Genomic DNA, 56,076 nt, shown 5'->3' on the forward strand with positions numbered 1-56,076 from the left:
AGCGCGTTGATGGCCTGCTGGTGATGTGTTCCGAGTATCCGGAGTCCGTACTGTCCATGCTCGAAGAGTATCGCCATATTCCGATGGTGGTGATGGACTGGGGCGAAGCGCGCGCGGACTTCACCGATTCCGTTATCGATAACGCCTTTGAAGGCGGCTATATGGCCGGTCGCTACCTGATCGAACGCGGTCACCGCGAGATTGGCGTGATCCCGGGTCCGCTGGAACGCAACACCGGCGCGGGCCGTCTGGCCGGTTTCATGAAAGCGATGGAAGAAGCGCTGATCAACGTGCCGGAAAACTGGATCGTGCAGGGCGACTTTGAGCCAGAATCGGGCTACCGTGCAATGCAGCAGATTGTTTCCCAGCAGCATCGTCCGACCGCAGTGTTCTGCGGAGGCGACATCATGGCCATGGGCGCGCTCTGCGCCGCCGATGAGCTGGGTCTGCGCGTACCGCAGGATATTTCCGTGATCGGGTATGACAACGTGCGTAACGCGCGCTACTTTACGCCAGCGTTGACCACCATTCACCAGCCGAAAGATTCGCTGGGCGAAACGGCCTTCAACATGCTGATGGACAGGATCGTCAACAAGCGTGAAGAGTCGCAGTCCATCGAAGTTCACCCGCGCCTTATCGAACGCCGTTCCGTTGCGGATGGTCCGTTCCGCGACTACCGTCGTTAATCGCTCTACGGGGCCAGCTACGCTGGCTCCCGTAACCACTCCCGGTTCAGCGTTTCGCTGTCTCCCAGATAATCCAAAAGCCAGGCCATGGCGGGCGAGACGTCATTTTGCTGCCAGGTGAGGCAGCAGGCCGCATCCGGGAAGGGATTCTCCAGCGTCAGTTCAACCCATTCTCCGGTATCGATCCTTGGGCGCGCAAAGTGCACGGGCACCATCGCGACGCACAGCCCGGCGCTGAGGCACGTCGCCGACGATTCCCAGTCAGGGGCCACCACCCGGCGCTGGTTATCCAGAAGCCAGGTGATACGCTTGGGCAATGAACGGGAGGTATCTTCCAGCACCAGCGACGGCCAGTTGCGTAGCGTATCGTCGCTCAACGGCCCTTCCATTGCCGCCAGCGGATGATCGCGAGCCACCACGCACTTCCAGCTCAGCATGCCCATATCGCGAAAGGCGTAACGCCCCCCGACCGGGATCGCCTGCGTTGCCCCAATCGCCATCTCTGCCCTGCCATCGGCCAGCGCATCCCAGACGCCGTTGAACACCTCCTGCGAGACCCGCAATTCGACGTCAGAAAAATGACGGTAGAAATCCACGATCATTTGCCGGGTGCGTTCCGGCTTAACGATGTTATCCACCGCGATGGAAAGATGTCCCCGCCAGCCGTTGGCAATCTGCTGACACTGCTCGCGGGTGATCTGCATTTTTTTGATAACAGAACGCCCTTCCTTCAAAAACCACGCGCCGGCGGGCGTTAATTCCACATCACGATGGCGCCGTTCAAACAGCGGAACCGCCAGCCACTCTTCGAGCTGACGCACGGTGTAGCTGATAGCCGAAGGGACGCGGTGCAACTCCTGCGCCGCACCGCTAAAGCTGCCGTTACGCGCGACAGCATCGACCACTTCAAGAGAATAATCTGACCACATTTTCTGCCTGCAAAATTTTTGAATGCACCCGCCAAATATTAGCGTTTCACAAGCGGCTTTGCACTCCCTACACTCAGCGCCAACGTACACCTGCCTCCTTAAGGAGAATAAAATAATGCAACCCAGGAAAGGTTTTTTAGTCTGGCTCGGCGGCTTAAGCGTGCTGGGCTTTTTGGCCACCGATATGTACCTGCCGGCCTTTGCCGCTATGCAGGAAGATCTGCAGACGCCTGCCGCAGCCATCAGTGCCAGCCTGAGTTTGTTCCTCGCCGGTTTTGCTTTCGCACAGCTGCTCTGGGGACCGCTCTCGGATCGCTTTGGTCGTAAACCGGTATTGCTGCTGGGTCTGGCCATTTTTGCCGTTGGCTGTCTGGGGATGCTATGGGTACGCGACGCCACCTGGCTGCTGGTACTGCGCTTTGTTCAGGCTGTGGGCGTCTGTGCCGCTGCCGTCACCTGGCAGGCGCTGGTCACCGACTACTACCCGGCTAACCGCACAAACCGTATTTTCGCCACCATTATGCCGCTCGTGGGCCTCTCGCCAGCCCTTGCCCCGCTGCTGGGCAGCTGGATCCTCGCGCACTTTGACTGGCAGGCCATTTTTGCCACGCTGTTTGCCATCACGCTGGTACTGATGCTGCCCGCGTTTGCTCTCCAGCCCGCGCATAAAAAAGAGGCGCATGCTGACGCGAAGCCAATTACCTTCACTTCCCTGCTCGGCACCAAAGCGTATCGCGGCAATGTCCTGATCTATGCCGCCTGCTCGGCGAGCTTCTTCGCGTGGCTCACCGGCTCGCCGTTTATTCTGCACGATATGGGATACAGCCCGGCGGCCATCGGGCTAAGCTACGTTCCGCAGACCATCGCGTTCCTGGTGGGCGGGTACGGCTGTCGCGCGGCGCTGCAAAAATGGGAAGGTCAGCAAATGCTGCCATGGCTGCTGGTGCTGTATGCCCTGAGCGTTATCGGGACCTGGGCCGTTGGTTTTATTCCGGGCGCCGGTCTGGCTGAAATTTTGATTCCATTCTGCGTGATGGCCGTCGCGAATGGGGCGATTTACCCTATCGTTGTGGCACAGGCGCTCCGTCCGTTCCCGCAGGCGACAGGCCGCGCCGCCGCGCTGCAGAACACTCTGCAGCTGGGGCTGTGCTTCCTGGCAAGCCTGGTGGTCTCCGCGCTGATTGCCACGCCGCTTCTGACCACCACCAGCGTGATGCTGGTGACCGTTGCGCTGGCGGTAATAGGCTATCGTATGCAGGCCTCCGCACAGCGTGAGCAGGATAACCGCGCTCAGGTTGAAACGTCACATGCATAATCGCGCCAGAAATCATGTTAATTTTCAGTGATTAGGTTGCTAAGAATTTTCTATTGAATCACCAAATTTTGAGGCCTATACTAAATTTGGTTCGATTAAATACGATAAATATTAAGCGTTAACGGGAGCCGGAGTGCTCCCGTTTTACCATGGAAGGCATTTTCGGCAAGGGTTATCTCCCTTCCTCTGTTCTACGTCGGATACTAGCCTCGCGGTATTTACCGTGAGATTTCTCACAAACCAAAAAAGCGTCTACGCTGTTTGAAGGTTCTGATCACAGTAGGGTGATGGAGAAGCTATGAGTTCATCGTGTATAGAAGAAGTCAGCGTTCCGGACGATAACTGGTCCCGGATCGTCAGTGAACTGTTGGGTCGTGCAGGCATCACTATCAACGGATCTTCGCCATCCGATCCCCAGATCAAACATCCCGACTTTTTTAAACGCGTGCTGCGTGAGGGATCGTTAGGACTGGGAGAAAGCTATATGGACGGCTGGTGGGAGTGCGAACGGCTGGATATCTTTTTCGCCAGCGTTTTGCGTGCCGGTCTGGAAAATCAACTCCCCCGCAACCTGAAAGACACCCTGCGTGTCGCCTCTGCCCGACTGTTTAATCTGCAAAGTAAAAAACGCGCGTGGATCGTCGGCAAAGAACACTACGATCTTGGCAACGACCTGTTCAACCGCATGCTTGACCCTTTCATGCAGTACTCCTGCGCCTACTGGAAAGACGCGTCGACGCTTGAAGAGGCTCAGCAGGCTAAGCTGCGTCTGATTAGCGAGAAACTGCAGCTACAGCCCGGAATGCGCGTGCTGGATATTGGCTGCGGCTGGGGCGGGCTGGCGTACTTTATGGCGAAGCACTATGGCGTCAGCGTGGTCGGCGTCACGATTTCAGCGGAACAGCAAAAAATGGCGCGGGAACGCTGCCAGGGCCTCGATGTGGATATCCGGCTGCAGGATTACCGTGACCTGAACGAACAGTTCGATCGTATCGTTTCCGTGGGTATGTTCGAGCACGTTGGGCCGAAAAACTACGACACCTACTTTGAGGTGGTGGATCGTAATTTAAAGCCGGACGGCATCTTCCTGCTGCACACCATCGGCTCTAAGCGGACCGACAATAACGTTGACCCGTGGATCAACAAATACATCTTTCCGAACGGCTGTTTACCGTCCGTTCGCCAGATTGCCAACGCCAGTGAATCCCATTTCGTTATGGAGGACTGGCATAACTTTGGCGCCGATTACGACACCACGCTGATGGCATGGCATGCGCGTTTTCAGGAGGCCTGGCCAGAAATTGCGGACAACTATTCTGAACGATTCAAACGGATGTTTAGCTATTATCTGAATGCCTGTGCGGGCGCGTTTCGCGCGCGGGATATTCAGCTCTGGCAGGTTGTGTTCAGCCGCGGGATTGAACACGGGCTGCGCGTCGCACGTTAAAAAAATAACCCCGGGAAACCGGGGTTGTTTTTTTATTCTTCTTCGACGGTCTTTATTATTGCGGCTTCTTTTGCTGCCAGCACGCGCTCGACCGTATCGACCACCGCCTGTGTTTGCGGATCGATTTCGATATTCACGCGATGCCCCAGTTTTTTCGCACCCAGCGTGGTGCGCTGCAGCGTTTCAGGAATTAAGTGCACGCAAAAACGCGTTGGCGTTACTTCCCCCACCGTCAGGCTAATCCCATCGATGCCAATAAATCCTTTATAGAGGATGTATTTCATTAATGAAGGATCCTGCATTTTAAACCAGATTTGACGGTTATTTTCCGAGGTCACGATTTTCGCCACTTCCGCGGTGGTCATGATGTGCCCGGACATCAGATGGCCGCCAATCTCATCGCTGAACTTCGCCGCCCGCTCAACGTTGACGGTATCCCCCACCACCAGCTCGCCCAGGTTGGTGATGCGCAGCGTCTCTTTCATTAAATCAAAGCTGATCTGGTTGCCGTTAATTTCGGTTACTGTCAGACAGCAGCCGTTGTGGGCAATCGACGCGCCGGTTTCAATGCCCTCAAGCATATATTCCGGCAGCTCGACAACATGAGTACGGAAATTAGGTTTTTCATCAATGGACACCACTTTGGCGGTGCCCTGCACAATACCAGTAAACATGCTTACAACTCCTGTTTTTTCCGGACGGTGATGACACCGTTTAATCCCACCACAATAACAGTTGGAAAAACAGGTTGCCAGCGGAGCGCATTTTCTGGCGATTTTTTCACTAGATAAATAGCTAAAGCCCGCTACAATAGCTGGCACCCCCCTGCATTTTCTTCTTGCTGCCCGTTTCGGCGGCTTTTTTAATCTCTCAAATAACTACAAAATAAAGGTGTTCACGTGCAGAAGTACATGAATGAAGCGCGCCAGTTATTGGCACTGGCTATACCAGTGATCATCGCGCAAGTGGCCCAGACCGCAATGGGATTTGTGGATACGGTAATGGCAGGTGGCTACAGCGCCACCGATATGGCGGCCGTGGCTATCGGCACGTCAATCTGGCTTCCGGCCATCCTGTTCGGCCACGGTCTGCTGCTCGCGCTCACGCCTGTTATCGCCCAGCTCAACGGCTCGGGGCGCCGTGAACGCATTGCCCATCAGGTTCGTCAGGGCTTCTGGCTGGCAGGGTTTGTCTCCGTGCTGATTATGGTCGTGCTCTGGAACGCGGGTCATATCATTCGCGCTATGCATAATATTGACCCGGCACTGGCTGATAAAGCCGTAGGATATCTTCGCGCCCTGCTCTGGGGTGCGCCAGGCTACCTCTTTTTCCAGGTGGCGCGTAACCAGTGTGAAGGTCTGGCGAAAACCAAGCCCGGGATGGTAATGGGCTTTATTGGTCTACTGGTCAATATTCCGGTTAACTATATCTTTATTTACGGTCATTTCGGGATGCCGGAGCTTGGCGGCGTCGGCTGCGGCGTGGCGACGGCAGCCGTATACTGGGTGATGTTCTTCTCCATGCTCACCTTTGTGAAGCGCGCCCGTTCAATGCGCGATATTCGTAACGAGAACAGATTTAGCACACCGGACTGGAACATCATGACGCGCCTGGTGCAGTTAGGGCTGCCTATCGCGCTGGCGCTGTTCTTCGAAGTGACCCTCTTTGCCGTGGTCGCCCTGCTGGTCTCCCCGCTGGGCATTATTGATGTCGCGGGCCACCAGATTGCGCTGAACTTCAGTTCCCTGATGTTCGTCCTGCCGATGTCGCTGGCCGCGGCGGTGACGATTCGCGTAGGGTTCCGTCTGGGCCAGGGGTCAACGCTGGATGCGCAAACGGCCGCCCGGACCGGGCTGGGCGTCGGCGTCTGCATGGCCGTCTGTACGGCGCTCTTTACCGTTGCATTACGCGAGCAGATTGCGCTGCTCTATAACGACAATCCGGAAGTCGTCACGCTGGCGTCGCACCTGATGCTGCTGGCCGCGATTTACCAGATTTCTGACTCCATCCAGGTGATTGGTAGCGGCGTGCTGCGCGGATATAAAGACACGCGCTCGATCTTCTTTATCACCTTCATCGCCTACTGGGTGCTAGGTCTGCCGACTGGCTACATCCTGGCACTGACCGATCTGGTGGTGGATCGCATGGGTCCGGCTGGGTTCTGGATGGGCTTTATCATCGGCCTGACGTCGGCGGCGATTATGATGATGATGCGAATGCGCTTCCTGCAGCGCCAGCCGTCAACGGTCATTTTGCAACGCGCTGCACGTTAAATACGCAGTAGCCGCCAGCCGGCGGCTACTTTCTCTTCACTTTGCGCGGTAATAAAGCAATCGCGTGAAATCAGAGAGAAAAATGCATTTTCCCTCTTGCCTCATTGGGGCTGTGCCGCTAATATTCGTCCCCGTTGTCACCGACAACACGTTGCGTTCATAGCTCAGTTGGTTAGAGCACCACCTTGACATGGTGGGGGTCGTTGGTTCGAGTCCAATTGAACGCACCATTCTGCGTCCGTAGCTCAGTTGGTTAGAGCACCACCTTGACATGGTGGGGGTCGGTGGTTCGAGTCCACTCGGACGCACCATTTCAGTCCTGAAATGGTGCAAATCCTCTTCTGATATCCTGAATTTTCCTAATCCCCCATTTTCATTACTGTTCTCCTGCTACGCTTTCCTCATGGAAAAAAGAGAGGAAAACCGTCGATGAAGAAAATCGCCATTATCGGTTCCGGCCCTACAGGGATTTACACCTTTTACGCACTGCTTAAAAACTCCCAGCCGCTTTCGGTCTCCGTCTTTGAACAGGCTGAGGAAGCGGGCGTGGGTATGCCCTACAACGATGACGATAACTCTCGTCTGATGCTGGCGAACATCGCCAGCATTGAAATCCCGCCACTGTTTATGACCTACCTCGACTGGCTCAGGGGCCAGAGCGACGCTCATCTGGCGCGTTTTAACGTTGATAAAGCCCGTTTGCATGACCGGCAGTTCCTGCCCCGGCTCCTGCTGGGTGAGTATTTTCGCGACAGCTTTCGCTCAATCGTTGAAGAGGCTAAAAAGCGGGGGTTTCAGGTTGATATCCATGAATCCGCCCGCGTGACCGACATCATGCCCTCAGAGGCTGGCGTCACGCTTGCAGTCAACGACATCGCCTTTCCTGAACGCTTTGACCTCGCGGTTATCGCCACCGGACACGTCTGGCCCGACGAGGACGAAGCCACCCGCGCGTTCTTCCCAAGCCCGTGGTCCGGCCTAATGGACGCCAGCATTCCTCCGTGCCGCGTCGGCATCATGGGCACATCGTTGAGCGGTCTCGACGCGGCCATGGCGGTGGTGATGCAGCACGGCGCGTTTCGCGACGATAAATTCGTGCTGGATAAAGGCAGCGAGGCATTAAACATTGTCCTGATGTCCCGAACGGGCATTCTGCCAGAAGCCGATTTTTACTGCCCTATCCCTTATGAACCATTATCGGTATTGACCGAACGCGCGGCTGAAAGCGAGATTGCCAAAGGATCGGATGGCCTGCTCGACCGCATCTTTACCCTGATGGTCAAAGAGCTCCAGCTCGCTGACCCGGCGTGGTGTGAGAAAATGTCTCTGCACGGGCTGACTGCGGACAGCATTCGCGAGGCCTGGTTTGAGGATCGTAAACGGCACGGCCCCTTTACCTGGGCGCAAGAGAATCTCAACGAGGTTGAGCGGAACAAGCGCGAGCGGCGCACCGTGGCCTGGCGCTATACCGTGCTTCGGCTGCATGAAGTGGTTCAGGAGATCGTGCCCCATCTTAGCGAACGAGACGCGAAACGCTTCAAACAGGGGCTGGCGCGGGTATTTATCGACAACTACGCGGCCATTCCTCCGCAGTCTATCCGCAGGCTTCTTGCTCTTCGCGAAGCCGGCATCATTAGTGTGGCTGCGCTCGGCGACGATTACACGCTTGACGTTGGCAGTGACCGGACGGTGATAACCACTCAAGAGACAGTTTACCGTTTCGACGTGTTTATTGACGCGCGCGGGCAAAAGCCGCTCAAAACGAAAGATCTGCCCTTCCCGACGCTGCGCAAACAGCTGGAAACAACGGGCGAAGAAATACCCGACATCGGCGAGGATTACACCTTAAAAGCGCCTGAAACCGTTCGCGGACGCATCGCCTTCGGTGCGATACCGTGGCTGATGCACGATCGTCCCTTCGTTCAGGGGCTGGCGGAGTGCGCTGAGATTGCAGAGGCGATGGCGAAAGCGGCAGAAAAACCCGCCTCGGGGTTACGGCGAAGATTGCCGTACAGCGAGAGCTGACAGGGCGTCCATGCCCTGCTGGTGCTGATTACTCGAAGTAGACTTCCGGGTTTTCAGACAGGGAGACGAAGGTTTTCGTCGCTTTATCCAGCGCAAGGATTTTGCCGCTTTCAATGTCGTACACCCAACCGTGCAGGCGGATGGCGTTATTGCGCAGGCCAACCGCAACGGACGGATGGGTCTTAATGTTGCTCAGCTGCGCAAACACGTTCTCCTGCACCATCGCATTGACCTTATCGATTGGCTTATCCCAGGTTTTCTTCTCCACCACGGCTTTTGCCGCGTCGGAATAGCGCAGCCAGTGCGACACAGCCGGCATTGGCTCCAGATTGGCGTTATCGGCAATCGCCTTCATCGCCCCGCAGTTGGAGTGTCCGCAAATCACAATATCCGTTACGCCCAGCGCCACAACGGCGTATTCGATAGTGGCAGACACGCCGCCAGGCTCCGGCCCGAAAGGCGGCACGATGTTGCCAGCATTACGAATGACAAAGAGTTGTCCCGGCTCTTGCTGGGTGACCAGCTCCGGTACCAGGCGGCTGTCGGAGCAAGAGATGAACAGCGCTTTGGGATTCTGGCTGGACGCTAAACTGCGGAAGAGTTCTTTACGTTGCGGGAAAATCTCTTTTTGAAAGCTGAGAAAACCTTCAATGATATGTTGCATAGCAATGTCTCTTTTATCTGTTTTAGTTTAGGCATGATCGAGATCACACTCGTAAAGTTTACCCATCGTGGTTTACTTCAGACAAGCAATATATTTCTGGCCCGACCGCTGCACGATCTCGTCCGCGTTCCCCAGGATGTTCTGCCCTTCGAACGCGCCGTACAGGCGTGCAAACGTTTTGCCTTCAAGATGACTCACAACCGACGCCACGGTGCGCGCCGGCAGCGGAAGATAATTCGGATAGCTCCACATAAACGAAACGGCGTCTTTGCCGGGCGTGACCTGCAGGATATCCCCCACCAGCAATACCCCTTCCCCCTCCTGCCAGTGCAGTACCGTTCCGCCGGCAAAATGCCCGCCGAGGCGCAGCAGGGTGACCGACGGGAAAATCTCCAGCACATCCCCGTGCCAGAAGTGAATGGCCGGGCTGTCGCGCATGACCCACTCCCTGTCGCTGGCGTGCAGATACACCGGCGCATCAAACGCCGCGGCCCAAGTCTGCATGGTGGTGTAATAGTGCGGATGCGAAATCGCAATCGCGCTGATGCCGCCGAGCGCGGTGATGAGCGTTTTAGTGGCGGGGTCGAGGTTAGCAATACAGTCCCAGAGAATATTGCCGTGGGGCGTTTGCAGGAGCAGCGCCCGCTGGTTGATAGCAAACGCGGGGACCGTTTTAATAGCGAACAGCCGCGGCTCCAGCTGCTGCCATTTGTTGCTATGCGTGGCGGTTACGGTGTCGAAATCCGTCCATGCGTGGCCCGTAGCGGGCACATACTGGCGTTCATCCTCGCAAATCGGGCACCTGTCCGGCTGGGCCTCATAGGCGGTTCCGCAGGTTTTACAGAGTGTAATCATGGGCTCTCCTCAGCAATAAAGCACTGAGTATGGCAGGGATTATCGTTATGTGCTGCGAGGTACATTGCTGGCTTTTTTTGCCCTATACTGTGCCAGAATCACATACTGAACAGAGCAGGTGCCACATGGAAATTGATCTCGATAACTTAGTCTTTAACGGTCTGGATGAAGCCGAAGAGCGTAATGCGGAACGTCTGGACGATGCGGACAAAAAAGCGCAGGCGATTGTCGCCGACGACGACTGCGGCGATGCCTGCAAGATCTGATAAAAAAGCACCGGGAAACCGGTGCTTTTTTTTAAGTTACTTTTTGAGCCCGTCAATGGCTGCCTGCGCGCAGGCTTCATCAAGATGACCGCCCGGCGCGCCGCCGATACCAATCGCGCCGATCGTCTCATCGCCCTCTTTCACCGGCAGGCCACCCGCCAGCAGCAGGAAGCCTGGAATGTCACGCATGTTTTGCGCACCGGCGTTGCTCTGTGCCGCTTCCATCACTTTCCCTGACGCATTCTTGGCGCTGAGCGCCGTGAAGGCTTTCATCTCACTGGCTTTAACCGTATGCGGGCCGGCATTGTCCGTGCGCTGTACCGCTTTTACCACGCCTGCCCGGTCAACCACGGTGACCGTCACCTGATAATTTTTTGCCGTACACGCCTGGATAGCGGACGTCGCCAGCGCGTTCGCCTGGGCCAGTGAGAGATTCTTTTGACTCAGCGTATCGGCCTGCGCCGCCTGGCTCAGGCTGCCCGCGGCCAGTGCCGCAACCATCATTAATTTTTTCATCGCACGTCCTCGCGTGTTGGTAGACAGAGCAGAGGTTACTCAGCCGCGCGATAAAAGGTAATTCGGTTGATTACGCACTCATCCTGGTAGTTATACGGATTGCAATTTGTCGTATTCCCGGATCGCCTGGACCAGGCTACTGACGCCAAGCTTGGTAAACGCCGCCGCGCGGTGCGCTTCCACCGTTCGCGGCGAAAGGTTCAGCCGTGCAGCCGCCTCCTTGTTGCTGAGCCCTTTCATCAGTTCGCCCAGCACTTCATGTTCCCGGGCGGTCAGCTGTGCAAAACGCGCCTTAACCCGGGACGTTTCCTGCCAGTCGGCAAAGCGGCGCTGGCTTTCTCCGAAGGCCTGACCCACCGTTTCGATAAGCGTGTCGGCATCCAGCGGCTTGGTGAAAAACTCAAAGACGCCGTTATGGAAGGCCCGACGGCAGGCGTCAACGGTGCCGTGTCCGGTCATGATAATCACCGGCAGCAGGGGCCAGGGCCAGCTGCCCTCTTCCAGCCAGGCGAGCCCGCCTTTGCCCGGCATGCGCATGTCCAGCAGCATACAGCCCACCAGCGCCGTATCCCCAGCATGGGCAGCGATAAAGGCATCGACGCTTGCAAACGTTTTGACCGGCCAGCCCATCCCCGAAAGCAAAAACGCCATCGACTCTCTGATGGATTCATCATCATCAATCAGCCAGACTGTTTTATCCATGCTTCGCCTCCTTTCCGTGCGCCAGCTGTAGTCGGATCTGCGCCCCGCCCTGCGGGGCGTTACCCAGCGTAATCGAGCCGTTCATACGCGTCATCAATGACTCCGTTAAGGTCATCCCCAGACCGATACCCACTTCTCTGCCGCTATAAAACGGCATGAAGGCATTCTGTAACGCCTCAGGGCTAAAGCCCGGGCCGCCGTCGGTGACGGTGATCAGGACGCCGCTCTCGTTCTTTTGACTCTCAATTTTTACCCAACCGGCAGTGTCCGGCTGCTGGGCCTGAATGGCATTGCTGAGCAGATTATGCAGCACCTGTTCCAGCCAGAGAGGGTCAGCCAGCACCGTCGTTGCTTCCGGGGCAAACGCATGGCTGACCATAATATGTTCGGCCCTGCGCTCGTGCTCAAGCAGGTTCACCACCTGCAGCCAGCAGTGCACCAGATCGGTTTCCCGCAGGATCACCTTCTCCTGCACAACGTGTTCGCGAAAACGGGTCAGCAAGGCGCTAATACGCTGCGTTTGCGTCAGTGCGGCCGCCAGCGCCTGCGACACGGCCTGCCCGTTGCCCTGCTGCAGCTGGCGCTGCGCGCCCTGGATCCACGTCTGCGCGGCGGTAAGCGGCTGGTTTATCTCATGCACAATTCCAGCGGTGATCTCCCCCAGGGTATTAAGCCTGGCATGCTGATAATAGAGCGCCCTTTGTTCGGCCTCCTTCCGCGCTCTACGCTGCCAGAGCACCACGCTCGCCAGCGCAATCACGATCCCCCATCCGGTAAAAATCAAGGGATATATAAACGCGTTAACGCCGAACCAGGCCGGCCGTGCATCGGCCTCCAGCGTAAAAGGCTGAGTATGCTGCGGGAAGGTGCGTTGCCAGTGCCAGAAGGCATCAGACGCCTGCTCGTCACCGTTCGGCATAAAGCGGATCCCGAGGTGATTGAAAGGATGATGGGCGTTCAGGATCGGGCCGAGGTCTACCAGCACGCGGATTTGACGCCAGGGGTTGTAAAGCCAGTACTGCATCTCGTGGGCAGGCTCAACCCGCGGCGCATTAAGCGCGCGTCCGGTGGTCTTTTCCAGGGCAAGCAGCTGGGGGAATTTTTTACGCAGGACGGCAATATCTTCATCGCCGTTCAGAAGCGGCAGTACGGATTCATTTTGCGTCAGTACCGCGCTTAGTTCAGCGAAGATCGCCGCGAACTCGCGGTCGTGCTCCCAGAACTGGCGGCGAATTTGTTCGGCGTAGAGCAGCACGCCGCTGATGAGGCAGACTATCGTCCAGGCAATAATGCCGCGCTTGAGAAAAGGGTTCTTCATTCCGTTAACTGAGCAGACTCAACTATCTGTCGACATTAACAGCTATCCGCAGTCAGAACAAAATTCAGCACACCTCGTTCCAGTACATTTCGCGCGTGCGGCGCAATTCAGCGTGACGTTTTATCATGGAACCACTCCGGATCAATGTTGGCAACGTCTACGCCATACAGGCTGGCGACAGGCAGGATTGACTCAAGAACACGTTGCGCGCTGTTCTCCGCATTCACTGGTCGGGTCGCAAAAAACCGCCGTAACGTGCTGATCCATTTTTTCATCGTCTCAACCTCTCTCGCTTAACCTGTCCTCAGTTAAACACCCAATGTCCGCGCAAGGGAAATACCAAAATCCACTGTCGATGTGCAGGATTTGCAAATAGCATCCCGCTCTTTTCACGCTTCATTAACACATTGTTCACTAATGCTTTTTTGCTAATAACAAAGAACGATTTCTTATTTGGCGATAGCTTTCGCTTATGGGAGCGTAGCGGGGTAAAACAAAAACAACGGGATGGCGTATGACTATGGCAGCAAATATGAAAGGGTTTACAAAACGGACACTGGTTCTGGGATTGCTGGCGGCCGGGAGCCTGCTTTCAGCGCAGGCGCAGGCCGATCAGCTGGCGGATATTAAGGCCGCAGGGGTGGTGAAAGTGGCCACGTTTGACGCCAACCCGCCGTTTGGCTCGATTGATGCCAAAACGCACGAGATCGTGGGCTACGACGTGGATTTCGCCAACGCGCTGGCAAAATCGCTCGGCGTGAAGCTTGAGCTGGTCGCCACCAATCCGGCCAACCGCATTCCGCTGCTGCAGTCCGGAAAAGCAGATCTGATCGTGGCCGATATCACCATCACGCCGGAACGCGCGCAGGTGATTGATTTCTCGACGCCTTACTTTGTCACCGGCCAGCAGTTCCTGGTTCCGGCAAAATCTCCGGATAAGCTTGATGACTACAGCCGGGCGCGCATTGGCGCGGTAAAAGGCACCACGGGTGAACAGGCGCTGCACCAGCGTTTCCCGCAGTCCCGCGTGCTCTCGTATGACGATATTCCGCTGGCGCTGACGGCGCTGCGCAACGGCAACGTGCAGGCCATTACCCAGGACAGCACCATTCTGGCCGGTCTGCTGGCGCAGGCGCCGGACAAAGCGAACTTCAAAATTCTGCCCGACCTGCTGAGCAAAGAAGAGATTGGCGTCGGGGTGAAAAAAGGTGAAACGGCGCTGCTGAAAGCCGTCAACGATGAGCTGGTCAACCTCGAGAAGAACGGCCAGGCGGCAAAAATCTACGACGTCTGGTTTGGTCCAGGCACCCCTGCCCCACAGCCTCGCGCCTTTAAAATAGAAGCTAAGTAATATGCTCTCAGGTTTATTTTCACACTCCGCGGCCGGTGCCGCGGATTTTTCACATCTGGAACAGGCCTGCGTCGAGTTTCGTCATGTGGACAAACGCTACGGTGACCATCAGGTTTTAAACGACATTAACCTCACCATTACGCCCGGTGAAGTGGTGGCCATCCTCGGCCCTTCGGGCTCCGGTAAATCCACCCTGATTCGTCTGATAAACCAGCTTGAAACCCTGAGCGGCGGGGAGATTCTGGTCGACAACAAGCCTACCCGAAAGCTTTCCGGTACCGGGCTGCGCCAGCTGCGAAGCCGCGTGGGGTTTGTGTTCCAGCAGTTCAATCTTTACGCCCATCTGACCGCCAGCCAGAACATCACCCTGGCGCTGGAGCACGTTCACGGCTGGAAGCCGCAACCGGCACGGGAGCGCGCGCTGGCCCTGCTGGAGAAGGTTGGGATGCTGGAAAAAGCCCACCATTTCCCGGCAGAACTTTCCGGTGGACAGCAGCAGCGCGTAGCGATTGCCCGCGCCCTGGCCTCTTCATCGCAGATAATCCTCTTTGATGAACCCACCTCCGCGCTGGATCCGGAGATGATTGGTGAAGTGCTGTTTGTGATGAAAGCCCTCGCCCACAGCGGGATCACGATGATTGTGGTGACCCATGAGATGCAGTTCGCCCGGGAAATTGCCGACCGGGTCGTCTTTATCGACGGGGGGCAAATTCTGGAAGTTGCGCCGCCGGCGCAATTCTTCAGTCGGCCCTCGCATCCGCGCGCGCAGCGGTTCCTGCAAAAGGTGCTGAACCCGCTGCATCAGGAGCATCTCTGATGCCCGCGCTCGACTGGCAGGGAGTGCTGACCGGACAGCCTCTGCAGTGGATCCTCTCCGGATTTCTCACCACCCTGTGGGTGACGCTCGCGGGGGTTATGCTGGCCAGCCTGCTCGCACTGCTCTTTTTGCTCCTGCGCCTTGCCGGCGGACGCGTCGGGAACGCGGTCGTCAGCGGCTGGGTATCTTTGTTTCGCAATACCCCGCTGCTGGTCCAGCTGCTGTTCTGGTATTTTGCCGCCTGGAACGGACTGCCGCAGGCGTTTCGCGACGCGGTGAACGCGGATCACAGCTGGTCAATTCTGCCCGGCGACGTCTGGTGGTTTACGCCCGAATTTCTCTGTTCGGCCTGGGGGTTGGGCGTTTTTACCTCGGCGTTTTTAATCGAAGAAGTGGAATCAGGATTGCGTTCTGTTCCGGCCGGGCAGCACGAGGCGGCGCTCGCCCAGGGTTTCTCCGCGTGGCGTCTGTTTCGTGACATCCTTCTGCCGCAGGGGCTGGCCAACGCCTGGCAGCCCGTTGTGGGGCAGTATCTTAATCTGATGAAGCTCTCCTCGCTCGCCAGCGGGATTGGCTTCGCCGAGCTGACCTATCAGGTCAGGCAGATTGAAAGCTATAACGCGCACGCGCTGGAGGCATTTACCCTCGGTACTGCACTCTATCTCCTGACCGGTCTGGCGATGGGGATGGTGCTGGTTCGCATCGGACCTCAAGCGAAACGTAAGCGCCCGATCGTCGTCACCTCAGGGAGTGAGAAACATGATTGCCGGACTTAATGTCATCACGGATAACCTCGACTATCTGCTGTGGGGACGCGCGGCAGCCGGTGAACCGGGTGGCGTATTGCTCTCGTTGATGATGGCGGCTGGCGCAGCGGTCATCGCCCTGCCCGGCGGCGTTGCGCTCGCGTGCCTGTCCTGGCGCTTTACCGGGCTCGTGCGAAAAGCCCTCTTTTTGTGGGCAGAGCTGATTCGCGGTATCCCGCTTATCTTCGTGATTTTCTGGATGTGGTATCTTCTGCCGCTTATCACCGGAGGAGACATGCCGGGAGCGCTGACCGTCACGCTGGCCCTGGCCTGGTTTACGGCGGCAACCGTTATGCACTCGGTGCTGTCCGGGCTTAACGCGCTACCGTCCGGGCAGTACGAGGCCGCGCTGTCACAGGGATTCAGCACCCAGCAAACGCTGTGGCGCGTGCTGCTCCCGCAGGCGCTGAGGAATATTCTGCCGTCGCTGGTAGGGATTTTTATCAGCCTGCTGAAGGATACGTCGCTGGCGTTTATCGTGAACGTTCCTGAACTGACCACGGTGGCGGGACAGGTCAACAACCGGGTGCAAATTTACCCGGCGGCCATTTTTATCTTTACGGGTGTGGTCTACTACCTGCTCTGCTGCTCGCTCGAGCAGCTTGCGAAGCGCTGGCGCATTACCCGGCCAGCGCTTTAACCACCGTTTCCATCGCTTCGGTTGTCAATTCACTGCGCTTAACGCGCTGGTTCGCCAGCGCGGTACGCAGTACCCCGGCAATGACAATATGCTTTGGTTCCTGCCCTAAATCACGCATCTCAAGCACGACCTTCCCGACCACCCGGCACATCTCCTGGTACAGCGCTTCATCTTTGGTCACGTTACCCATCGTCATCACTCCATTGCCTTTTAAACGTTGAGCTTAAATGATTCTCCTGCCGGATACAAAAAAGAAGCCCGGCGAGTTCCTCGCCGGGCTTCGTCTGTAAAATCAGCTAATTAGTTGTTTACTGGAATGACCGCGCCTTTGTACTTGGTGCGGATCCAGTCCTGAATCTCTTTGGAGTGCAGCACGTTCACCAGCGCGACGATATCTTTCTTCTTCTCGTCACCGCGATGAACGGTAATGATGTTGGCGTACGGGTTATTTTCACCGCTCTCTACCGCAATCGGGTCGTGAACCGGATCCAGACCGGCGTCAATCGCGTAGTTGGCGTTGATCACCACCGCATCGCCTTCGTTGTTGTTGTACATCTGCGGCAGCAGAGACGCTTCCACGTTAGGCGTGAACTTCAGCTTTTTCGGGTTCTCCACGATATCGCTGATGCGCGCGGTCACTTTGTCGATGCCCGGCTTCAGCTTGATCACGCCCTCTTTCTCGAAGATAGAGAGAATGCGCCCCTCTTCAGAAACGGCGTCACGCATGATGATCTTGCCGCCCTCCGGCAGGTCTTTCAGCGACTTGTATTTTTTGGAGTAGATGCCGATGGGCTCAATGTGGATCGCGCCCGCGCTGACAAAATCGTAGTCCTTATCGCCCGCGTGATCTTTCAGCACGCTGTTCAGATAAGGAATGTGCTGGAAATAGTTGGCGTCGATGTCATGACCCGCCAGCGCGGTGTTGGGCAGAATGTAGTCCTGGAAAGGTTTGATCTCCAGGTCGATTCCCTGCTTCGCCAGAATCGGCTTTGCCTGCTCCAGAATTTCGGCGTGCGGCGTGTTGGACGCGCCCACGGTCAGGGTGTCGGCCCAGGAGGCGAAGCTCAGGGCGCTCAGGGTTGCAGCGGCGATCAGTGTCAGTGTCTTTTTCATGATGTGGTTCCTGTGTGTATTTATTAGCGTTTATCTAACAGAGAAGTAATGGCGTCGCCGCAGAACTGGATAATGAAAACGATGATCAGAATGGTCACCGTTGCCACCAGCGTGACGTCACCATGGTTGCGCTGGAATCCTTCCAGATAAGCCAGATTTCCCAACCCGCCGGCGCCAATCACCCCCGCCATGGCGCTGTAACTCACCAGCGCAATCAGCGTTACCGTAATACCCGATACCAGTGCAGGTGATGATTCCGGCAGTAAAACCCGAAACACTAACGTGCTCAGTCGCGCGCCCATCGAGCGCGTCGCTTCTATCACGCCTTTATCCACTTCACGCAGGGCGATCTCCACCAGGCGTGCGTAGAACGGTGCGGCGCCTACAATCAGCGCCGGCAGTGCCGCGTTGGCGCCAAGAATGGTGCCGACGACGGTCTTGGTGAACGGGATCAGCAGGACGATCAGAATGATGAACGGAATGGAGCGGAACACGTTCACCACAATCGAAATGACGCTATAGACCGTGCGGTTGTGGAACAGTCCGCCGCGCGCGGTTAAAAACAGCGCCAGCCCCAGCACGATACCCAGTACAAAGGTCGCCACGCCCGACAATGCGGTCATGTACAGCGTCTCCAGCGTCGCCGCCCAGAGCTGATCCCACTTGAGATGCGGAAAGAGATCTTCAGCCATGTTTAATCACCTCGCCTTCAATATCGCTGTGCTTCAGGTCGGCGAGGATATTGTTCAGTTGTTCATCGGATGCCACTACCTGTACCCAAAGCTGGCCAAACACGCCGTGGGCGGTTTGCGTCATTTTCCCGTGCAGGATGTTAAACGGCAGGCCGTAGCGCAGGGTCAGCTCACCCACGATCGGTTGATGCGTGCTGTGCCCGGTAAAGGTCAGCCTGATGACCGTACCTTCCAGATCGTGTGCCAGCTCGGTATTGAAGGTTTCCTCTTCGGCATACTGGCTCACCTGGCGGACAAACTGCTGCGTAATCGGCTGCTGCGGATGGGTAAAGACGCTCAGCACGTCCCCCTCTTCCACCACTTTACCGTTCTCCATCACCGCCACGCGGTCGCAGATTTTGCGCACCACGTGCATCTCGTGCGTGATCAGCACGATGGTCAGCTTGAAGCGACGGTTGATATCGAGCAGCAGATCGAGGATCTGATCGGTAGTCTGCGGGTCGAGCGCGGAGGTGGCTTCGTCGCAGAGCAGCACGTCAGGGCTATTGGCCAGCGCGCGCGCAATGCCTACGCGCTGCTTTTGCCCGCCGCTCAGCTGTGACGGGTACGCATGCTCGCGGCCTGTCAGGCCGACAAGTTCGATAAGCTCGGCCACGCGGGCCTTAATGTCGGCTTTCGGTACGCCGGCGATTTGCATGGAAAACGCGATATTCTCACTCACCGTGCGCGACCACAGCAGGTTGAAGTGCTGGAACACCATGCTGATCTTCAGACGCGCCTGGCGTAAGGCTTCGCCTTTAGCCGCGGAAATGTTCTGCCCGTTGATGGTTACGCTGCCGGTGCTGGGCTTTTCCAGACCGTTGAGCAGGCGAATCAGCGTGCTTTTCCCTGCTCCGCTGTAACCGATAATCCCGTAAATCTGCCCCTGCGCTATCGTCAAATTGACGTTATCAACGGCCGTGAGTGCCACCTTTCCGTTGTCAAAAACCTTCGAAATATTGCTCAGTACAATCATTCTTATTCGTTATCCGTGCCGCCCGTGGCGGTTTAGCAGTATGGATGTCCAAACGATAGTAAACAGCCGTTATCAGCTTTTAAATGAACAAAAAAGAATGTGTTATTACTTTAGGGAATAAACGGCGGATTCACCGGGTGGAAAGCATTTAGACCAATTTCAGCAATGATTATCTGCCAGATGCATATCTGCTGGCGGACACAGCCAAAAAACGGTCATTTTTGCAGCATTTTGTGCCAGTATAGCCATCCTCACATCCAGACAACTTTACGTCTTGCTGTCCTGACATCCAAAAACGTCATTTATATTCCTTTCTGTTCTAAAAGGCAGTGAATGGTTCTTTATTGCGAAAATTTCACCGCCCTATCATCCCGTCATGACATCCAGAAAGGAAAACATCATGACGATTTACCACTCCGTCACCGAACTGATTGGCCGTACCCCGCTTATCCAGCTGCACAAGCTTGATACCGGTCCCTGCTCGCTGTTTCTGAAGCTGGAAAACCAGAATCCCGGCGGCTCCATTAAGGATCGGGTGGCGTTGTCGATGATTAACGAAGCGGAGCGTACCGGTCAGCTGCAGCCGGGCGGCACGATTATTGAGGCGACGGCGGGCAATACCGGTCTCGGCCTGGCCCTGATCGCCGCCCAGAAAGGCTACTCGCTGATCCTGGTGGTACCGGACAAAATGAGCCGCGAGAAAATTTTCCACCTGCGCGCGCTGGGTGCTCAGGTGGTGCTGACCCGCTCCGACGTCAATAAGGGCCATCCCGCCTATTATCAGGATTACGCCCAGCGTCTGGCCAATGAGCTGCCCGGCGCGTTTTACATTGACCAGTTCAATAACGAAGCCAATCCGCTGGCACACCGCACCACTACGGCACCGGAACTGTATGAGCAGCTTGACGGCAGGATCGATGCCATCGTGGTGGGGGTCGGCTCAGGCGGTACGCTGGGCGGCCTGCAGGCGTGGTTCGCCGAGCACTCTCCGCACACGGAGTTTATCCTCGCAGACCCGGCCGGATCCGTACTGGCCGACCAGGTGGAAACCGGGCGCTACCACGATGCCGGCTCATGGCTGGTTGAGGGGATCGGTGAAGACTTTATTCCTCCGCTGGCCCATATCGAAGGCGTGAATCGCGCCTGGCGCATCACCGATCGCGAAGCGTTCACTACCGCGCGCGATCTGCTGAAAACGGAAGGTATTCTGGCAGGCTCCTCCAGCGGCACGCTGCTGGCGGCCGCGCTGAAGTATTGCCAGGCGCAGACCACGCCGAAGCGCGTGGTGACCTTCGCCTGCGACAGCGGCAACAAATACCTTTCGAAAATGTTTAACGATGACTGGATGCGCCAGCAGGGGCTGATCGCGCGCCCTCAGGCAGGCGATCTCTCCGACTACATCGCCCTTCGTCACGATGAAGGCGCCACCGTCACCGCCGCCCCGGACGACACGCTTTCCACCGTCCTGGCGCGCATGCGTCTGTATGACATCTCCCAGCTGCCGGTGCTGGAGAACGGCAAGGTGGTGGGCATTATCGACGAATGGGATCTTCTGCGGCACATCGGCGGCGACGGCGATCGCTTCGCGCTTCCGGTGACGGCGGCCATGACGCGTCAGGTGGAATTTCTGGATAAACACGCCCCGGAAAGCGCCCTGAACGCCATCTTCGACCGCGGCCTGGTGGCCGTAATTAATGATAACGACCGCTTTCTGGGTCTGATTACGCGCAGCGACGTGCTGACCGCATGGCGCAACCGTCTACAGCAATAAAGGAATAGATGATGAAAAACCTGGCAACCCTGAGCGTCCACAGCGGCGAGTTTAACGACCAGCACGGTGCGGTGATGCCCCCGATTTACGCCACCTCGACGTTTGCGCAACCCTCTCCCGGGGAACATACCGGCTATGAATATTCGCGCAGCGGCAACCCTACCCGTCATGCGCTGGAAACCGCCATCGCCGAACTGGAAGGCGGCACGCGCGGCTACGCCTTCGCCTCCGGTCTGGCGGCCATCTCCACGGTGCTCGAACTGCTGGATAAAGACAGTCATATTGTCGCCATTGATGACGTATACGGCGGCACATACCGTCTGATCGAGAACGTGCGCAAGCGCAGCACCGGCCTGCAGGTCAGCTGGGTTAAACCGGACGACCTGGCCGGGCTGGAGGCCGCCATTCGTCCGGATACGCGTATGGTCTGGGTCGAAACGCCAACCAACCCGCTGCTTAAGCTGGCGGATCTGGCGGCGATTGCGGCGATCGCCCGTCGGCATAACGTCATCAGCGTGGCGGATAATACCTTTGCATCGCCGGTTATCCACCGTCCGCTGGAGTCGGGTTTCGATATCGTGGTGCACTCCGCCACCAAATACCTGAACGGCCACTCCGACGTTGTCGCCGGGCTGGCGGTGGTGGGAGATAACCCGGCGCTGGCGGACAGGCTCGGCTATCTGCAAAACGCGGTGGGCGGCGTTCTGGATCCGTTCAGCAGCTTCCTGACGCTGCGCGGTATCCGCACGCTTGCCCTGAGGGTCGAAAAGCACAGCACCAACGCGCTGGCGATTGCGCAATGGCTCGAGCAACATCCTCTGGTCGACAAGGTATTCTATCCCGGCCTTGAATCGCACCCGCAGTATCAGCTTGCCCGCACGCAGATGGCGCTGCCCGGTGGGATGATTTCCGTCGTGGTGAAAGGCGACGCGCAACGCGCAACGGAAGTGATCCGCAACCTGAAGCTGTTTACCCTCGCGGAAAGCCTGGGTGGCGTGGAAAGTCTTGTGAGCCAGCCTTACAGCATGACGCACGCCTCCATTCCGCTTGAGCAACGGCTGGCCAACGGCATTGTGCCGCAGCTGCTCCGCCTGTCAGTGGGGATTGAAGATCCTAAAGACCTGATTGCCGACCTCAGCCAGGCGCTGCAAAAATAGGCAAAACGCGGCAGGTCAATCACCTGCCGCCATAAGTTGTCATTATGGCTTAACGCCTTGATAACAATATTATGTGAAACTGCACAGATTATTTTTGAAACACCGTTTCCATTTTCCTTTTATCTTAATATCAGCGTATAATGCGCGCCTAATCCCTGGTGAATGGTTTCAGCGCTTGGAATACACAAAACAACGTACAACTTCTCCTCTCCTTCGTTGGGCTATCACTCAGGCACACTTTCTTCTGCACGCTCATTTGATGTCTCCTATCCTTAGTGCGTGTCATATACTCTTTTGCAACACAGGTTTGACTCCGCGGCGGTGCGCCCCCGGAGCGAGATTTCCATATCCTTCCCAACTTAAAGACTAAGACTGTCATGAAAAAGACGAAAATTGTTTGTACTATCGGCCCGAAAACCGAATCTGAAGAGATGCTGACCAAAATGCTGGACGCCGGCATGAACGTGATGCGTCTGAACTTCTCCCACGGTGACTATGCAGAACACGGTCAGCGTATCCAGAACTTGCGCAACGTAATGAGCAAGACCGGTAAAAAAGCCGCCATCCTGCTGGATACCAAAGGTCCAGAAATCCGTACCATCAAGCTGGAAGGCGGTAACGACGTCTCTCTGAAAGCGGGCCAGACCTTCACCTTCACCACCGACAAATCCGTGGTCGGTAACAATGAAATCGTTGCAGTGACCTATGAAGGCTTCACCAGCGACCTCTCCGTCGGTAATACCGTGCTGGTTGACGATGGTCTGATCGGTATGGAAGTTACCGCTATCGAAGGTAACAAGGTTATCTGTAAAGTGCTGAACAACGGCGACCTGGGCGAGAACAAAGGCGTTAACCTGCCGGGCGTCTCCATCGCGCTGCCAGCCCTGGCTGAAAAAGACAAGCAAGACCTGATCTTCGGTTGCGAGCAAGGCGTTGACTTCGTTGCCGCTTCCTTCATCCGTAAGCGTTCCGACGTGGTTGAAATCCGTGAGCACCTGAAAGCGCACGGTGGCGAGAAGATCCAGATCATCTCCAAAATTGAAAACCAGGAAGGCCTGAACAACTTCGACGAAATCCTCGAAGCGTCTGACGGCATCATGGTTGCTCGTGGCGACCTGGGCGTTGAGATCCCGGTTGAAGAAGTGATCTTCGCGCAGAAGATGATGATCGAGAAATGCGTTCGCGCGCGTAAAGTGGTTATCACCGCCACGCAGATGCTGGACTCTATGATCAAAAACCCACGCCCAACCCGCGCTGAAGCAGGCGACGTGGCAAACGCCATTCTCGACGGTACCGATGCCGTTATGCTGTCCGGCGAATCCGCGAAAGGTAAATACCCGCTGGAAGCAGTGTCCATCATGGCCACCATCTGCGAACGTACCGACCGCGTGATGAAGAGCCGTCTGGACTACAACAACGACAGCCGCAAGCTGCGCATCACCGAAGCGGTATGCCGCGGTGCAGTAGAAACCGCTGAGAAGCTGGAAGCCCCGCTGATCGTGGTTGCCACTCAGGGCGGTAAATCTGCTCGTGCCGTGCGCAAATACTTCCCGGATGCGACCATCCTGGCGCTGACCACCAACGAAACCACCGCCCGTCAGCTGGTGCTGAGCAAAGGCGTTATCCCACACCTGGTGAAAGAGATCGCCTCTACCGATGATTTCTATCGTCTGGGTAAAGAAGTGGCTCTGGAGCTGGTTGATCGCGGTCTGGCACAGAAAGGCGACGTTGTGGTCATGGTTTCTGGCGCGCTGGTCCCAAGCGGAACCACCAATACCGCATCTGTTCACGTGCTGTAATAATTCCCGAACGAATTAATTTTGATAAAAAGCGCCCGCCGGGCGCTTTTTTTATTTCTGGCATTAGCCAAAGTCATTCAAAATGCAAATCGGGTTTTTCTATTTAATTGCGAATTATCTAAGATGAATCCGATGATAAATGCCTTTTTTTCCTTAGATTTTTGCCCGAAAAGGGCTGATTCGATGCTTCTTTGAGCGAACGATCAAAAATAGGTGTATTCCCATCAAAAAAATATTCTCAACCCAAAAAACTTTGTGTAATACTTGTAACGCTACATGGAGATTAACTCAATCTAGAGGGTATTAATAATGAATCGTACTAAACTGGTACTGGGCGCGGTAATCCTGGGTTCTACTCTGCTGGCTGGTTGCTCCAGCAACGCTAAAATCGATCAGCTGTCTTCTGACGTTCAGACTCTGAACGCTAAAGTTGACCAGCTGAGCAACGACGTGAACGCAATCCGTTCCGACGTTCAGGCTGCTAAAGACGACGCAGCTCGCGCTAACCAGCGTCTGGACAACCAGGCTACTAAATACCGTAAGTAATAGTACCTGTTAATAAAATGGCGCACATTGTGCGCCATTTTTTTTGCCTCCGTCAAACGGCTACTGCGTCACTTTCTCCCCTTCATCTTCCGCTACCGCAGCGGACACCCGACTGTTCTGCACGGACAACACGTTATTACTGGCTGACGGGCCGCTACCTGACGACACGACAACCGGGATCCCGGCGCGGCGTGACAGGGCTTTATCAATAAGCGCCTTATCGCTTCCCGCCTGCGAAACAAAGGTCGCAAAGTCTGCGGAATGGGTAATTGGCGAGACCTGTGGGTTTTCGCCTTCTGCCTGCGCCAGCGGACGGTGGACTTCAATATAGCGTTTACCGTCCGGCTCAACGGAGAACTTCACCGGTTCATTGATGATCTGTACCCGCGTGCCCACCCGCACCTGTTCGAACAGGGCTTTAATGTCCGGGGCATTCATCCGCATACAGCCGGAACTGACCCTCAGGCCGACGCTGTCCGGCGCGCTGGTGCCGTGGATCAGATATTCCCCATTGCCCACGCCTAAACGCAGTGCGAAGCGTCCCAGAGGGTTATTTGGCCCGGCAGGGACCACCGGAGGCAGTTTAATTCCCTGCTCCAGAGAGCGTGCTCTGATGCCCGCAGTCGGTGTCCAGGTGGGATTAGGGATTTTCTGGCTCACGCGCGTGGTCGTAACCGGCGTTTCCAGCCCCAGCTGTCCGATGCCGAGCGGGAAAACCTGAACAATGTTTTCTCCCGGTGGGAAGTAGTAGAGCCGAAGCTCAGCGAGGTTAACGACAATGCCCTCGCGCGGCGTGTCCGGCAGCAGCATCTGCGACGGGATGGTGATGACGGTCCCCGGAGCCGGGTTGACCGGCGCAATGGTATTGTTCGTTTCCAGAATCACCTGCGCCGCGGTATTAAACCGGCGGGCGATGGTCTGCAGCTTATTATCCCCTTCCTGTATCGTGTAGGTTTGATTTTGCCCAATCAGACGACTGCCTGCGGGCGGCAACGGATAGTCCATCGCGCGAGCCGAATTAAGGGCACCGAGCGAACTGATAAGTAATAGAGTTATTAGAGACGCGCGCTTCATGCTGAGATTCCTTATTCACCGGCAGGATGCCAGAAAGCTGAAAAACCAGCGAGGCGGGAACCACCTCGCGAAACAGAATGAATGCTGTTCTGTAAGTCTAGCTAAGGATTGCAGCTTTGGCGCGGATGGCGCGAATCATCGCTTCCAGTCCCTGGGAACGGGACGGGGTAAGGTGCTGGGCCAGGGCCATTTTTTCAAACCACGGGCGGACGTCGAACGCGACAATATCCTGCGCCGACATCCGGTGATAAAGAATAAAGACGACCGCAATAAGCCCTTTTACAATGGCAGCATCGCTGTCGCCGTGTAATTCGACAGTGCCGTCATCAGACTGCTCCATCACAATCCACACCTGGCTCTGACAGCCCTGAATACTGTTTTCCGGACTATGCGCCTCTTCGCCGAGCGGCGGTAAGCGCTGTCCCAGCTCAATGATATAGAGATACTTCTCTTCCCAGTTTGCGCAACGCGAGAAGTTGCGCAGTAATTTATCTTTGTCCGGCAGCTCTGCCATCTTTCGCCTCTCCGTTAGCCCAGCAGCTGGTGAATGCGTTTTAGCCCCGCCACCAGCCTGTCGACCTCTTCCGTTGTGTTGTACATCACCAGCGATGCGCGGCACATTGCCGGTACCTGGTAAAACGCCATCAGCGGCATGGCGCAGTGGTGCCCGGTACGGACCGCTACGCCGTAATTATCGAGGAAACTGCCCACGTCATAGGCGTGGTGTTTCCCGAGATTGAACGCGATCACCCCTTGCCGTTCGGCAGGTCCGTAGAGAGTAAGGTCCGGTACGCTGGCAAGCTGGGCAAGCGCATAGTGCATTAGCAGTTGTTCATACTCCTGAATGGCATCAAGACCAATCGCGCTGACGTAGGAGACCGCCGCCCCCAGCCCGATAATGCCCCCGGTGTTGGGCGTGCCCGCCTCAAAGCGCCACGGCGCGCGGGCGTAGGTAGTCCCTTCTGACAGGCTAACGGTGGCGATCATCGACCCGCCCCCTTCCCACGGCGGCATCGCCTGCAGGATGTCCTCTTTCACATACAGCACGCCAATCCCGGTCGGGCCGTAGAGCTTGTGTCCGGAGAAGACGTAGAAATCGCAGTCCAGCGCCTGGACGTCGACCGCGTGGTGCATCACCGCCTGGGCACCGTCAATCAGCACCTTTGCGCCCGCCCGATGGGCCTTTTCGACGATCTCCGCGACCGGGTTTTCTGTTCCCAGCACGTTGGAGACCTGAGTAACCGCCACCAGCCGCGTGCGGTCGTCCAGCAGGGCGTCAAGCTGCTCAAGCTGAAGCGTCCCGTCGACGTTGAGCGGGATCACCCGCAGCTGCGCGCCAGCGCGCTCGCAGAGCATCTGCCACGGTACGATATTGGCGTGGTGCTCCATCTGGGTGATGATAATGTTATCCCCCGCGTGGACCTGCGCGTTGCCCCAGCTGTTGGCGACAAGGTTGATCCCCTCCGTCGTGCCGCGCACAAACACCAGCTCTTCGGGCGAGCGCGCGTTGAGGAAGGCGGCCATCTGCGTGCGCACGTTCTCCATGCGCTGCGTGGCTTCCGCGCTCAGCGTGTGGATCCCCCGGTGTACGGCGGCGTAACCGTGGCGATAAAACTCGGCCTCGGCGTCCACCACCTGATTCGGCTTCTGCGCGCTGGCCGCGCTATCCAGATAGGCCAGAGGAAGACCGTTTACTTCACGGGTCAGAACCGGGAAATCTGCCCGTACTTTCTCAACGGGAAAACTCATGCTGCGCCTCCAGGCAGACGCTGGCCAATACGCTCCAGCACCTGCTGTTTTAACTGACCATCCTGCAGCGCTTCCGTCAGTTCAGCGGCAAACGCATAGATAATCATTTTCTGCGCCGCCTGCTGGTCGATACCGCGGGAACGCAGGTAGAACATCTGCTCGTCATCGATTCGCCCGACCGTCGCGCCGTGGCTGCATTTCACGTCGTCGGCGTAGATCTCCAGCTGCGGCTTGGTGTCGACCTCCGCCAGGCGCCCTAACAGCAGATTGTTGTTGGTCATCTGCCCGTCGGTTTTAATGGCGTGCTGAGCCACGTTAATCAGGCCGTTAAACACCGCGCGCCCTTTATCACTCACGATGGTTTTGTGCAGCTGCCGGCTGTTACAGTAGCCTTTGTTGTGCTCCAGCCAGGTGCGCGTATCGCATACTTCTGATTTAACCGGCATCGCCAGGCTGTTGATGCGCAGCGTGGTGTTTTCGCCGTTGAGCTGCGTGCTGGTGTTGTGGCGCAGCACCGCCCCACCGAGCAGGAAGCTGTGGCTATACGCCGCCGCGTCCTGGCCCAGCACGATGTCGTTATGGGCAAAGTGGTGGCTCTGCGCATTCTCAAACGCCAGCTTGACGTGGTGAAGCTGCGCGTTTGCGGCGACGTTCATCGTCAGGCGCGACCCGGTAAAGTGGCGGGTATCGTTGAGGCTGACGTAGTGCTCGATTACCGTGGCCTCCGCCCCCTCCGCCAGCTCAAGATGGTGGCGATAGTGTGCGGTGTTGATTTCGTCGCCATCCAGACCCTGAGTGATGTGCATCAGCAGCAGCGGTTTTGCCGGGCGCTGATTACGCTTCACGCGGATATGCGTCACGCCGCGGGCCAGGCTCTCGGTCAGGTGCAGGAAGACTTCAGGCTGAACCGGAGCGCTCAGGCGCTGGCGATCGTCGTTAATCTCAACCTCAAATCCGCAATCCTCGAGCGTGTCGCTCAGCTCGGGGCGGAACTGACCGTCGACGAACACCAGGCGCAGGGCATCAACATTCAGCGCCAGCGCGTCGCGCTGCGCCGGAGTGATTTCCGCCAGGCGGGTCACAAACTCGGCGTTCAGCAGGCCATCAAGCGGGGTGTATTTCCAGTTCTCATGCTTACGCGTCGGCAACCCGAGTCGCAGCATCTGCTGCAGATGCTGCTGCGCCTGCTCGGAGCGCGTGCCCCCCTGGGCTTCAAACAGCCGGTGCCACTGCTGGAGCGCATTACTGCTGTTCGGTAAGCCAGCCATAACCCTGCTCCTCCAGTTGTTTAACCAGCGTGAAATCACCGGATTTCACAATTCGCCCCTGGTAAAGCACGTGAACGTAATCCGGCTTGATGTAGTCCAGAATGCGCTGGTAGTGGGTGACGATAATAAACGAGCGCTTGCCGTCGCGCAGGGAGTTCACCCCGTCAGCAACGATCTTCAGGGCGTCGATATCCAGACCGGAGTCGGTCTCATCCAGTATGCACAGCTCGGGCTCCAGAACCGCCATCTGCAGGATGTCGTTACGCTTTTTCTCTCCGCCGGAAAAGCCGACGTTTACCGAGCGGGTCAGCAGATCTTCCGGCATTTTCAGCAGCTTGATCTTCTCTTCCATCAGGTCCTGGAAGTCGAAGCGGTCCAGCGCCTCAAGGCCGCGATACTTGCGCACCGCATTCAGCGCCGTCTGGAGGAAGAACTGGTTGCTGACGCCAGGAATTTCTACCGGGTACTGGAAGGCCATAAAAATGCCCTCTCCCGCGCGGTCTTCCGGCGACATCTCCAGCAGGTTTTTCCCGTGAAACTCGACCGAGCCGTGGGTTACCTCGTAATCTTCGCGGCCCGCCAGCGTCGCAGAAAGCGTACTTTTCCCGGAACCGTTCGGCCCCATGATGGCGTGAACTTCACCCGGCTTTACGTCAAAATTGAGGCCACGCAGGATCGCTTTGTCTTCTACGCTAACCTGTAAATCTTTAATGCTTAACATGTGCTTTCCTTAACCGACGCTGTGTTCAAGACTAATGGCGAGGAGTTTTTGGGCTTCAACGGCAAATTCCAGCGGCAGTTCAGAGAACACGTCCTTACAGAAGCCGTTAACGATCATTGAGATGGCATCTTCTTCGCTGATCCCGCGCTGCAGGCAGTAGAAGAGCTGATCTTCCCCAATCCGCGACGTCGTTGCCTCATGCTCAAGCTGGGCGGTATTGTTCCGACACTCGACGTACGGGAAGGTGTGCGCGCCGCAGTCTGCGCCAATCAGCATCGAGTCACACTGGGTAAAGTTTCGCGCGTTGGTGGCCGTCGGCATGATTTTCACCAGCCCGCGATAGCTGTTCTGGCTGTGCCCGGCAGAGATGCCTTTCGAGATGATGGTCGATCTGGTGTTTTTACCAATGTGGATCATCTTGGTGCCGGTATCCGCCTGCTGATGGCCGCTGGTGAGCGCCACCGAGTAAAACTCACCGATGGAGTTATCCCCGCGCAGGATGCAGCTCGGGTATTTCCAGGTGATGGCAGAGCCGGTTTCTGACTGGGTCCACGACATCTTGCTGTTTTCACCTTCGCACAGCGCGCGCTTGGTGACGAAGTTCAGGATGCCGCCGGTATTGCCGTCACCCGGGAACCAGTTTTGCACCGTCGAGTACTTCACCTCGGCATCTTTATGGATGATGACCTCTACCACCGCCGCGTGCAGCTGGTAGCTGTCGCGTACCGGGGCGGAACACCCTTCGATGTAGCTGACGTAGCTGCCTTCGTCCGCCACCAGAATCGTGCGCTCGAACTGACCGGTTTTTTCCGCATTGATGCGGAAATAGGTCGAGAGCTCCATCGGAGAGCGTACCCCTTTCGGCACGTAGATAAAGGTGCCGTCCGAGGCCACCGCCGCGTTGAGCGCCGCAAAGAAGTTGTCGTTAGAGGGCACCACGGTCCCAATATACTTTTTCACCAGTTCCGGATGATCGTGGATTGCTTCGCCGAAGGAGCAGAAAATGATCCCCTGCTCGGCCAGCTTTTCGCGGTAGGTGGTCGCCACCGAGACGGAGTCAAAAATAGCGTCCACCGCCACCTCTTTACCCTCACGCACCGGCACGCCCAGCTGGTTAAAAGCCTCTTCTACCTCTTTGCTGAGGAAGCTATTTTCCGCGCCGGTTTGCTGCACCGCGCCGGGCTGCGAAGCGCAGGTGTCATCACAGCTGCCGCAGGAGGGCGCGGAGTAGTAGCTGTAGTCCTGATAGTTCAGTTTGTCATAATGCGCTTTCAGCCAGTGCGGCTCTTCCATCTCCAGCCAGGCGCGGAAGGCGCTCAGGCGAAATTCCAGCATCCACTCGGGTTCATTACGTTTCGCCGAGATCGCCCGAACGACATCTTCGTTGATGCCTTTCGCCAGCTCGTCCGTCTGCAGCTGGGTGAAGAACCCCTCTTTATAGTTGAGGTGCCCACCGCTCCAGGTATTTACTTCACTCGTTGCTTCAGTATTACGAGACATAGTACCGCCTATACCCCAAAGCTTTCGCCGCAGCCGCATTCGTTCTGGGCTTTCGGGTTATGAAATTTGAATAACTGGTTTAAGCCTTCGCGGACGTAGTCCACTTCGGTACCGTCGATAAACGGCATGGCCTGCAGCGCGACGTACAACTTTGCGCCGTCCGTTTCGAACACCAGGTCGTCTTTCTCGGGTTCGGTGACGGTGTCGAGCACGTAACCGAAGCCTGCGCAGCCGGTCTGTTTGACACCTAAACGCACGCCAAGAATCTCTGGCTTTTTCGCCACCAGCTCGTGAATATGCGCCGCCGCCGCTGGCGTGAGCGTTAAGCCGCGCCAGGCAAAATCGGCAGGATTAAAGGTTTCTGAATGCAGTTCCATAGGTCCACCTCATCTGATAAGCCATCAGGGCATAACACCATGTTAGTGATAACGATTATCACTTCAACCCTCTGTCAGCAGGGGCATTCGGCTAAACCGCCCTTTTTGGCTACTTTTATTAAGCATAGACCCTGTGGGAGGATGCAGTCAGGATGGATTTATTTGTTCAATGCATTGATTAATAATGCATTTCGTGACGGCATTTATGACGGAGAGGAGAAAAATAAAATATGCATCGGAAATGCCTATTTTTGAGATAGATTTTCTATTTTCCGTGAAATTAGTTGATTGTCGTAAAATCAGATACTTACTGATAACACACATCAGGCTATAAAGGACAACTCATACATTTATTCGCCCCAAAATGCCCCTACTGATACAGGGGCTAATGACACTTACGGTTTAAAGGCCGGTTTCAGCTGCAGACTTCGCGCGCGAGATGGCTCCCGCATTAAATATTGGATGTTCATAGTTATCGGTTACATCGCGGACCCGGTATATCTTCCATGTGCCTGATTCACGCCGAACGAATACCTGGAGCTCTAATTTCCCTCCGTACTCCTTGCCAATCCATACGGGCAACATTTTGCCGCCCATAAAAGGTTTGGCGTCACCGACAGTGAGTGCCGATATCCACGATGAATCATAGTCCTGCGCATAAGCGAAGTAATCAGATCCAATAAGATCTTGCTCGGGTATCGACTCAATATCATCCAGTCTCTTCAGCGTGTCGGCAGAGACATATTCACGCAGCTCAGACGGCGAATAAATATTGTCGCTGCTGGTAAGAGACATCAGATAAGTAGAGTAAAAAGAACGTACGCGACTCGGCGCACTCTGATCTGGCTTCACTGAGCAAGCGGAGAGCAAGCATGTGCATAACACTATTGCGGCTCGCATCAATTCATCCTGTAAATTTTGAAGGCCGGTTGAGCCGCGCGATACCCCGGGCCAGGGTACATGCTATGCTGTCGGAAATCGGAGATCCATTGTGTCCCATCATACATGGTCATATGCCCGTTGGAGTTTCCTCCCGGATAGGGTTGTATCACAGCCACATCACCGCTCAATAATGTTGAACCCGGTGGAACTTCACGAAATCCTGCTCGCAACAAGGATTTTCCGTAATCTTTTGCGTTTAGCGTTCTCTCCAGGCGTATGCCGCCAGCCGCTATTACCTCCCTGTTAAAGGTAGCACATTCATTATGGGAGCGACCGAGAGCGCGTGACCGGAGGTGTGAAACAGCAGCTTCTTTATTCCAACTCATACTTAGTTCCTTTAAGTCAGTAAGAAGGAAATTATTAAATTAACATCACTAAAATTGTGGGATTAAAAATGCTGTAATTTCATTTTTAATCTCTAAGAACAAAGCGACTGCCGTATCGGCGGAAACAAAAAAAGGCCCTCAAGGCCTCTGACGATCAGTGATGAAATGAAACAGCAAACCCCTGCTCACGCCAGTGGTCTAGCTGTTCCTGCTGACGAGGCGTTGGCGATTTTCCCGTCCAGACGAAGATTTTTTGCCCGGGGAAAAGCTCGGGACGCGGTGAGTCAATCGGTTCAGCCAGCACGTCAATATGCCAGCCCTTCTGCGATAAGCGCGCGGCCTCGAGCCAAAGATGGGTACGGTCATCGCATTCCCAGCCAATAAGGAGAGCGTCCTGACCGGCTTTCTTGCGGGATTCCGCCAGACTCGCAATCGCGAATTCGATCAGCACGCCGTCAAACAGGCTCGCCATGTGACGCACGGTGTTTTGATCCTGATTCATTCGCTGACGGACAGGAGAGATAATATTGTCAATCAGCGGATCCATCGCGTGATCGCGGCGGAATTCACCCATTTTAGCGCGAAGTTTTGCCGGGCTGGCGTAGCGCAGAACGGTCATCATCTCTTCCTGGAACGAGACCCAGTTGCCCTGCGTCAACACTTCCTTGTTTTCCAGCAAGGCTTTCACTTTTCCGACCGAAACGCCGCTTTTCATCAGGCGTTTGATCTCTTCAATGCGCAGGATATCTTCATCGTCAAACTGACGATGACCCCCTTCGCTGCGCTGCGGCTTCAACAATCCATAACGGCGCTGCCAGGCACGCAGCGTAACGGGGTTGATACCGCATCGTTCGGCCACTTCGCCGATACTGTAATAGGCCATTAACTCCCTCACGCTCAGAACTTCCATACCTAACTGCACCAACCTTATCAGATTGTACACACCATTTGTATAACTAAGACCGCATTTCGCTCAGGTGAATGGGCTGCTCCTCCCTTCACCTGTTAATACATTGTTGTATAAAATTTGCAGTTCGTACAGTTAACTCTTCCGGATTGTGTATAGCTTTATCAGAACTCGGATTTTTTCTCTGGCCACGCAATAGACGGAATACCGCCGTGCCGGGGGCTGGCAAAAAGATGTCCCTGGAACTGGGAAATGCCCGCGGACTCCAGCCACATCCACTCTTCCGCCTTCTCCACGCCCACCGCGCAGAACTGGATCTCGAGCGAGGAACAGCATTTGATAATCGCCTGAATGATGGCCTGTCGGGGGCCGCTTTTGTGCACGTTCGCGACCAGATCGCGATTAATCTTAATTCTGTCCGGCTGGAACTGAGCCAGCAGCTGTAGCCCCGCAAAACCGGCGCCAAAGTGATCGATCGCCACGCTGAGTCCCGCACTTTTGAGCTGCCTGACCGAATCCGTGAATTCATCAAAACGGGAAATAGCTTCGCTTTCGGTAAACTCCACCACAATTTGCTCGGGTACAAAACCGTTTGCTTCAATCGCGGTGAGCAGGAAATCCACGGCGTTGGGAATATTAACCAGCGTCATGGGCAGCAGGTTAAGGGATAGCGTCTGGTCCTGTAACCCCAGCGCGCTGGCCATGGAAAGCGCTACCTGCTTGCTCTGCAAATCAGATGCATAAACCTCGTCACGCGGGCGGTTAGCGAAATAGACGCCGGGCGAGCCGCCGTCAGGGGTGCGGATAAGCGCCTCCCAGGAGACGACCTGCTGCATAAACGGATCGACAATCGGCTGGAACGCAAAGCTGCAGTCCGCCCCTTTCGCCACCACCTCAGGCTGTGCGGACAAGCGCGTTTCTTCGGGAACGAAATCCCATGAATCCGCCGGGGGCAGTTCAAAATAGTTCGCTTTTTCAGTGGCCTCTACAAAGGTACGGAAAAACTGCAGCGGGCGGTCGTTATACGTCAGCTGGTAACGCGTCGTTCCTTTGTTGAGCACCTGCTGCAGCACCTCGTCCCTGTCGAAGTGGCGCAAATCAAAAAGCTCCATCCCCACATTGCCAAAGCGCCGGACAGGCCCGTGGTCGCGCATCAGCTCCACCAGATTATGGTGGCGCAGGTCATTACAGATCTGCTCATAGATTGCAGTAACGTGCTCCACTGGCCCTTCAAGCAGCTGGAAAAAATGCGTGCCGTTAAACAGCAGGATCCCCGTCACATTGGATTGCCGGTTTTTACTATTGGCAGCAGCGACCATTGCTTCCAGCGCTTTCACTGGAACGTCCTCGCAGATATGACTACGGTAAATGATGGTTGTGAGCATGCTATTCCTGGGGGTTAGGGTTTTGGCCACAAAAAGGTGGATAAGGATCATTTATAGCACATTAATTGACTGACAAATAATTTACATCTCAATCATTTACGGGAGTTATAGAAACATTTTTCTGCGCTGTACAACTTACCAGTGTTGGACCTTTTTGTACAATATATCCTGTAACGTTACCGGTTCATGACACGCTTATAAAGCAATGAAAATAAAGAGATTTAAAAAATATATCATAAAAACATTAAAAATCTGTACATTTTAAGTGTACAGATTTAGAAATTATGTATACCTTAATTGTAACGTTAGTGATTACGAAATTTTACAGGAGCGAAACATGCAGCAGAAAGGTTACGCCACAGATTCCGCAGCAGCGATCGCACAGTACTTTGAAAAGGCCGTGCTTCCTACTCAACAGGAGACGCTGGGCCAGGTGGTTGTCGAAATCCTCAGCGACGGGCGAAACCTTAATCGCAAATCGCTCTGTACCAAACTGCTCAGCCGCCTCGAAAAGGCAGAGGGGCCGGAAGAGGAAGAGCATTACCACATGCTGCTTGGTCTGCTCTTCGAACGGTAAGGTTATGAATAGCAGTAACGCAGACCGACTGATCGACCAGCTTATCGGTGAAGCCGTTCTCTCTCTTCTTAAGGAGCGGGGGCCAGTGACAACCGAAGGATTGCTGCAGCGTCTGCGGAGCATGAAAGAGCATGAAAAGGATCCCCGGCGGCGGGAGACACTTGCGGTGGTGATTGCCGAAATCGGCTCAAACAGCATCGCCTTTACACGTCGCAGAACCGCGCAAGGACGAACGAAAAGAGAGGGACCTCTCAACGATAACAGAGACAATGTTGTGCCGTTATTTGGAAGTGGAAAACCGTCCGATCCCAAAAAAATACATTGACTGCAATTTAACAGCTACGGTGAGAACAAATGAGACAAAATATTCAGCTTCAACCCGAATACCATTCTGCTTTTTTAGACAGTGCGCTGTCGGAGTACTTCCGTCACGCAGGCGATCGTTTTGCTGAAGAGTCCGCTGTTTTTTCTACTGCAGTACGCTGTGTTCTGGCCTCCGAGGGGCATCTGTCTAATAAGGCAATCATCCTCTGGCTCATTCAGACGCTGGAAGCCACCCACGATGTGGTTCAGGCGGATGTGATTCGTAAGACCCTGGAAATCGTGGTGGGTTACACGATGGACGATCTCTAATTTCTGCGCTCAATGCCTTCCTGACGTGTCATCGTCAAAACTGACGAACAGCCTGACGATGACACGCGCCCTCCCCACATAACATCCTGTAAAATCTGCAAAGTCTACCTGGCACGGATCCTGCTTACCTCCGTTTACGGGACTGGGTTTTCCAGTCAACTTTGCTTCATTTCTTAACAGGTCTGTTATTGATGAAAAAGATCGCCAGCGTCTGCCCGTACTGCGGTGCAGGCTGTAAACTAAACCTTGTCGTTGAAAATAACCGTATCATCCGTGCCGAAGCGGCAGAGGGGGTCACAAACCAGGGCACCTTGTGTCTGAAAGGATTTTACGGCTGGGACTTCCTCAACGATACCCGTCTGCTCACCCCGCGCCTGACTCAGCCGATGATCCGCTACCACAAGGGCGAGGCATTCACGCCCGTTACCTGGGAAGAGGCTATCCGCTACACCGCCCACAGGCTCAGCAGCATTAAAGCGCAGCACGGGCCACGGTCGATCATGACCACCGGCTCCTCCCGCGGAACCGGCAATGAAACAAACTATGTGATGCAAAAATTTGCCCGCGCGGTGCTGAACACCAACAACGTGGACTGCTGCGCGCGCGTCTGTCACGGCCCTTCCGTGGCCGGTTTGCAGGAAACGCTCGGCAACGGCGCAATGAGCAATTCAATCAACGATATTGAACACTCAAAATGCCTGCTGGTATTTGGCTATAACTGCGCGGACTCTCACCCTATCGTCGCCCGGCGCGTGCTGAAAGCGCGTGAAAACGGCGCAAAAATTATCGTCTGCGATCCGCGACGCATTGAAACGGCGCGTATTGCGGATCAGCATCTGCAGCTGAAAAACGGCAGCAACATGGCGCTGGTCAACGCCTTTGGCTACGTGCTGCTGGAAGAGGAGCTGTACGACAAAAGCTACGTGGCGCGCTTTACGGAGGGGCTTGAGGCCTACCGGCAGACGGTGAAAGACTATGCGCCGGAGAAGGTCGAACATATCACCGGGATTGCCGCCCGCGACGTTCGCCAGGCAATGCGTACCTTCGCGGCGGCCCCTTCCGCCACCGTGATGTGGGGAATGGGCGTGACCCAGTTTGGTCAGGCCGTCGATGTGGTAAAAGGGCTTTCCAGCCTGGCGCTGCTGACCGGCAACCTCGGTCGCCCAGCCGTCGGCGTCGGTCCCGTGCGCGGTCAAAATAACGTACAGGGTGCCTGTGATATGGGCGTGCTGCCGAATATGTTCCCCGGCTATCAGGATGTGACCGATCCGGCGGTCAGGCAAAAGTTCGCCGATGCCTGGGGAATTGACGTCAACAGGATGGACGATCGGGTCGGAACGCGCATTACCGAAGTGCCTCACCTTGCGCTGGAAGGCAAGGTCAAAGCCTATTACATCATGGGAGAAGACCCGCTTCAGACAGAGGCCGACCTCGGCCTGGTGCGCAGCGGTTTTGAAGCGCTCGATTTTGTCGTGGTTCAGGACATCTTTATGACCAAAACGGCAGAGGTGGCGGACGTTCTGCTCCCTGCCACCTCCTGGGGTGAACACGGCGGCGTCTTTACCTGCGCCGACCGTGGGTTCCAGCGTTTTGGTAAAGCCATTGAGGCCAGCGGCAACGTGAAGCGCGACTGGGAAATCATCAGCCTGCTCGCCACCGAGATGGGCTACCCGATGCATTATGACTCCAACCAGCAGATCTGGGATGAGATGCGCGAGCTGTGCCCGCTCTTCTTCGGCGTGACGTATGAAAAAATGGGCGAGATGGGCCACGTGCAATGGCCGTGCCCGACGCTGGATCATCCGGGAACACCGTACCTGTACAAAGACAATCAGTTCGACACGCCGAGCGGTAAAGGGCAGCTCTTTGCCGCACCGTGGCGTGCGCCGGCGGAAACCCCGGATGCGGATTTCCCGCTGGTGCTCTGTACGGTACGCGAGGTGGGGCACTACTCCTGCCGCTCCATGACCGGGAACTGCGCCGCGCTGCAAAGCCTGGCCGATGAGCCGGGTCGGGTGCAAATGAACCCTGCCGATGCGGACAAGCTGGGCATTACTGACGGGCAACTGGTCTGGGTGCGTTCGCGTCGCGGCAAAGTGATTACCCGCGCCAGCATCAGCGAACGCATCAACGCCGGAGCCGTCTATATGACCTATCAATGGTGGATTGGTGCCTGCAACGAGCTGACCCAGGATAACCTCGACCCTATCTCCAAAACCCCGGAAACGAAGTACTGCGCGGTGCAGCTGGAGGCGATTGACGACCAGCGCTGGGCGGAGGATTACGCGGCGTCTGCGTACCAGTCCATGAAGTCGCGGCTGATTAGCGCGGTGAATGTGTAAGGAAAAGAGGCTCACAAAGTGAGCCTCTGACACGTTGAACGTTTATCCAATCAACAACAGGCAGGATAAATCATCGCCGCCATTGATCTTATCTATCGCAAAGTCCATGCGCGCATCGATGGTGCTATTGTGCATGGTCTTTTCTGAAAGGCTGGCGATGGTTTTCATCACGACCTGCTGGTCGATTTCACCCTGCATCGATTTTACGCTGAGAATGAATTTCACGTAGAAAAAGTCCAGCACCATGCGATAAAACTGACGCATCACGGTTGCCGTATTTTTGCCGGGGAAATGGCTATTGTAGAGTTTATACAGCAGATAATTACGTAACACGTAAGGCTCTGATAAACAGGATGCCTCACACAATTTATGCCACTGCTGATTAATCTTGTCGAATTTCGCCTCCAGTTCACCGGCGTCGTCTGAACCGGCCATATTCAGATACGAGGCAATTTGCTGATGCCCTTCAAGAATAAAACCGTCCCTGACCGAATCTTTCGCCACGTTGGTCCCCATCACGGACAAGGCCAGATATTTCATCGCGTTTGAATTGGCCAGATTACCGGAATCGATCATCGACTTTCCGCTCTGAAGTTCATTGCGTAACGCCTCGTAGAAATTTTCCACTTCAGCAAATTTATTATGCAAATCAAAGTTAACGTGCTGAAGGCAGAGAATAAACTGTGCCAGCGCCATTAAATTCTCTTCAATGTTGCGTGAAGGCGACTGGATTAAATTCCAGGCAAAAAGATGGATCACCTGCTGCGTCTGCGAGACAGACTGACGCTGCCCAATCAGGTTTGTTTTGTAGCGCGCCACGAGCTCATCCTGCTCCTGAAGCAGCATGGCATCCGGGTCAAACAGCACGCGTCGCACCACTTCCGGACAGGAGAGCGTCATCGTATGTCGCGTCTCATCCTGATAGCGGGTTGAATTCCGGGGATAGGTGCTACAGGTATGCGAGAGCGCCTCTTCCCCTAAATCGCGGTGCACCATGCAGAGCTTGTTTTCATCGATAAAAGGACAGTCGCCCTTTTCGTTGAGCCTGACTCTGGAATAGTTGCTCTTGCCCTTTCGCTGAAGAATGAGATTCTCTTTGGCAATGGCGGCAATCTCTGCGTGTGAGGAAAGGACATATTTCTGGTGGGTTTTCTTATCAATACCGATCGTCCAACCCCGACAGCATGACATTAAGCACTCTGGCCCAACACACTGAAACTGAGTGACAAAAATCGGCTTGATGGTTTTATGAATTTGCATAGCGAAGGCGTCATTATATAAAGCATAAAAAGTACCATGACGCGAACGCTATTCTATAGGTGTATAACCGTGCACTATGTTTTGTAATTCACTGCATAAAAAACACATTACCCGTAATTATTGACCAGATAGTCACGCAGCATGTTTGGGTGATTGTTCTTCTCCACCATTTTGCGAATCAGCGCCATCAGTTCAAAATCACTTCGCAGATTGAATTTCTGCATCATCATATATTTATGCGTAAAAACGGTTTTATCGCTCATTTTCAGCACACGGGCGATCTGCACCACCGATAGTCCCCTGTAAAAATTCCCCATAATGCGAATTTGCTGCGGTGACAGGGTTTTATACTGACACTCGAAGCAGCTAATTTTATTCCAGGTATAACCGGGTGACTGCGTGCTATGCCAGGCGATAAACAGCACCTGGCTTAGATGATCGAGCGAGGCGCTGCGGGGAATAAAAATAATATCCTGAAAACAGGACGGCAATGCCGAGAAACGCAGGGAATCCTCAACCAGCCCTATCACGATACCTTTTTGTCGCGACTGTAACTCAGGAAAACAGGTGAGCGTCTCTCCCTGACATAGCGTAATAACGACAATATCCGCCGCACTGACGTTATCGTGGCTAAGCTCAACGCCAAAATGGATCTGCCGCTTAAAATTGCGCCAGAAAAATTCCATAAAGAAACGCTGCAGCCCATGGTGAAAAAATTGATCTGTCTCTTGAATCAGGATATTCAGCATAGCGAGTACCAATGTCTGTTAATCAATAAGGCTTATACCCAAATAATTCGAGTTGCAGGACAAAACGGCTTGCCGTTTTGAACAGCGCTTGCGCTGGCCCCAAAGGGGCGAGGCCACAGGCCGAGTAACGCGGCAAGGGAGTGAATCCCCAGGAGCTTACATAAGTAAGTGACTGGGGTGAACGAGTGCAGCCAACGCACATGCAACTTGAAGTATGACGGGTATATCAACACGCTTGTGTCTTAGTTGTATTGCATCGTCATGACAACAACTGCACGGATACTCCCCGGCGTCGCGCCACCGCTAACCGATTTAACCGCAGCCTGCATGGCCATGGTGGCGGTTCTGTCTGCCGCAATATTTTGCGTTATGCTGGAACCCGATCCCTTTAGCGTGCCCGTTCCGGCCTCACGCATGGCAACCGCCACATTTTTCGCCGAGCCGCTGTTTATATAGTAGTCCGCGCCAGCCACGGAATCGGGCGTGCCGGTAAACGACACCGTCACGCTGCGCGTCCCTACCGGACACTGGGTAAACAGCAGGTTAAAAGGTACCGGATCGGATGAAGACCCCGGCGTCGCCATATTGGTGGCCTGTATATTCCCGAGGTTAATATCCATACTGGTGCTTCCGCCGTTAAAGATACAGGGCGAGGCAACGATATTTCCCGTGACGCCAAGATTTACGCTGTCAGCAGCGAAAGCGTGCCCGCAGAATAAAAGCAGAATAAGCCCGCGCTGATAATGTATTTTCATCGTTCCACCCGTTACTGATACGTCAAATTAAGCGTGGCGGACGCATTCGCGGAGCCGGACTCGACGGAGGTTGATGTCTGATAATAACGCGCCGTTAACGGGAGCGTCTCTTGTCCACCCGCAGACTGTTTGAGCAACAGACGGCTATTTAATGCCAGCGGCGTACCGTTATATAAAAGCTGCACGCCAACACCTTTTGCCGTGCCGGCACTCCCCTGTCCCGTTAAGGCCATAACGCTGGTATTTGCACTGTCGGGATTCTGTATTCCGCTGAGCGAGACCGTAATATTGGTGCCAGCGCTGCAGGTTAACCCCAGGTTTTGCGTATTCTGCGCCACGCCCGGCGTGGTCCCCACCACGGTACCAAAGGCGGATGCGGAAATATCACCGATCGGAAACGTCAGCTGCGGCGTATTGATCGTGCATGCCAGGGCGTTGATGGTTCCGCCGGTAAGCTGCTCGGTCAGCCCGTCACGATAAACACCGTCGCTGCCCTGGATCGTCACCACGCCGATGACCCCCGGCGTTAAGGCACCGGATGACACCGGCCCGGTCACCACCAGCTCAACCCGACCGCCGTACCAGTCCACATAAGAGGTCTGCGCACTGTAAGAGAACGTATTGCTTGGGTTCTCGAAATAGGCATTCGATGAAAACCGAATACCTATGCCGCTGACGCTGGTGTTATACACATGATTGCCGTAGCTGCTCAGCGTGGCGTTGTTATACCGCATGCTAAAACCCAGCATTAGCGGATTGGTACATCCGGTAAGATAGGAGCTCGTATACGTTCCTGCGCCGGAAAAAATCACCGTGCCGACAGGTGCATCACGTTGAACATTAATTGTTCCCACCGACAGCGTCGACAGCTGCGGCACGATCGTCGTGCAGGTCCCGGCCCTGGCCACTTGCCAGCCGCACAGACAACACAGCAGTAAAATAACGTTGATTACCTTCATATTAATGCTCCTGGCGACACGTGACGCTAATGTCAGCGATGCCACCATATTGAGATCCTTGCGGCAGATTAAAATCCGCCCGACACTGCTGGTGGGATTGCGTCCCCCATGTCGCGAGAACGGTGCCCTGTTCACGCAGGCCGGTTAAATACACCTGACCGCGATCGCCGACGATAAAACTGCTGCTGGCATCGCCCTCCAGCGTGACCACCGCGCCAAAGGGCACAACGCGGTTATTGTCCCTTAAGGTCATCAACGCCCGACGTCCCACTTTGGAGCGATAATCCGCTTTCACGACCGCACCGCGTGTCGGCGTGACCGTGCGCGTGTTGATCTCCAGCTCCACATCATCAGGCATATTCTCGGGATCGAGGGCGAGATCGTTTTTCCGGTACACGGAGAGGTTATTTACCACCGTATAGCCCCGGTAATCCGTACGCACGCCAGCCTGATTGCGAATATTGACGCCGTGCGCGCCAGGAGCTTTGATTAACGCGTTGGTTTCTCCCAGCGGCTGAGACAGCGTAATGCCGTCAGCATGCGCGAGGATGCCGCCCTGCAAACCATAATTCAGGCGCTCGCTACTGCTGTCGTAGCCATAGCCCGCCGTGACCTCGCCGTATGTGCCTTTATAGTCGCCGTTCATATTGCCGGTATAACCCACGCCATCCGTGCCGTAACCCTGCTGGATATTCCAGTTCAGGGCGCTGTTTTCGAGAGCAACCCCGTTCATGCCGAGACCGTGCGTTGTGCCATTATTCTGACTGGCGTTCAGGCCATAGTTGGCCCACGTCTGCGGCTGAAAGGTGTCCAGCGGCACGCTGACGGTAAACGCCAGAAGCTGGTCGCGATCGTAGGCTTTTGTACTTCCGCTAGCGGAAGACGCCGGGGTGCCATTTTTACTGTATGTCCAGGTCACGCCATAGCTGATGTTGTGCCAGTAGTTGTTGTAACCCACACTCCAGGACGCCATTGATCTGGCAGCATTCCAGTAATCTTCCCGCGCGGCGCTGAGCGTCAGCGCGCCCAGGTCACCACCCAGCGTCTGGCTCATCGTCAGCTCCACGCGATTGCGCCGTCTTTCCTGAAGCGCGCTGCTGTCCCCGAAGGAATCCAGCACTTCCTGCATCCCGTAATAGCCACGTGTTGAATACCGGTATCCTGCAATCGAAAAATTCGTGCCGGTATTCAGCAGGTTCTTGCTGTAGCGCGCGCGCAAGGACTGCCCCTGCGTCTTTGCGATACCGTCCGGTTTCGACCAGGCCTGGGTGATATCCGCGGAAAGCGCGCCGAAATCCCCCATGTTTTTACCTACCCCGAGCGCAAGCGACCGGTACTTGCCGGAGCACTGCACGCCGCCATAGAGCGTGATGCCATCCCGCAGACCATGAATCGCGGTAATCTGCCCGAACGGGGTTTTCTCCACGCTGCTGTTATAAGCGCGATACTGTCCTGCAGAGAGGGCATATTTCAGTCGCCCTTCGCGCTGCAATACCGGTACCGAGGCATACGGCAGCGTGAAATGCTGCTCGCTGCCGTCCGCCTCTTTGATGGTCACGTCTAAGTCGCCCGCGCCGCCAGTGGGGTACATATCGGTAATCTCAAACGCGCCCGGTGCCACATAGCTTTGGTAGATCTGATAGCCATTCTGGCGGATCACAACCTGCGCATTGGTACGGGCAATCCCGCGAACCACAGGCGCATAGCCCTTCAGGGAATCCGGCAGCATGTCATCGTCCGACGCCAGCTGGACGCCGCGAAACGGCATGCTGTCAAAGACATCTGCCGGCGCGGAACTGTCCCCGACGGTCAGCTGCGCTTTCAGCGGGATCACGGCGCGTTGCAGGTAGCTGTAGACCGTGTCCCATCGATCTTTTCCGGAAGTATCCCGCGACCAGGTAGTGTAGTTGCGTAAACGCCATGGCCCGACATTGATCCCCGGACGCAGGTTCGCATACTGGCTGTTGCTGCTGGCCCGCTCCCCCGTTTTCGCCCGGCTAGTCGCCCCGCTCAGGCTGTAATTAAGCATGGCTACGGTTATCCCTTCATCCCACATCTGCGGGGGTACATAGCCTCTCGCCGGCAGATCGATGGCTGCCTGAGGGATGCTGAGCACCAGGCGCAGGGCGCTAAACTGGAAATCCGCACTGGCCTGCGGTATCGCCTGAAGATTGACACATTCGCCCTGTTCCGCGCTGAGTGAGGGAAATAATGCGGTTTTTACCCCCCACCGTTTTAATTGTTCAATACTCAGACACGGCTGCAATATATCATCGCCGTTCGCGTTTTTGCCCACGGTAAAGCGAATATCCCCCGTCTCCACTAATGCGTCATCAACAATAATATCGACATGGTAGTTTCCCGGCGCCTGAGAGCCTGATTCAAAAGCCGACAAATCGGCTTTATCCATGCCGGGATTGTCCAGCTCAATCAGATCCGTGTTAAATGCCATACTGGCACAGAGCGACGAAGAGGATCCGGCAAACGCCAGGGCGATAAATGTCGCCAGGCGCGCGGGCCGCATCCTGTTTATTACTTTCATGACGAATTACCTGATGAATACGGGCGTTGCCGTTTGCTAATACATTACAAACTGGCCTGATGTAAAACGCCGGGACTGCCATAGTCGTTAATGATTTTAAACGTGAGGGAATTTCCCCTGGCCTCATTTGGTAATGCAAACCGGGCTGAAGCGCCGGGTAAAACATACGTCACGTCATCCACTTTTTTTCCCGCCAGCGTAATTTCATTAAAATTAATGACGAATTGCGTAGGGTTTTTAACCTCGAGGTTATTCCCGATTCGTTGCCAGGTTAATTTACTGGCCTGTTCCTCTGGTGTTGACGCCCGGAGACCTTCCGGACGGTAAATCAATTTGATGCGGGTTTTCACTGCAATTTGCAGGGAGTTCGTCTGTTTTGAGGCCGATGGGATCGCTTTAATATTCAGCCAGAACAGACTTTCCCGCTCCTGCGGCAGTGCGCCCGTCATCACAATTCGCTCAATGTTTTTTTGCCCACCGTCCAGTCGATATAATGGCGGTGTAATAATAAAAGGCGCTTTACCTGAGTTCCCTTCCTGCATATCTATCCATGACTGAATTAAATAAGGCGCACTGTCAGGGTTATTTATGCTTATTGACGCTTCTTTTTTAGCCCCATCGAATATGAGACGGGTGCCGCCAATAATGACGCCGGCGCTGGCTGTGGTCAGCGTGAGTGCAGACAGCACCAGGGCCAGTCCTGTTATTGTGATAAAACGCATGATAAACCTCATACAACAAAGGGGCCGGGTTGGCCCCTTAATGATTCTGCAAACTGTCAGTTGTAGACCACTGAGAAGTTAGCGACAGAGTTTGCCGGGCCGGCGGTGACTGTCGCTGCGGTGGAAATATACTGGGCATAGAAACTCAGGGTATTATCCGCCGTGCTGCTCAGCGCATAGCTATAGCCGTTGCTGCCGTGAAGCGGGAGATCCGCTTTATCTGCCGTCATCAGGTTAATGGCCACCCCGGAAGCCGCCCCCGCCGCGGACGAATCAATCGCCAGCAGGCTGGCATTGGTGGCATCCGGCGTACCATCAAAACGCACTTTGGCGCTGGTAACCGTTACCGGGCAGTTTTTCAACACAATATTAAACTGCGTTGCTGCCGTTCTGGCGCCGGTGGCCGGGAATTCCGTTTTATAATAATCCCCTAATACCACGACCTGATTCTGAGAAGCGACATCCACATCGCAGGCGGAATCCAGAATATTACCGTTAAAATTAACGGTACCGGCGGCGGCGAAAGCGTGCGTCGTTGCCAGAGCGGAGCCGATTGCCAGCATTGCTATCATCATTTTATTTTTCATAAGTAAATCCTGTGTCACTTTATTTATTACAGAAATCCAGACAAAGCGGTTTAATGGTGTTCACGCCCGCTCTATCTTGTCATTTATATATTGCCAGGGGCCCATTAAATAACGTCGCTTCGCAGCTCGGGTTAAACATTCCGGGTTAAGCCTGCTGACGAGTAAAATTTATACAACTCTTTTTCGGCGCACAATCTCTTTGAGGTCTAGCTGTAGACCACGGTTTAACAAAATCAAAACAATTTTCTTTGGAATTACCTTAACACCGTTATTACGGGTCTACTTTTAGACCCGTAAAAGACAACCTTAAAATTCATATAATTAGGACCACAACATCTTGCAGTCTATTTTTAGACCTTTCGCAAATATTCCACGACCTGCTGTTTTTTAAGATAATTCTTTATGCCGATCAAAAAATGATCGCATCCGTAAGTGAGGTATCTAATGAACACCCGAATGGCTCCCGAAGTCGATATTGAAAAAAAACCGGTGCTGACTGCAAAACCCTATAAGCACATCGAGAAATTAATTAATACCCTTCTTCCCCTGACTGAAAGACGCATACTGTCCAGAGGGGAAGTGGTTCACTATTACCATCACGACGACCGCCAGTGTTTTTACTCCTGCAGGGCAGCGTAGCACTGCACCGTCGGGGAGATGGCATTGTATTAAATTCTGAGTCCTCGCCGTTCATTCTCGGCGTCAGCAGCCAGTTCTCGTCAGAACACCTGTACGTCAGGGCGCTGGAGACCTCTGAACTTGCGGCCGTTTCGCTGGAGGGTTTTAATCGTCTGGTTGCGCAACACAATTTATGGGAGCCCTTTTCGCATCTGCTGATCTATACCGCCTCGCGGGTCTACGAGCACTGCTCGCGGATCTCCCAGATGTCGGCCTATGACATCATCCGTTTTCAACTGGTGGAATTGATGCAGGAGCCGGAAGCAATACGGATGAACATCACGGCGGCTGCGTATATTCAAAGTCGAACCTGGCTGTCGCGCAGCGGGATTATGCGGATCCTGGCCGAACTGCGCACCGGGAAGTACATTACAATGGAGCGCGGCGTGCTGCTTGATGTGCACCATTTACCGAGGAAATACTGACCCCGGTGGTGCCGGGAATGACGAGTAACGCTATAATCAGAAAGATGATTCTTTCAGGTTCAGGTTATGTCCTCCACAGAAAAGCCGCATCGTGGCTCCCCTTATGCACAAGAGCTGATTACTCACTTACAACCTTATTCTGCCATTCGTAACACCGGTCGCGGGGAGCAGCTGGCTCTGGTGGTCAACGGCCAGGGGATGAGTTATTTGATCCTGGACGGCACCGTGGCCATTTACCGACGCAGCGACAATCTGATGCTGTCGACGGCGAAAAGCCCGGCATTTTTTGGAATGGCCAATCTGAATGACATCTTTTTTGACGACTACCTGAAAACGGTGACCCCCTGCAGGATCGGCACGTTGCCCACCGGGCAGCTCAATGCCATTATTCAGGAGAAAGCGCTGTGGGGGCTGCTGTCAAACCATCTGATGTTCATGTACAACCGGCTCTACAACACCGTCATGCCAAAAGGTGCCCCAACGGCCTATGAAATGATTCGCCAGCAGCTGATGTTATTGATGAATGAAGATGAGTCTTACCGCCTGGGGATTACCGCTGAACGCTACATTCGCGACAAGACCCAGCTTTCCCGTAGCGGCGTGATGCGCATTCTGGCGGATTTAAAACCGGCGGATTTATCGAAATGGAAGAAGGCAGGCTTATCAGAATCAACAAACTCCCTGCCCGATACTGAATTTCAGACACAAAAAAGGCCGCTGTCGCGGCCCTTTTAATCTCTCAATGGACGTGAACGCCCAACCGCCAGGCAAAGTAGATCTCTTCTTTCAGCTCATTCGAAGAGAGCGCCAGCAAATCTGTAAATTCCAGCTCAAGCTGTTTCAGCTTTTTCAGGTACTGCGCCGGAGACAGGTTGCTTTTATCGCGACGTAAATATTCAATTGCCAGCTGTGTTGGGGTTATTTCAGTATCCATGATGTCCTCGCTTATGTACAAAACCTGACCAGTATATCACAAGCCGCTGGCTAGTTTTTGACCAAAGGCAAAACATCTGAAAACTTTACACAACCGCCGTGGTCAGTCGCGACGAGCAGCACAGGCGATCCTGCTCATCGAGAATATCTATCTGCCACACCTGATGGCGGCTACCGGCGTGCAGGGCGCGACAAACGCCGCGCACGCGCCCGCTGCGCACCGAGCGAATATGGTTAGCGTTAACCTCAAGCCCGACAACCTTCTGCTCCCCTTCGGTGCAGAGATACCCCGCCACCGAGCCCAGCGTTTCGGCCAGCACGACGGATGCGCCGCCGTGCAATAAACCAAACGGCTGATGGGTGCGACGATCGACGGGCATGGTGGCCTCAATCTCATCGTCGCCAATGCGGATGAACTGGATACCCAGCAGCCCCACCATATTTCCCTCGCCCATAGCGTTCAGCGCCTGCAGCGTGACGGCACGTTTCCAGATCATCCAATTATCTCCAGTAAAGCCTGCAATGGGTGACGCACGCCGTTACCTTCGACCCGTTTTACCTGACTGCGGCAGGAGTAGCCCGTCGCCAGGCAGCGGTTTCGCGGCAAACGCTGCATCGCCTGATGCCAGGACAGCTCATAGATGCCGAGCGAGTTGGCGTGGTTTTTCACTTCGTGCCCGTAGGTGCCGGCCATCCCGCAGCAGCCCACGTTGACGCTCTCCAGCTTCGCGCCGAACCGGGCAAAGACGGACGCCCACTGGCCGGGTGCGCCCGGCAGCGCGGTCACTTCCGTGCAGTGGCCGAACAGATACCACGGTTCACCGCTGACATCCTGAACCGCTTTGTCGTCCAGGGCCATCGGCAGCCACTCGTGCACCAGCATCACGTTGAAATCGCCGCGCTTATCGCCCAGCGTCTGCCTGTATTCATCGCGATAGCAAAGCACCAGCGCCGGATCGACGCCGACCATCGGTATCCCCAGCTGCGCCACGCGGTTTAAGAAGTCAGCCGTTTTCCGCGCGGTCTTTGCAAAGCGCGTCAGGAAGCCTTTAATGTGCTGCGCCTTGCCGTTCGGTGAGAACGGCAGTACCACCGGCTGATAGCCCAGCTTCTCCGACAGGCGGATGAAATCCGCAACCACCTGCGCATCGTAGTAGCTGGTAAAAGGATCCTGCACCACCAGCACCACGTTCGCTTTTTGCTCAGGGGTCAGCGCCTCCAGCTGTTCCAGGGTCATGTTCGCCGAACGATGACCGACGAGCTGGCGCTGCAGAGACGGCACCGACAGCAGCGGGAGATCGACCATCCCAATGTGTTTTTCGGAGAGCTTGCGCACCAGCGGCTGGTTGATAAAGAAGTTAAAGGTCTTTGGCGCACGCGCCATCAGCGGCGCGTAGCTTTCTACCGTCGCCACCAGATGATCCCGCACCGGACGCAGATAGCGCGTGTGGTAAAGCTGCAGGAAGCGCGAGCGGAACTCCGGCACGTCGATTTTAATTGGGCACTGGGTTGAGCAGGCTTTACAGGCCAGACAGCCGGACATCGCCTCTTTCACCTCGTGGGAGAAATCGTACTCGCCCTTGTTGGCATGCCAGCTGTTGCGGGTGCGCTCGATCAGCGAGCGCAGGCTGGCCCGTTTTTCCGGCAGCTCCTGCTCCAGCTTGAGCGGATCAACCCCGCGGTCGGCCAGCAGACGCAGCCATTCGCGCACCAGCGTCGCCCGCCCTTTCGGAGAGTGGATACGGTTGCTGGTGATTTTCATCGACGGGCACATCGGGCTTTTCACGTCAAAGTTAAAGCACAGGCCGTTGCCGTTGCACTCCATCGCGCCGCGCCATGAGGATCGCACCGCAATCGGGATCTGCCTGTCGTACGTGCCGCGCTTGACGGCGTCCACCTGCAGCATCGGGGCATCGACGCCTTCCGGCGGACAGATTTTACCCGGGTTAAGGCGGTTATGCGGATCAAACGCCGCCTTCACCTTGCGCAGCTCCGCGTAGAGCTGTTCGCCGAAAAATGCCGGGCTGTATTCCGCGCGGAACCCTTTCCCGTGCTCGCCCCACAGCAGACCGCCGTATTTGGCGGTTAAGGCCACCACATCGTCGGAGATCTGCTTCATCAGGATCTCCTGCTGCGGGTCGCACATATCCAGCGCCGGACGCACGTGCAGTACCCCGGCATCAACGTGGCCGAACATGCCGTAGCTCAGGCCGTGGCTGTCCAGCAGGGCGCGAAACTCAACGATATAATCCGCCAGATTCTCGGGCGGAACGCAGGTATCTTCGGCAAACGGAATCGGCTTCGCTGCGCCTTTCGCATTGCCGAGCAGGCCCACGGCTTTTTTACGCATCGCATAGATACGCTCGATACCGGCCAGGTCGTTACAGAGCTGCCAGCCGATTACGCCGCCTTCGCCCTGGGCAATCAGCTCATCCAGCCGCTGGCAGAGCGTGGTGACCTGGCGCTCAATCAGCTCCGCATCGTCGCCAGCAAATTCCACAATATTGAGACCCAGCATCTCTTTATCCGGCACGTCGGTAATCAGCTCGCTTACGGAGTGCCAGACAATGTCTTCCCGGGCCAGATTGAGCACTTTAGAGTCGACGGTTTCCACCGACAGCGCCTGCGCTTCCACCATAAACGGCGCATTGCGCAGCGCAGAGTCGAAGGAATCATATTTGACGTTCACCAGCCGACGCACCTTCGGCAACCGGGTGATATCCAGCCGCGCCTCTGTGATAAACGCCAGCGTCCCTTCGGAGCCGGTCAGCACGCGGGTTAAATCAAACTGGGTCAGGTCGTCGTTGAATACGTGACGCAGATCGTACCCGGTCAGGAAGCGGTTCAGCCTGGGGAATTTGTCGAGGATCAGCTGACGGTTGTCACGACAGCGCTCCAGCACGGTACGATAAATACGCCCGCTGGCGGTGTTATCTTTGCCCAGCGTTTCCGCCAGCTCAACCGCCATCGGCTGGGTATCGAGGATATCGCCCCCCAGCAGAACCGCCCGCACGCCCAGCACGTGATCGGAAGTTTTTCCGTAGACCAGCGAGCCCTGGCCGGAGGCATCCGTGTTAATCATCCCGCCTATGGTCGCGCGGTTACTGGTGGAGAGTTCGGGCGCGAAGAAGTAGCCGTAAGGCTTGAGATACTGATTAAGCTGATCTTTGATAACGCCCGCTTCGACCCGCACCCAGCCCTCTTCCGGGTTGATCTCAATGATGCGGTTCATATAGCGCGACATATCAATAATGATGCCCTGGTTCAGCGCCTGACCATTGGTCCCGGTGCCGCCGCCGCGCGGGGTAAAGACCAGCGAGGCGAAGCGCTCCTGCGTGGCCAGCCGGGCAATCAGCGCGACGTCGGCCGTTGAACGAGGGAAAACGACGGCATCGGGAAGAAGCTGGTAGATACTGTTATCGGTCGCCATCGTCAGCCTGTCGGCATAGTTTGTGGCGGTATCACCTGTAAAACCCTGTTGCTCCAGTGCCTGCAAAAAATTAAGCACCAGCTGAACGACGCCAGGTGCCTGAGAAATCTGTGGGATCATGACCGTCGACCCTAATTAGAGTTGTATGAAATCGTTTGCGTGTATCTTGAAAGTTTTATCACATTTTTTTCTTATAATCTCTGCTGAATTACAGGCAGAATTCGCCTGTCAAAAACCGCTGAGATCATTAATGATTAGAGAGACGCGGTTTTCCGTTCCCGCCAGCCACGCTGGCGTTCTGTTAAGGAAAGTTTCATTTATGGTCAATCTTCGCCAGCCAAGGGATGTTGCGCAAATTTTGCTGTCGGTGCTGTTCCTGGCCCTCATGATTATTGCGTGTCTGTGGATTGTTCAACCCTTTATTCTCGGCTTCGCCTGGGCGGCGACCGTTGTCGTTGCCACGTGGCCTTTGCTGCTGCGCTTGCAGAAGCTGCTGTTCGGCCGCCGCGGGTTAGCCGTGCTGGTCATGACGCTCCTGTTATTCCTGCTGTTTATCATTCCCATCGCCCTGCTGGTGAATAGCCTGGTGGATTCCAGTGGTCCGGTTATTCGCGCCATTACCAGCGGCGACCTGACGCTGCCGGATCTCGCCTGGCTGAACAGCATTCCGCTGGTGGGTGCCAAACTCTACAGCGGCTGGCACAGCCTGCTGGAGATGGGCGGCAGCGCGCTGATGGCAAAAGTCCGCCCGTATATTGGCACCACCACCACCTGGTTTGTGGGTCAGGCGGCGCATATCGGCCGCTTTATGATGCACTGTACCCTGATGCTGCTCTTCAGCGCCCTGCTCTACTGGCGCGGCGAGCAAGTGGCTTTAGGGGTTCGTCACTTTGCCACGCGCCTGGCGGGCAAACGCGGTGACGCCGCGGTATTGCTGGCGGCGCAGGCGGTGCGTGCGGTTGCGCTGGGGGTGGTGGTCACCGCGCTGGTGCAGGCGGTGCTGGGCGGTATCGGTCTGGCCATTTCCGGCGTACCGTACGCCACCGTGTTTACCGTGGTCATGCTGATGACCTGTCTGGCGCAGCTGGGACCGCTGCTGGTGCTGGTTCCCAGCATTATCTGGCTCTACTGGACGGGTGATACCACGTGGGGAACGGTTTTGCTGGTCTGGAGCTGCGTGGTCGGCACCATGGATAACGTTATTCGTCCGATCCTCATCCGCATGGGGGCAGACCTGCCGCTCATTCTGATTCTCTCCGGGGTCATTGGTGGACTGATTGCCTTTGGCATGATCGGCCTGTTTATTGGTCCGGTGCTTCTTGCCGTCACCTGGCGCCTGTTCTCCGCCTGGGTGCATGAAATTCCGCCGCCGGCAACTGACCCGGACGTGATTTTGAGCGAACTGGAAGAGCTGGAAGAGAAAAACACGCATTAAGTTTTTTGCCGGGTGGCGCTAACGCTTACCCGGCCTACATTCCCCCGCACAATACTTTAACACTGCTAAAGTATTTATTCGTTACTCACTGGTCAGACCCGCCGTTCCTGCACTAAACATTCCTTTAACCTCAAGAAATCTTTACGTCTCTTTAACTATTGAGACGAATCCGATCGACGCTAAAAGATGACATGCCTACTATTAGCACACGGTTATAAATCAACACCTTGATTTATAAGCATGGAAATCCCCTGAGTGAAACAACGAATTGCTGTGTGTAGTCTTTGCCCATCTCCCACGATGGGCTTTTTTTTATCCTGATTACGCGCGCGTAACCTGACAGAGACTCAGCATCCGCCACGCCGCTGGCAGCACCCGCGTTTCGCCGGTCACATTCACCGTGACCACTTCACGGATATCCGCCGACGATGCGCCAACCTGCAGCTCAAATTCTCCGGGCTCAACGATGCGTTTCCCGTCCCGACGGGTAAAGTTGAACATCTCAACCGGAAGCGTAAAGGTGAGCGTGGCGGTTTCGCCCGGCGAGAGCGTGACGCGCTGGAATGCCTTCAGCTCCTGAAGCGGTCGAACCTGCGTGGCGACCTTGTCTCTGACGTAAACCTGCACCACCTCGCTGCCGCTGCGCTCCCCGGTATTGGTGATATCTACGCTCAGCGTCACCTCACCGTCAACCGGTATGCTGCGTTCAGCTACGCGGGCAGCGCCCCAGCTAAACGTCGTCCAGCCGAGGCCGAAGCCAAACGGGTAACGTGAACCGAAATGGAACGCAAACGGCGTACCGCCGCTTTTGAGCTTGTGATTGTAGTAGTACGGCATCGCGCCGGCGCTTTTCGGCACGCTCACCACCAGACGCCCCTGCGGCTCCGCACGCCCCGTTAATACGTCAGCAATGGCCCAGCCCCCTTCCTGCCCCGGTGCCCACGCCGCTATCAGCGCCGCGACCTTATCCTCCAGCCCCTGAAGGTTGTACGGACGCCCACCTGTCATCACCACAATCACCGGTTTGCCCGTCGCCACCAGCGCCTCCAGCAGCTGTTGCTGCACGCCCGGCAGGTTCAGGGAATCGGTATCGGAACCTTCCCCCACGGTGCCGCTCTGGAACAGCCCGGCGAGATCGCCCACGCAGGCCACCACCACATCACTCTCCCGCGCAGCCTTCACGGCCTCGGGGATAAGGGCGGTACTTTGCGATACCGGCGACTGCTGCATCGGTTTACCGCCGCTGTCGCCCGGGAAGACCGGCGCACCCGCCATCCGTTTTTCGATGATGTGACACCCTTTGGCATAGCGGACCTGAGAGGCACCGAGGTACTGCTCCAGCGCCGCGCGCGGGGTCGTCACCTGCGAAGTCTCTTCAACCATGTCGCTGATGATCAGGTGTACCGGGAAGCTGTAGCCGCTGAGCAACGCCAGCGGGTCGTCCGCCGTCGGCCCCACCACCGCCACGCGGGGTTTGCCGCCGAGTGGCAAAATGCCGTTATTCTCAAGCAGCGTTAACGATTTACTCGCCACGTCCCGGGCGACCTGGCGGGTCGTCTCATTTTGCAGCTCGATACCGTTTTCATCGGCATACGGCTTTTCAAACAGGCCCAGGCGAAATTTTTCGGTCAGCACGCGGCTTACAATCTCATCCACTTTCGCCATGGAAATCAGCCCACGCTCAACGGCCTCTGCAAGGTGGCGCGCGCAGTCATCCTTCGGCAGTTCGACGTCCAGCCCGGCGTTGAACGCCAGCGCGGCAGATTCGGCCGCATCGTGTGAGACTCCATGGTGCTGGTGCAGAAGGCTGACGCCGCCGTAGTCGGCGACAACGATTCCGTCGAATCCCCACCGTTCGCGCAGGACGGTGGTCAGCAGGAAGCTGTCGCTGTGCCCCGGCTGATTGTCAATATCGTGGTAGGCCGGCATCACTGACCCGGCATCGGCCAGCTTCACCGCCATTTCAAACGGCAGCAGGAAGGTGTCGTTCAGCTCGCTAAAGCCTAAATGCACCGGGGCATGGTTGCGCGCCCCCTCGCTGAAAGAGTGACCCACGTAATGTTTGAGGGTCGCCAGCAGATCGCGTTTGTCGCCCTGCAGCCCTTTCACGTAGGCGGTGGCCATCACCCCCACCAGCCAGGGATCTTCCCCGAAGGTCTCTTCGGTTCGCCCCCAGCGCACGTCGCGGGACACGTCCAGCACCGGCGCCAGCCCCTGCTGGCAGCCCACGGAGCGCGCCTCTTTGCCAATCTGCTCCGCCGCCCGCTGCACAAGCTCCGGGTCCCATGTTGAACCGTAGTTCAGCGACGACGGGAACAGCGTGGCCTCTTTGCACAACAGCCCCACCAGGCACTCTTCATGGAACAGCGCCGGAATGCCGAGTCGCGTCTCTTCCATCATCATCCGCTGCAGGCGGTTAGCGGCGCGCACGCCGGTTTTTGCGTCAACGATATGGGTGCCCAGCGGACGCGTAATCTGCCCGACGCCCAGCTTTAGCCGTTCGCTGAGCGCCGCCTGCTCGCTCACGCCGGCGAATTCGTCACTCAGATCGCTTCGCTCGCGGTGGTTGCCGTTTTCATCGAGGATCAGCCAGTACGCGTGCATCTGGGCGAACTTCTCTTCCGGGGTCATGCGCGCCAGCAAGTCGGCGACGCGCTCGTGCACGGGACGTCCCGCGTCCTTATAGATAGCTGTCATGTTTTACTCCTGTAATGCGGAAGGGATTGTTGGGTTGAGCTGCCCCGCATCGGGCCTCACCTCACGCTTGCTGGCCAACTCCCGGGCGATGGAATCCACCAGCCGGCTGTTGAGCTTGTAGATGGCCAGCAGCGCGACCATGCAGAGGAACAGCGCGCAAGGGATGAGGGTGAACAGGGCGTTGATGGTCGAGAGTACGTTCGGCGCCTGGGTTGCCTGGCCCGGAGCGTAATCCACCATGCCAAGCACCCAACCGACGACCGCTCCGCCCAGCGCCAGGCCAAATTTTATGGCAAACAGCGCGGTGGAGAACACCAGCCCATCCAGACGACGGCCGCTGCGGTGCTCTTCGTAGTCGACTACGTCGGAGAACATGGTCCACTGGAGCGGCGTGGTGAGG

General features: G+C 55.8%; 56 protein-coding genes, 2 tRNA genes, 1 other RNA gene and 1 pseudogene (2 of these 60 running past the window's edge). 25 read left to right on the top strand and 35 right to left on the bottom strand.

From position 1 onward, the window contains the following. Positions 1–686 carry the 3' portion of an HTH-type transcriptional repressor PurR gene (gene purR / locus M2433_RS04370; protein ID WP_047348803.1) on the top strand. Its footprint begins 340 nt before the window's first position, so 686 of the gene's 1,026 nt are visible here — the last part of the coding sequence; its start codon lies off the left edge, out of view; its stop codon occupies positions 684–686. Between the two features lie 17 nt (positions 687–703). Here the strand turns inward: purR and punR are convergent, their stop codons facing one another. Further along, the gene (gene punR, locus M2433_RS04375; RefSeq protein WP_193804521.1) at positions 704–1,615 is read right to left on the bottom strand and encodes a DNA-binding transcriptional activator PunR; all 912 of its coding nucleotides are present in this window, start codon (positions 1,613–1,615) and stop codon (positions 704–706) included. 115 nt (positions 1,616–1,730) lie between these two features. Between punR and punC the strand changes: the two genes are divergently transcribed. Continuing rightward, positions 1,731–2,930 carry a purine nucleoside transporter PunC gene (gene punC, locus M2433_RS04380; protein WP_429053022.1) on the top strand — a complete coding sequence of 400 codons (1,200 nt, stop codon included), beginning with the start codon at positions 1,731–1,733 and terminating at the stop codon, positions 2,928–2,930. 298 nt (positions 2,931–3,228) lie between these two features. Next, complete coding sequence (gene cfa, locus M2433_RS04385) at positions 3,229–4,377, top strand: cyclopropane fatty acyl phospholipid synthase (RefSeq protein ID WP_047348806.1); 1,149 nt, start codon at positions 3,229–3,231, stop codon at positions 4,375–4,377. Between the two features lie 32 nt (positions 4,378–4,409). On the opposite strand, the gene M2433_RS04390 is transcribed toward cfa, so the two are convergent. Beyond that, a complete protein-coding gene (locus M2433_RS04390; protein WP_047348807.1) occupies positions 4,410–5,051 on the bottom strand; it encodes a riboflavin synthase in 642 nt (213 codons plus the stop codon). Positions 5,052–5,276: 225 nt separating this feature from the next. Between M2433_RS04390 and mdtK the strand changes: the two genes are divergently transcribed. The 4 genes from mdtK (at position 5,277) to M2433_RS04410 (ending at position 8,675) form a co-directional block, all read left to right on the top strand. Next, positions 5,277–6,650, top strand: coding sequence for an MdtK family multidrug efflux MATE transporter (gene mdtK / locus M2433_RS04395; protein WP_429053023.1), 1,374 nt, complete (start codon positions 5,277–5,279; stop codon positions 6,648–6,650). 153 nt (positions 6,651–6,803) lie between these two features. Beyond that, positions 6,804–6,880 (top strand) — tRNA-Val (locus M2433_RS04400). A 4-nt stretch (positions 6,881–6,884) separates the two neighbouring features. After that, positions 6,885–6,961, top strand: a tRNA-Val gene (locus M2433_RS04405). Between the two features lie 118 nt (positions 6,962–7,079). Continuing rightward, positions 7,080–8,675, top strand: coding sequence for an FAD-NAD(P)-binding protein (locus M2433_RS04410; RefSeq protein ID WP_429053024.1), 1,596 nt, complete (start codon positions 7,080–7,082; stop codon positions 8,673–8,675). A gap of 28 nt (positions 8,676–8,703) precedes the next feature. Here the strand turns inward: M2433_RS04410 and M2433_RS04415 are convergent, their stop codons facing one another. Beyond that, complete coding sequence (locus M2433_RS04415; RefSeq protein WP_429053025.1) at positions 8,704–9,339, bottom strand: carbonic anhydrase; 636 nt, start codon at positions 9,337–9,339, stop codon at positions 8,704–8,706. 72 nt (positions 9,340–9,411) lie between these two features. Next, entirely contained in the window at positions 9,412–10,194 is a 783-nt protein-coding gene (locus M2433_RS04420; RefSeq protein WP_429053026.1) for an MBL fold metallo-hydrolase, read from the bottom strand. 125 nt (positions 10,195–10,319) lie between these two features. Between M2433_RS04420 and M2433_RS04425 the strand changes: the two genes are divergently transcribed. Beyond that, entirely contained in the window at positions 10,320–10,460 is a 141-nt protein-coding gene (locus M2433_RS04425) for a hypothetical protein (protein WP_003857665.1), read from the top strand. 36 nt (positions 10,461–10,496) lie between these two features. On the opposite strand, the gene M2433_RS04430 is transcribed toward M2433_RS04425, so the two are convergent. The 4 genes from M2433_RS04430 to M2433_RS04445 all read right to left on the bottom strand — a co-directional run bounded on the left by M2433_RS04430 (position 10,497) and on the right by M2433_RS04445 (position 13,271). Then, on the bottom strand, positions 10,497–10,976 hold the full coding sequence (locus M2433_RS04430) for a GlcG/HbpS family heme-binding protein (RefSeq protein WP_429053027.1): 480 nt from the start codon (positions 10,974–10,976) through the stop codon (positions 10,497–10,499). A gap of 90 nt (positions 10,977–11,066) precedes the next feature. Then, a complete protein-coding gene (locus tag M2433_RS04435) occupies positions 11,067–11,678 on the bottom strand; it encodes a response regulator transcription factor (protein ID WP_429053028.1) in 612 nt (203 codons plus the stop codon). Then, positions 11,671–12,996: a sensor histidine kinase gene (locus M2433_RS04440; RefSeq protein ID WP_429053029.1), complete on the bottom strand. Its 1,326-nt coding sequence runs from the start codon at positions 12,994–12,996 to the stop codon at positions 11,671–11,673. The genes M2433_RS04435 and M2433_RS04440 overlap by 8 nt, the downstream gene beginning before the upstream one ends. A 107-nt stretch (positions 12,997–13,103) precedes the next feature. Continuing rightward, complete coding sequence (locus tag M2433_RS04445; protein ID WP_014831607.1) at positions 13,104–13,271, bottom strand: hypothetical protein; 168 nt, start codon at positions 13,269–13,271, stop codon at positions 13,104–13,106. 245 nt (positions 13,272–13,516) lie between these two features. Between M2433_RS04445 and M2433_RS04450 the strand changes: the two genes are divergently transcribed. The 4 genes from M2433_RS04450 to M2433_RS04465 are packed head-to-tail and all read left to right on the top strand — an operon-like array spanning position 13,517 to position 16,610. Beyond that, positions 13,517–14,347: an ABC transporter substrate-binding protein gene (locus M2433_RS04450; protein ID WP_165587303.1), complete on the top strand. Its 831-nt coding sequence runs from the start codon at positions 13,517–13,519 to the stop codon at positions 14,345–14,347. 1 nt (position 14,348) lies between these two features. After that, positions 14,349–15,164 carry an amino acid ABC transporter ATP-binding protein gene (locus M2433_RS04455; protein ID WP_429053030.1) on the top strand — a complete coding sequence of 272 codons (816 nt, stop codon included), beginning with the start codon at positions 14,349–14,351 and terminating at the stop codon, positions 15,162–15,164. Further along, positions 15,164–15,940, top strand: coding sequence for an amino acid ABC transporter permease (locus tag M2433_RS04460; protein ID WP_429053031.1), 777 nt, complete (start codon positions 15,164–15,166; stop codon positions 15,938–15,940). Before M2433_RS04455 ends, M2433_RS04460 begins: the two co-directional genes overlap by 1 nt. Beyond that, positions 15,924–16,610: an amino acid ABC transporter permease gene (locus M2433_RS04465; RefSeq protein ID WP_429053032.1), complete on the top strand. Its 687-nt coding sequence runs from the start codon at positions 15,924–15,926 to the stop codon at positions 16,608–16,610. Before M2433_RS04460 ends, M2433_RS04465 begins: the two co-directional genes overlap by 17 nt. On the opposite strand, the gene fumD is transcribed toward M2433_RS04465, so the two are convergent. The 4 genes from fumD to M2433_RS04485 form a co-directional block, all read right to left on the bottom strand. Further along, positions 16,591–16,800 carry a fumarate hydratase FumD gene (gene fumD / locus M2433_RS04470; protein WP_008500615.1) on the bottom strand — a complete coding sequence of 70 codons (210 nt, stop codon included), beginning with the start codon at positions 16,798–16,800 and terminating at the stop codon, positions 16,591–16,593. The two genes, M2433_RS04465 and fumD, sit on opposite strands and share 20 nt — an antisense overlap. A 110-nt stretch (positions 16,801–16,910) precedes the next feature. Next, on the bottom strand, positions 16,911–17,723 hold the full coding sequence (locus M2433_RS04475; RefSeq protein WP_008500616.1) for a MetQ/NlpA family ABC transporter substrate-binding protein: 813 nt from the start codon (positions 17,721–17,723) through the stop codon (positions 16,911–16,913). 23 nt (positions 17,724–17,746) lie between these two features. Further along, positions 17,747–18,415, bottom strand: a complete 669-nt coding sequence (locus tag M2433_RS04480) for a methionine ABC transporter permease (protein ID WP_047348818.1) — start codon at positions 18,413–18,415, stop codon at positions 17,747–17,749. Further along, positions 18,408–19,430, bottom strand: a complete 1,023-nt coding sequence (locus M2433_RS04485; protein ID WP_429053033.1) for a methionine ABC transporter ATP-binding protein — start codon at positions 19,428–19,430, stop codon at positions 18,408–18,410. The genes M2433_RS04480 and M2433_RS04485 overlap by 8 nt, the downstream gene beginning before the upstream one ends. A gap of 400 nt (positions 19,431–19,830) precedes the next feature. Here M2433_RS04485 and M2433_RS04490 point away from each other — a divergent pair, with 400 nt between their 5' ends. From M2433_RS04490 to lpp, 5 genes are all read left to right on the top strand, one after another. Beyond that, entirely contained in the window at positions 19,831–21,201 is a 1,371-nt protein-coding gene (locus M2433_RS04490; RefSeq protein WP_059312076.1) for a pyridoxal-phosphate dependent enzyme, read from the top strand. An 11-nt stretch (positions 21,202–21,212) separates the two neighbouring features. Further along, positions 21,213–22,358 carry a trans-sulfuration enzyme family protein gene (locus tag M2433_RS04495; RefSeq protein ID WP_429053034.1) on the top strand — a complete coding sequence of 382 codons (1,146 nt, stop codon included), beginning with the start codon at positions 21,213–21,215 and terminating at the stop codon, positions 22,356–22,358. Between the two features lie 73 nt (positions 22,359–22,431). Further along, positions 22,432–22,728 carry a hypothetical protein gene (locus M2433_RS04500; protein ID WP_429053035.1) on the top strand — a complete coding sequence of 99 codons (297 nt, stop codon included), beginning with the start codon at positions 22,432–22,434 and terminating at the stop codon, positions 22,726–22,728. 7 nt (positions 22,729–22,735) lie between these two features. Next, a complete protein-coding gene (gene pykF, locus M2433_RS04505) occupies positions 22,736–24,157 on the top strand; it encodes a pyruvate kinase PykF (RefSeq protein ID WP_047348822.1) in 1,422 nt (473 codons plus the stop codon). Positions 24,158–24,466: 309 nt separating this feature from the next. Then, entirely contained in the window at positions 24,467–24,703 is a 237-nt protein-coding gene (gene lpp / locus M2433_RS04510; protein WP_010430241.1) for a murein lipoprotein Lpp, read from the top strand. A gap of 60 nt (positions 24,704–24,763) precedes the next feature. Here the strand turns inward: lpp and ldtE are convergent, their stop codons facing one another. The 11 genes from ldtE to M2433_RS04565 all read right to left on the bottom strand — a co-directional run bounded on the left by ldtE (position 24,764) and on the right by M2433_RS04565 (position 34,952). Further along, positions 24,764–25,777, bottom strand: a complete 1,014-nt coding sequence (gene ldtE, locus M2433_RS04515; protein ID WP_264438878.1) for a L,D-transpeptidase LdtE — start codon at positions 25,775–25,777, stop codon at positions 24,764–24,766. 97 nt (positions 25,778–25,874) lie between these two features. After that, positions 25,875–26,291 carry a cysteine desulfuration protein SufE gene (gene sufE, locus M2433_RS04520; protein ID WP_429053036.1) on the bottom strand — a complete coding sequence of 139 codons (417 nt, stop codon included), beginning with the start codon at positions 26,289–26,291 and terminating at the stop codon, positions 25,875–25,877. A 14-nt stretch (positions 26,292–26,305) separates the two neighbouring features. Then, the gene (gene sufS, locus M2433_RS04525) at positions 26,306–27,526 is read right to left on the bottom strand and encodes a cysteine desulfurase SufS (protein ID WP_429053037.1); all 1,221 of its coding nucleotides are present in this window, start codon (positions 27,524–27,526) and stop codon (positions 26,306–26,308) included. Next, complete coding sequence (sufD, locus tag M2433_RS04530) at positions 27,523–28,794, bottom strand: Fe-S cluster assembly protein SufD (RefSeq protein WP_429053039.1); 1,272 nt, start codon at positions 28,792–28,794, stop codon at positions 27,523–27,525. Before sufD ends, sufS begins: the two co-directional genes overlap by 4 nt. Continuing rightward, positions 28,769–29,515, bottom strand: coding sequence for a Fe-S cluster assembly ATPase SufC (sufC, locus tag M2433_RS04535; RefSeq protein ID WP_059312082.1), 747 nt, complete (start codon positions 29,513–29,515; stop codon positions 28,769–28,771). Before sufC ends, sufD begins: the two co-directional genes overlap by 26 nt. A 9-nt stretch (positions 29,516–29,524) precedes the next feature. After that, a complete protein-coding gene (gene sufB / locus M2433_RS04540) occupies positions 29,525–31,015 on the bottom strand; it encodes a Fe-S cluster assembly protein SufB (protein ID WP_429053040.1) in 1,491 nt (496 codons plus the stop codon). 8 nt (positions 31,016–31,023) lie between these two features. Further along, a complete protein-coding gene (sufA, locus tag M2433_RS04545; protein ID WP_008500631.1) occupies positions 31,024–31,392 on the bottom strand; it encodes a Fe-S cluster assembly scaffold SufA in 369 nt (122 codons plus the stop codon). A 402-nt stretch (positions 31,393–31,794) separates the two neighbouring features. Continuing rightward, positions 31,795–32,292, bottom strand: a complete 498-nt coding sequence (locus M2433_RS04550) for a YbjP/YqhG family protein (protein ID WP_429053041.1) — start codon at positions 32,290–32,292, stop codon at positions 31,795–31,797. Further along, positions 32,292–32,660, bottom strand: a complete 369-nt coding sequence (locus M2433_RS04555; RefSeq protein ID WP_429053042.1) for a hypothetical protein — start codon at positions 32,658–32,660, stop codon at positions 32,292–32,294. The genes M2433_RS04550 and M2433_RS04555 overlap by 1 nt, the downstream gene beginning before the upstream one ends. A 154-nt stretch (positions 32,661–32,814) precedes the next feature. Next, positions 32,815–33,543, bottom strand: coding sequence for a MerR family transcriptional regulator (locus tag M2433_RS04560; protein WP_059312084.1), 729 nt, complete (start codon positions 33,541–33,543; stop codon positions 32,815–32,817). A gap of 188 nt (positions 33,544–33,731) precedes the next feature. Next, entirely contained in the window at positions 33,732–34,952 is a 1,221-nt protein-coding gene (locus M2433_RS04565) for a diguanylate phosphodiesterase (RefSeq protein ID WP_429053043.1), read from the bottom strand. Between the two features lie 337 nt (positions 34,953–35,289). Between M2433_RS04565 and ycgZ the strand changes: the two genes are divergently transcribed. The 4 genes from ycgZ (at position 35,290) to fdhF (ending at position 38,504) form a co-directional block, all read left to right on the top strand. Further along, positions 35,290–35,529 (top strand): regulatory protein YcgZ, encoded by a 240-nt coding sequence (ycgZ, locus tag M2433_RS04570; protein ID WP_429053044.1) that lies wholly within the window; start codon positions 35,290–35,292, stop codon positions 35,527–35,529. Positions 35,530–35,533: 4 nt separating this feature from the next. Beyond that, on the top strand, positions 35,534–35,854 hold the full coding sequence (locus tag M2433_RS04575; RefSeq protein ID WP_047348830.1) for a hypothetical protein: 321 nt from the start codon (positions 35,534–35,536) through the stop codon (positions 35,852–35,854). Positions 35,855–35,883: 29 nt separating this feature from the next. After that, positions 35,884–36,162 carry a biofilm/acid-resistance regulator YmgB/AriR gene (locus M2433_RS04580; RefSeq protein ID WP_023311323.1) on the top strand — a complete coding sequence of 93 codons (279 nt, stop codon included), beginning with the start codon at positions 35,884–35,886 and terminating at the stop codon, positions 36,160–36,162. A 191-nt stretch (positions 36,163–36,353) separates the two neighbouring features. Further along, positions 36,354–38,504: a formate dehydrogenase subunit alpha gene (gene fdhF / locus M2433_RS04585; RefSeq protein WP_429053045.1), complete on the top strand. Its 2,151-nt coding sequence runs from the start codon at positions 36,354–36,356 to the stop codon at positions 38,502–38,504. A gap of 42 nt (positions 38,505–38,546) precedes the next feature. Here the strand turns inward: fdhF and fliB are convergent, their stop codons facing one another. From fliB to M2433_RS04620, 7 genes are all read right to left on the bottom strand, one after another. Then, positions 38,547–39,764 carry a flagellin lysine-N-methylase gene (fliB, locus tag M2433_RS04590; RefSeq protein WP_429053046.1) on the bottom strand — a complete coding sequence of 406 codons (1,218 nt, stop codon included), beginning with the start codon at positions 39,762–39,764 and terminating at the stop codon, positions 38,547–38,549. Positions 39,765–39,871: 107 nt separating this feature from the next. Next, positions 39,872–40,513: a helix-turn-helix transcriptional regulator gene (locus M2433_RS04595; protein WP_429053047.1), complete on the bottom strand. Its 642-nt coding sequence runs from the start codon at positions 40,511–40,513 to the stop codon at positions 39,872–39,874. 242 nt (positions 40,514–40,755) lie between these two features. Beyond that, positions 40,756–41,268, bottom strand: coding sequence for a fimbrial protein (locus tag M2433_RS04600; protein WP_429053048.1), 513 nt, complete (start codon positions 41,266–41,268; stop codon positions 40,756–40,758). A gap of 11 nt (positions 41,269–41,279) precedes the next feature. Next, positions 41,280–42,227 carry a fimbrial protein gene (locus M2433_RS04605; protein ID WP_429053049.1) on the bottom strand — a complete coding sequence of 316 codons (948 nt, stop codon included), beginning with the start codon at positions 42,225–42,227 and terminating at the stop codon, positions 41,280–41,282. Position 42,228: 1 nt separating this feature from the next. Beyond that, entirely contained in the window at positions 42,229–44,769 is a 2,541-nt protein-coding gene (locus M2433_RS04610; protein WP_429053050.1) for a fimbria/pilus outer membrane usher protein, read from the bottom strand. A 44-nt stretch (positions 44,770–44,813) separates the two neighbouring features. Then, complete coding sequence (locus M2433_RS04615) at positions 44,814–45,491, bottom strand: fimbrial biogenesis chaperone (protein ID WP_429053051.1); 678 nt, start codon at positions 45,489–45,491, stop codon at positions 44,814–44,816. Positions 45,492–45,547: 56 nt separating this feature from the next. Continuing rightward, positions 45,548–46,078, bottom strand: coding sequence for a fimbrial protein (locus tag M2433_RS04620; RefSeq protein ID WP_429053052.1), 531 nt, complete (start codon positions 46,076–46,078; stop codon positions 45,548–45,550). 444 nt (positions 46,079–46,522) lie between these two features. Here M2433_RS04620 and M2433_RS04625 point away from each other — a divergent pair. After that, positions 46,523–47,181, top strand: a pseudogene (locus M2433_RS04625) (helix-turn-helix domain-containing protein). A gap of 66 nt (positions 47,182–47,247) precedes the next feature. After that, a complete protein-coding gene (locus tag M2433_RS04630) occupies positions 47,248–47,916 on the top strand; it encodes a helix-turn-helix domain-containing protein (RefSeq protein ID WP_429053053.1) in 669 nt (222 codons plus the stop codon). Positions 47,917–47,920: 4 nt separating this feature from the next. Here the strand turns inward: M2433_RS04630 and M2433_RS04635 are convergent, their stop codons facing one another. The 3 genes from M2433_RS04635 to ydiJ form a co-directional block, all read right to left on the bottom strand. Beyond that, positions 47,921–48,115: a YdiH family protein gene (locus tag M2433_RS04635; RefSeq protein ID WP_003857766.1), complete on the bottom strand. Its 195-nt coding sequence runs from the start codon at positions 48,113–48,115 to the stop codon at positions 47,921–47,923. 85 nt (positions 48,116–48,200) lie between these two features. Further along, positions 48,201–48,611: a 1,4-dihydroxy-2-naphthoyl-CoA hydrolase gene (gene menI / locus M2433_RS04640; RefSeq protein WP_429053055.1), complete on the bottom strand. Its 411-nt coding sequence runs from the start codon at positions 48,609–48,611 to the stop codon at positions 48,201–48,203. Beyond that, the gene (ydiJ, locus tag M2433_RS04645; protein WP_429053056.1) at positions 48,608–51,664 is read right to left on the bottom strand and encodes a D-2-hydroxyglutarate dehydrogenase YdiJ; all 3,057 of its coding nucleotides are present in this window, start codon (positions 51,662–51,664) and stop codon (positions 48,608–48,610) included. Before ydiJ ends, menI begins: the two co-directional genes overlap by 4 nt. A gap of 199 nt (positions 51,665–51,863) precedes the next feature. Here ydiJ and ydiK point away from each other — a divergent pair, with 199 nt between their 5' ends. Continuing rightward, entirely contained in the window at positions 51,864–52,979 is a 1,116-nt protein-coding gene (ydiK, locus tag M2433_RS04650; protein WP_047348843.1) for an AI-2E family transporter YdiK, read from the top strand. A 208-nt stretch (positions 52,980–53,187) separates the two neighbouring features. Continuing rightward, positions 53,188–53,295: antisense sRNA RprA (rprA, locus tag M2433_RS04655), an RNA gene on the top strand. A 5-nt stretch (positions 53,296–53,300) separates the two neighbouring features. Here rprA and M2433_RS04660 read toward each other — a convergent pair. Together M2433_RS04660 and M2433_RS04665 are read right to left on the bottom strand one after the other, a co-directional pair. Further along, positions 53,301–55,676, bottom strand: coding sequence for a glycoside hydrolase family 3 N-terminal domain-containing protein (locus M2433_RS04660; RefSeq protein WP_429053057.1), 2,376 nt, complete (start codon positions 55,674–55,676; stop codon positions 53,301–53,303). 3 nt (positions 55,677–55,679) lie between these two features. Further along, a protein-coding gene (locus M2433_RS04665; RefSeq protein WP_429053058.1) for an MFS transporter crosses the window boundary here: on the bottom strand, positions 55,680–56,076 show its final stretch. Its footprint extends 1,004 nt past the window's final position; 397 of the gene's 1,401 nt are visible here — the last part of the coding sequence; its start codon lies off the right edge, out of view — the gene reads right to left on this strand; it ends in the stop codon at positions 55,680–55,682.

Source organism: Enterobacter sp. AC1 (assembly GCF_050434705.1).
GTDB classification, from domain to species: domain Bacteria; phylum Pseudomonadota; class Gammaproteobacteria; order Enterobacterales; family Enterobacteriaceae; genus Enterobacter; species Enterobacter cloacae_L.

What these genes read in the sequence shown, in the direction of transcription:
- punR (WP_193804521.1), bottom strand. Translation starts at nt 1,615, where the DNA reads ATGTGGTCAGATTATTCTCTTGAAGTGGTCGATGCTGTCGCGCGTAAC.
- punC (WP_429053022.1), top strand. Translation starts at nt 1,731, where the DNA reads ATGCAACCCAGGAAAGGTTTTTTAGTCTGGCTCGGCGGCTTAAGCGTG.
- cfa (WP_047348806.1), top strand. Translation starts at nt 3,229, where the DNA reads ATGAGTTCATCGTGTATAGAAGAAGTCAGCGTTCCGGACGATAACTGG.
- M2433_RS04390 (WP_047348807.1), bottom strand. Translation starts at nt 5,051, where the DNA reads ATGTTTACTGGTATTGTGCAGGGCACCGCCAAAGTGGTGTCCATTGAT.
- M2433_RS04410 (WP_429053024.1), top strand. Translation starts at nt 7,080, where the DNA reads ATGAAGAAAATCGCCATTATCGGTTCCGGCCCTACAGGGATTTACACC.
- M2433_RS04415 (WP_429053025.1), bottom strand. Translation starts at nt 9,339, where the DNA reads ATGCAACATATCATTGAAGGTTTTCTCAGCTTTCAAAAAGAGATTTTC.
- M2433_RS04420 (WP_429053026.1), bottom strand. Translation starts at nt 10,194, where the DNA reads ATGATTACACTCTGTAAAACCTGCGGAACCGCCTATGAGGCCCAGCCG.
- M2433_RS04425 (WP_003857665.1), top strand. Translation starts at nt 10,320, where the DNA reads ATGGAAATTGATCTCGATAACTTAGTCTTTAACGGTCTGGATGAAGCC.
- M2433_RS04430 (WP_429053027.1), bottom strand. Translation starts at nt 10,976, where the DNA reads ATGAAAAAATTAATGATGGTTGCGGCACTGGCCGCGGGCAGCCTGAGC.
- M2433_RS04435 (WP_429053028.1), bottom strand. Translation starts at nt 11,678, where the DNA reads ATGGATAAAACAGTCTGGCTGATTGATGATGATGAATCCATCAGAGAG.
- M2433_RS04440 (WP_429053029.1), bottom strand. Translation starts at nt 12,996, where the DNA reads ATGAAGAACCCTTTTCTCAAGCGCGGCATTATTGCCTGGACGATAGTC.
- M2433_RS04445 (WP_014831607.1), bottom strand. Translation starts at nt 13,271, where the DNA reads ATGAAAAAATGGATCAGCACGTTACGGCGGTTTTTTGCGACCCGACCA.
- M2433_RS04450 (WP_165587303.1), top strand. Translation starts at nt 13,517, where the DNA reads ATGGCAGCAAATATGAAAGGGTTTACAAAACGGACACTGGTTCTGGGA.
- M2433_RS04455 (WP_429053030.1), top strand. Translation starts at nt 14,349, where the DNA reads ATGCTCTCAGGTTTATTTTCACACTCCGCGGCCGGTGCCGCGGATTTT.
- M2433_RS04460 (WP_429053031.1), top strand. Translation starts at nt 15,164, where the DNA reads ATGCCCGCGCTCGACTGGCAGGGAGTGCTGACCGGACAGCCTCTGCAG.
- M2433_RS04465 (WP_429053032.1), top strand. Translation starts at nt 15,924, where the DNA reads ATGATTGCCGGACTTAATGTCATCACGGATAACCTCGACTATCTGCTG.
- fumD (WP_008500615.1), bottom strand. Translation starts at nt 16,800, where the DNA reads ATGGGTAACGTGACCAAAGATGAAGCGCTGTACCAGGAGATGTGCCGG.
- M2433_RS04475 (WP_008500616.1), bottom strand. Translation starts at nt 17,723, where the DNA reads ATGAAAAAGACACTGACACTGATCGCCGCTGCAACCCTGAGCGCCCTG.
- M2433_RS04480 (WP_047348818.1), bottom strand. Translation starts at nt 18,415, where the DNA reads ATGGCTGAAGATCTCTTTCCGCATCTCAAGTGGGATCAGCTCTGGGCG.
- M2433_RS04485 (WP_429053033.1), bottom strand. Translation starts at nt 19,430, where the DNA reads ATGATTGTACTGAGCAATATTTCGAAGGTTTTTGACAACGGAAAGGTG.
- M2433_RS04490 (WP_059312076.1), top strand. Translation starts at nt 19,831, where the DNA reads ATGACGATTTACCACTCCGTCACCGAACTGATTGGCCGTACCCCGCTT.
- M2433_RS04495 (WP_429053034.1), top strand. Translation starts at nt 21,213, where the DNA reads ATGAAAAACCTGGCAACCCTGAGCGTCCACAGCGGCGAGTTTAACGAC.
- pykF (WP_047348822.1), top strand. Translation starts at nt 22,736, where the DNA reads ATGAAAAAGACGAAAATTGTTTGTACTATCGGCCCGAAAACCGAATCT.
- lpp (WP_010430241.1), top strand. Translation starts at nt 24,467, where the DNA reads ATGAATCGTACTAAACTGGTACTGGGCGCGGTAATCCTGGGTTCTACT.
- ldtE (WP_264438878.1), bottom strand. Translation starts at nt 25,777, where the DNA reads ATGAAGCGCGCGTCTCTAATAACTCTATTACTTATCAGTTCGCTCGGT.
- sufE (WP_429053036.1), bottom strand. Translation starts at nt 26,291, where the DNA reads ATGGCAGAGCTGCCGGACAAAGATAAATTACTGCGCAACTTCTCGCGT.
- sufS (WP_429053037.1), bottom strand. Translation starts at nt 27,526, where the DNA reads ATGAGTTTTCCCGTTGAGAAAGTACGGGCAGATTTCCCGGTTCTGACC.
- sufD (WP_429053039.1), bottom strand. Translation starts at nt 28,794, where the DNA reads ATGGCTGGCTTACCGAACAGCAGTAATGCGCTCCAGCAGTGGCACCGG.
- sufC (WP_059312082.1), bottom strand. Translation starts at nt 29,515, where the DNA reads ATGTTAAGCATTAAAGATTTACAGGTTAGCGTAGAAGACAAAGCGATC.
- sufB (WP_429053040.1), bottom strand. Translation starts at nt 31,015, where the DNA reads ATGTCTCGTAATACTGAAGCAACGAGTGAAGTAAATACCTGGAGCGGT.
- sufA (WP_008500631.1), bottom strand. Translation starts at nt 31,392, where the DNA reads ATGGAACTGCATTCAGAAACCTTTAATCCTGCCGATTTTGCCTGGCGC.
- M2433_RS04550 (WP_429053041.1), bottom strand. Translation starts at nt 32,292, where the DNA reads ATGCGAGCCGCAATAGTGTTATGCACATGCTTGCTCTCCGCTTGCTCA.
- M2433_RS04555 (WP_429053042.1), bottom strand. Translation starts at nt 32,660, where the DNA reads ATGAGTTGGAATAAAGAAGCTGCTGTTTCACACCTCCGGTCACGCGCT.
- M2433_RS04560 (WP_059312084.1), bottom strand. Translation starts at nt 33,543, where the DNA reads ATGGCCTATTACAGTATCGGCGAAGTGGCCGAACGATGCGGTATCAAC.
- M2433_RS04565 (WP_429053043.1), bottom strand. Translation starts at nt 34,952, where the DNA reads ATGCTCACAACCATCATTTACCGTAGTCATATCTGCGAGGACGTTCCA.
- ycgZ (WP_429053044.1), top strand. Translation starts at nt 35,290, where the DNA reads ATGCAGCAGAAAGGTTACGCCACAGATTCCGCAGCAGCGATCGCACAG.
- M2433_RS04575 (WP_047348830.1), top strand. Translation starts at nt 35,534, where the DNA reads ATGAATAGCAGTAACGCAGACCGACTGATCGACCAGCTTATCGGTGAA.
- M2433_RS04580 (WP_023311323.1), top strand. Translation starts at nt 35,884, where the DNA reads ATGAGACAAAATATTCAGCTTCAACCCGAATACCATTCTGCTTTTTTA.
- fdhF (WP_429053045.1), top strand. Translation starts at nt 36,354, where the DNA reads ATGAAAAAGATCGCCAGCGTCTGCCCGTACTGCGGTGCAGGCTGTAAA.
- fliB (WP_429053046.1), bottom strand. Translation starts at nt 39,764, where the DNA reads ATGCAAATTCATAAAACCATCAAGCCGATTTTTGTCACTCAGTTTCAG.
- M2433_RS04595 (WP_429053047.1), bottom strand. Translation starts at nt 40,513, where the DNA reads ATGCTGAATATCCTGATTCAAGAGACAGATCAATTTTTTCACCATGGG.
- M2433_RS04600 (WP_429053048.1), bottom strand. Translation starts at nt 41,268, where the DNA reads ATGAAAATACATTATCAGCGCGGGCTTATTCTGCTTTTATTCTGCGGG.
- M2433_RS04605 (WP_429053049.1), bottom strand. Translation starts at nt 42,227, where the DNA reads ATGAAGGTAATCAACGTTATTTTACTGCTGTGTTGTCTGTGCGGCTGG.
- M2433_RS04610 (WP_429053050.1), bottom strand. Translation starts at nt 44,769, where the DNA reads ATGAAAGTAATAAACAGGATGCGGCCCGCGCGCCTGGCGACATTTATC.
- M2433_RS04615 (WP_429053051.1), bottom strand. Translation starts at nt 45,491, where the DNA reads ATGCGTTTTATCACAATAACAGGACTGGCCCTGGTGCTGTCTGCACTC.
- M2433_RS04620 (WP_429053052.1), bottom strand. Translation starts at nt 46,078, where the DNA reads ATGAAAAATAAAATGATGATAGCAATGCTGGCAATCGGCTCCGCTCTG.
- M2433_RS04630 (WP_429053053.1), top strand. Translation starts at nt 47,248, where the DNA reads ATGTCCTCCACAGAAAAGCCGCATCGTGGCTCCCCTTATGCACAAGAG.
- M2433_RS04635 (WP_003857766.1), bottom strand. Translation starts at nt 48,115, where the DNA reads ATGGATACTGAAATAACCCCAACACAGCTGGCAATTGAATATTTACGT.
- menI (WP_429053055.1), bottom strand. Translation starts at nt 48,611, where the DNA reads ATGATCTGGAAACGTGCCGTCACGCTGCAGGCGCTGAACGCTATGGGC.
- ydiJ (WP_429053056.1), bottom strand. Translation starts at nt 51,664, where the DNA reads ATGATCCCACAGATTTCTCAGGCACCTGGCGTCGTTCAGCTGGTGCTT.
- ydiK (WP_047348843.1), top strand. Translation starts at nt 51,864, where the DNA reads ATGGTCAATCTTCGCCAGCCAAGGGATGTTGCGCAAATTTTGCTGTCG.
- M2433_RS04660 (WP_429053057.1), bottom strand. Translation starts at nt 55,676, where the DNA reads ATGACAGCTATCTATAAGGACGCGGGACGTCCCGTGCACGAGCGCGTC.